Source organism: Bacteroidetes Order II. bacterium (genome assembly GCA_016788705.1).
Classification (GTDB): Bacteria; Bacteroidota; Rhodothermia; order Rhodothermales; family UBA2364; genus UBA2364.
In genome coordinates this window covers 57,672-115,342 of record JAEUSQ010000025.1, presented here as the reverse complement: position 1 = coordinate 115,342, position 57,671 = coordinate 57,672, and the positions used below count along the sequence as shown (strand labels likewise).

Annotated in this window: 53 protein-coding genes and 2 tRNA genes (2 of these 55 cut by a window edge); 24 read left to right on the top strand and 31 right to left on the bottom strand. The window is 45.4% G+C overall.

Annotated features, from left to right (window positions below; all coding sequences use genetic code 11):
* The 3 genes from JNN12_06795 to JNN12_06785 all read right to left on the bottom strand — a co-directional run.
* Window positions 1-2,893, bottom strand: partial view of a TonB-dependent receptor gene (locus JNN12_06795; GenBank protein ID MBL7978030.1) — the 5' portion only. It extends 188 nt beyond the left edge of the window; only the first 2,893 of its 3,081 coding nucleotides appear in the window; the start codon lies at window positions 2,891-2,893; the stop codon falls past the left edge of the window.
* Window positions 2,894-2,989: 96 nt separating this feature from the next.
* Window positions 2,990-3,955: an arginase gene (locus tag JNN12_06790; GenBank protein ID MBL7978029.1), complete on the bottom strand. Its 966-nt coding sequence runs from the start codon at window positions 3,953-3,955 to the stop codon at window positions 2,990-2,992.
* A 263-nt stretch (window positions 3,956-4,218) separates the two neighbouring features.
* Entirely contained in the window at window positions 4,219-5,877 is a 1,659-nt protein-coding gene (locus JNN12_06785) for a M20/M25/M40 family metallo-hydrolase (GenBank protein MBL7978028.1), read from the bottom strand.
* A gap of 236 nt (window positions 5,878-6,113) precedes the next feature.
* On the opposite strand from JNN12_06785, the gene JNN12_06780 reads away from it, so the two are divergent.
* From JNN12_06780 to JNN12_06760, 5 genes are all read left to right on the top strand, one after another.
* On the top strand, window positions 6,114-8,747 hold the full coding sequence (locus JNN12_06780; protein MBL7978027.1) for an alpha/beta fold hydrolase: 2,634 nt from the start codon (window positions 6,114-6,116) through the stop codon (window positions 8,745-8,747).
* Window positions 8,748-9,368: 621 nt separating this feature from the next.
* Window positions 9,369-9,548, top strand: coding sequence for a tail fiber protein (locus JNN12_06775; GenBank protein ID MBL7978026.1), 180 nt, complete (start codon window positions 9,369-9,371; stop codon window positions 9,546-9,548).
* A complete protein-coding gene (locus JNN12_06770) occupies window positions 9,517-9,699 on the top strand; it encodes a tail fiber protein (GenBank protein MBL7978025.1) in 183 nt (60 codons plus the stop codon). The genes JNN12_06775 and JNN12_06770 overlap by 32 nt, the downstream gene beginning before the upstream one ends.
* 34 nt (window positions 9,700-9,733) lie before the next feature.
* Window positions 9,734-9,922: a hypothetical protein gene (locus JNN12_06765; GenBank protein ID MBL7978024.1), complete on the top strand. Its 189-nt coding sequence runs from the start codon at window positions 9,734-9,736 to the stop codon at window positions 9,920-9,922.
* Window positions 9,923-9,950: 28 nt separating this feature from the next.
* Entirely contained in the window at window positions 9,951-10,559 is a 609-nt protein-coding gene (locus JNN12_06760) for a tail fiber protein (GenBank protein MBL7978023.1), read from the top strand.
* 69 nt (window positions 10,560-10,628) lie between these two features.
* Here the strand turns inward: JNN12_06760 and JNN12_06755 are convergent.
* Window positions 10,629-10,700: transfer RNA gene (locus JNN12_06755), tRNA-Asn, on the bottom strand.
* A 168-nt stretch (window positions 10,701-10,868) separates the two neighbouring features.
* Here JNN12_06755 and lepA point away from each other — a divergent pair.
* Both lepA and JNN12_06745 read left to right on the top strand, forming a co-directional pair.
* Window positions 10,869-12,674: an elongation factor 4 gene (gene lepA / locus JNN12_06750; protein MBL7978022.1), complete on the top strand. Its 1,806-nt coding sequence runs from the start codon at window positions 10,869-10,871 to the stop codon at window positions 12,672-12,674.
* A 17-nt stretch (window positions 12,675-12,691) separates the two neighbouring features.
* Window positions 12,692-13,531 (top strand): hypothetical protein, encoded by an 840-nt coding sequence (locus JNN12_06745; GenBank protein MBL7978021.1) that lies wholly within the window; start codon window positions 12,692-12,694, stop codon window positions 13,529-13,531.
* Between the two features lie 92 nt (window positions 13,532-13,623).
* Here the strand turns inward: JNN12_06745 and JNN12_06740 are convergent, their stop codons facing one another.
* The 9 genes from JNN12_06740 to JNN12_06700 form a co-directional block, all read right to left on the bottom strand.
* Entirely contained in the window at window positions 13,624-14,817 is a 1,194-nt protein-coding gene (locus JNN12_06740; protein ID MBL7978020.1) for a thiolase family protein, read from the bottom strand.
* Window positions 14,818-14,891: 74 nt separating this feature from the next.
* The gene (locus JNN12_06735; protein ID MBL7978019.1) at window positions 14,892-15,335 is read right to left on the bottom strand and encodes a hypothetical protein; all 444 of its coding nucleotides are present in this window, start codon (window positions 15,333-15,335) and stop codon (window positions 14,892-14,894) included.
* A gap of 4 nt (window positions 15,336-15,339) precedes the next feature.
* On the bottom strand, window positions 15,340-16,050 hold the full coding sequence (locus JNN12_06730) for an SDR family oxidoreductase (GenBank protein ID MBL7978018.1): 711 nt from the start codon (window positions 16,048-16,050) through the stop codon (window positions 15,340-15,342).
* Between the two features lie 155 nt (window positions 16,051-16,205).
* Window positions 16,206-17,303 (bottom strand): class III poly(R)-hydroxyalkanoic acid synthase subunit PhaC, encoded by a 1,098-nt coding sequence (gene phaC / locus JNN12_06725; GenBank protein MBL7978017.1) that lies wholly within the window; start codon window positions 17,301-17,303, stop codon window positions 16,206-16,208.
* A 126-nt stretch (window positions 17,304-17,429) separates the two neighbouring features.
* Window positions 17,430-18,557 (bottom strand): hypothetical protein, encoded by a 1,128-nt coding sequence (locus tag JNN12_06720; protein MBL7978016.1) that lies wholly within the window; start codon window positions 18,555-18,557, stop codon window positions 17,430-17,432.
* Between the two features lie 125 nt (window positions 18,558-18,682).
* Window positions 18,683-19,081: a hypothetical protein gene (locus tag JNN12_06715; GenBank protein ID MBL7978015.1), complete on the bottom strand. Its 399-nt coding sequence runs from the start codon at window positions 19,079-19,081 to the stop codon at window positions 18,683-18,685.
* Window positions 19,082-19,146: 65 nt separating this feature from the next.
* Window positions 19,147-19,677, bottom strand: coding sequence for a hypothetical protein (locus JNN12_06710; GenBank protein ID MBL7978014.1), 531 nt, complete (start codon window positions 19,675-19,677; stop codon window positions 19,147-19,149).
* Between the two features lie 73 nt (window positions 19,678-19,750).
* The gene (locus tag JNN12_06705; GenBank protein ID MBL7978013.1) at window positions 19,751-20,518 is read right to left on the bottom strand and encodes a bacterial transcriptional activator domain-containing protein; all 768 of its coding nucleotides are present in this window, start codon (window positions 20,516-20,518) and stop codon (window positions 19,751-19,753) included.
* A gap of 160 nt (window positions 20,519-20,678) precedes the next feature.
* Complete coding sequence (locus JNN12_06700) at window positions 20,679-21,650, bottom strand: LysR family transcriptional regulator (GenBank protein ID MBL7978012.1); 972 nt, start codon at window positions 21,648-21,650, stop codon at window positions 20,679-20,681.
* Window positions 21,651-21,901: 251 nt separating this feature from the next.
* Between JNN12_06700 and JNN12_06695 the strand changes: the two genes are divergently transcribed.
* The 3 genes from JNN12_06695 to JNN12_06685 are packed head-to-tail and all read left to right on the top strand — an operon-like array spanning window position 21,902 to window position 23,171.
* Window positions 21,902-22,189 carry a redoxin domain-containing protein gene (locus JNN12_06695; protein MBL7978011.1) on the top strand — a complete coding sequence of 96 codons (288 nt, stop codon included), beginning with the start codon at window positions 21,902-21,904 and terminating at the stop codon, window positions 22,187-22,189.
* Window positions 22,190-22,237: 48 nt separating this feature from the next.
* Window positions 22,238-22,726 (top strand): transposase, encoded by a 489-nt coding sequence (locus JNN12_06690; protein ID MBL7978010.1) that lies wholly within the window; start codon window positions 22,238-22,240, stop codon window positions 22,724-22,726.
* Entirely contained in the window at window positions 22,716-23,171 is a 456-nt protein-coding gene (locus tag JNN12_06685) for an IS1595 family transposase (protein ID MBL7978009.1), read from the top strand. The genes JNN12_06690 and JNN12_06685 overlap by 11 nt, the downstream gene beginning before the upstream one ends.
* A 22-nt stretch (window positions 23,172-23,193) precedes the next feature.
* Here the strand turns inward: JNN12_06685 and JNN12_06680 are convergent, their stop codons facing one another.
* From JNN12_06680 to JNN12_06665, 4 genes are all read right to left on the bottom strand, one after another.
* The gene (locus JNN12_06680; GenBank protein MBL7978008.1) at window positions 23,194-26,505 is read right to left on the bottom strand and encodes a VCBS repeat-containing protein; all 3,312 of its coding nucleotides are present in this window, start codon (window positions 26,503-26,505) and stop codon (window positions 23,194-23,196) included.
* 262 nt (window positions 26,506-26,767) lie between these two features.
* The gene (locus JNN12_06675) at window positions 26,768-28,558 is read right to left on the bottom strand and encodes a long-chain fatty acid--CoA ligase (GenBank protein MBL7978007.1); all 1,791 of its coding nucleotides are present in this window, start codon (window positions 28,556-28,558) and stop codon (window positions 26,768-26,770) included.
* Between the two features lie 34 nt (window positions 28,559-28,592).
* Complete coding sequence (locus JNN12_06670; protein MBL7978006.1) at window positions 28,593-28,898, bottom strand: hypothetical protein; 306 nt, start codon at window positions 28,896-28,898, stop codon at window positions 28,593-28,595.
* Between the two features lie 33 nt (window positions 28,899-28,931).
* Window positions 28,932-30,476: a hydroxymethylglutaryl-CoA reductase gene (locus JNN12_06665; protein MBL7978005.1), complete on the bottom strand. Its 1,545-nt coding sequence runs from the start codon at window positions 30,474-30,476 to the stop codon at window positions 28,932-28,934.
* A 319-nt stretch (window positions 30,477-30,795) separates the two neighbouring features.
* On the opposite strand from JNN12_06665, the gene JNN12_06660 reads away from it, so the two are divergent.
* From JNN12_06660 to JNN12_06645, 4 genes are all read left to right on the top strand, one after another.
* On the top strand, window positions 30,796-31,713 hold the full coding sequence (locus JNN12_06660; protein MBL7978004.1) for a serine hydrolase: 918 nt from the start codon (window positions 30,796-30,798) through the stop codon (window positions 31,711-31,713).
* Between the two features lie 269 nt (window positions 31,714-31,982).
* Window positions 31,983-33,248 carry a DUF5103 domain-containing protein gene (locus tag JNN12_06655; protein MBL7978003.1) on the top strand — a complete coding sequence of 422 codons (1,266 nt, stop codon included), beginning with the start codon at window positions 31,983-31,985 and terminating at the stop codon, window positions 33,246-33,248.
* Between the two features lie 197 nt (window positions 33,249-33,445).
* On the top strand, window positions 33,446-34,771 hold the full coding sequence (locus JNN12_06650) for a 4Fe-4S binding protein (protein MBL7978002.1): 1,326 nt from the start codon (window positions 33,446-33,448) through the stop codon (window positions 34,769-34,771).
* A 77-nt stretch (window positions 34,772-34,848) separates the two neighbouring features.
* Window positions 34,849-35,730, top strand: a complete 882-nt coding sequence (locus tag JNN12_06645; protein ID MBL7978001.1) for a hypothetical protein — start codon at window positions 34,849-34,851, stop codon at window positions 35,728-35,730.
* Window positions 35,731-35,736: 6 nt separating this feature from the next.
* On the opposite strand, the gene JNN12_06640 is transcribed toward JNN12_06645, so the two are convergent.
* Window positions 35,737-36,906, bottom strand: coding sequence for a homogentisate 1,2-dioxygenase (locus tag JNN12_06640; GenBank protein ID MBL7978000.1), 1,170 nt, complete (start codon window positions 36,904-36,906; stop codon window positions 35,737-35,739).
* Between the two features lie 23 nt (window positions 36,907-36,929).
* On the bottom strand, window positions 36,930-38,057 hold the full coding sequence (gene hppD / locus JNN12_06635) for a 4-hydroxyphenylpyruvate dioxygenase (GenBank protein ID MBL7977999.1): 1,128 nt from the start codon (window positions 38,055-38,057) through the stop codon (window positions 36,930-36,932).
* 189 nt (window positions 38,058-38,246) lie between these two features.
* On the opposite strand from hppD, the gene JNN12_06630 reads away from it, so the two are divergent.
* The gene (locus tag JNN12_06630) at window positions 38,247-38,471 is read left to right on the top strand and encodes a hypothetical protein (GenBank protein MBL7977998.1); all 225 of its coding nucleotides are present in this window, start codon (window positions 38,247-38,249) and stop codon (window positions 38,469-38,471) included.
* Window positions 38,472-38,476: 5 nt separating this feature from the next.
* On the top strand, window positions 38,477-39,037 hold the full coding sequence (locus JNN12_06625; protein MBL7977997.1) for an NUDIX hydrolase: 561 nt from the start codon (window positions 38,477-38,479) through the stop codon (window positions 39,035-39,037).
* 36 nt (window positions 39,038-39,073) lie between these two features.
* Here the strand turns inward: JNN12_06625 and JNN12_06620 are convergent, their stop codons facing one another.
* The 3 genes from JNN12_06620 to JNN12_06610 are packed head-to-tail and all read right to left on the bottom strand — an operon-like array spanning window position 39,074 to window position 42,266.
* Window positions 39,074-40,585 carry a Gldg family protein gene (locus JNN12_06620; GenBank protein ID MBL7977996.1) on the bottom strand — a complete coding sequence of 504 codons (1,512 nt, stop codon included), beginning with the start codon at window positions 40,583-40,585 and terminating at the stop codon, window positions 39,074-39,076.
* Between the two features lie 13 nt (window positions 40,586-40,598).
* Entirely contained in the window at window positions 40,599-41,306 is a 708-nt protein-coding gene (locus tag JNN12_06615) for an ABC transporter permease subunit (GenBank protein ID MBL7977995.1), read from the bottom strand.
* Window positions 41,307-41,336: 30 nt separating this feature from the next.
* Complete coding sequence (locus tag JNN12_06610; protein ID MBL7977994.1) at window positions 41,337-42,266, bottom strand: ATP-binding cassette domain-containing protein; 930 nt, start codon at window positions 42,264-42,266, stop codon at window positions 41,337-41,339.
* Between the two features lie 250 nt (window positions 42,267-42,516).
* On the opposite strand from JNN12_06610, the gene JNN12_06605 reads away from it, so the two are divergent.
* From JNN12_06605 to JNN12_06585, 5 genes are all read left to right on the top strand, one after another.
* Window positions 42,517-43,017: an HNH endonuclease gene (locus JNN12_06605; protein ID MBL7977993.1), complete on the top strand. Its 501-nt coding sequence runs from the start codon at window positions 42,517-42,519 to the stop codon at window positions 43,015-43,017.
* Window positions 43,018-43,083: 66 nt separating this feature from the next.
* Window positions 43,084-43,803, top strand: coding sequence for a DUF2807 domain-containing protein (locus JNN12_06600; protein ID MBL7977992.1), 720 nt, complete (start codon window positions 43,084-43,086; stop codon window positions 43,801-43,803).
* 68 nt (window positions 43,804-43,871) lie between these two features.
* Complete coding sequence (locus JNN12_06595) at window positions 43,872-44,354, top strand: hypothetical protein (GenBank protein ID MBL7977991.1); 483 nt, start codon at window positions 43,872-43,874, stop codon at window positions 44,352-44,354.
* A gap of 102 nt (window positions 44,355-44,456) precedes the next feature.
* Window positions 44,457-44,732 carry a YtxH domain-containing protein gene (locus JNN12_06590; GenBank protein ID MBL7977990.1) on the top strand — a complete coding sequence of 92 codons (276 nt, stop codon included), beginning with the start codon at window positions 44,457-44,459 and terminating at the stop codon, window positions 44,730-44,732.
* Between the two features lie 45 nt (window positions 44,733-44,777).
* Window positions 44,778-45,293, top strand: coding sequence for a BrxA/BrxB family bacilliredoxin (locus tag JNN12_06585; GenBank protein MBL7977989.1), 516 nt, complete (start codon window positions 44,778-44,780; stop codon window positions 45,291-45,293).
* 91 nt (window positions 45,294-45,384) lie between these two features.
* Here the strand turns inward: JNN12_06585 and JNN12_06580 are convergent, their stop codons facing one another.
* Both JNN12_06580 and JNN12_06575 read right to left on the bottom strand, forming a co-directional pair.
* A complete protein-coding gene (locus JNN12_06580; GenBank protein MBL7977988.1) occupies window positions 45,385-45,954 on the bottom strand; it encodes a DUF4287 domain-containing protein in 570 nt (189 codons plus the stop codon).
* 88 nt (window positions 45,955-46,042) lie between these two features.
* A tRNA-Ser gene (locus JNN12_06575) sits at window positions 46,043-46,129 on the bottom strand.
* Window positions 46,130-46,302: 173 nt separating this feature from the next.
* On the opposite strand from JNN12_06575, the gene JNN12_06570 reads away from it, so the two are divergent.
* The gene (locus tag JNN12_06570) at window positions 46,303-47,616 is read left to right on the top strand and encodes a TIGR00341 family protein (protein ID MBL7977987.1); all 1,314 of its coding nucleotides are present in this window, start codon (window positions 46,303-46,305) and stop codon (window positions 47,614-47,616) included.
* 413 nt (window positions 47,617-48,029) lie between these two features.
* Here JNN12_06570 and moaA read toward each other — a convergent pair whose 3' ends face one another.
* From moaA to JNN12_06550, 4 genes are all read right to left on the bottom strand, one after another.
* On the bottom strand, window positions 48,030-49,007 hold the full coding sequence (gene moaA / locus JNN12_06565) for a GTP 3',8-cyclase MoaA (GenBank protein ID MBL7977986.1): 978 nt from the start codon (window positions 49,005-49,007) through the stop codon (window positions 48,030-48,032).
* Between the two features lie 98 nt (window positions 49,008-49,105).
* Window positions 49,106-51,589, bottom strand: a complete 2,484-nt coding sequence (locus JNN12_06560) for a penicillin acylase family protein (protein MBL7977985.1) — start codon at window positions 51,587-51,589, stop codon at window positions 49,106-49,108.
* 108 nt (window positions 51,590-51,697) lie between these two features.
* Window positions 51,698-52,519 (bottom strand): ParA family protein, encoded by an 822-nt coding sequence (locus JNN12_06555; GenBank protein ID MBL7977984.1) that lies wholly within the window; start codon window positions 52,517-52,519, stop codon window positions 51,698-51,700.
* A gap of 87 nt (window positions 52,520-52,606) precedes the next feature.
* The gene (locus JNN12_06550) at window positions 52,607-53,371 is read right to left on the bottom strand and encodes a ParA family protein (protein MBL7977983.1); all 765 of its coding nucleotides are present in this window, start codon (window positions 53,369-53,371) and stop codon (window positions 52,607-52,609) included.
* A 190-nt stretch (window positions 53,372-53,561) separates the two neighbouring features.
* Between JNN12_06550 and maf the strand changes: the two genes are divergently transcribed.
* Together maf and JNN12_06540 are read left to right on the top strand one after the other, a co-directional pair.
* The gene (maf, locus tag JNN12_06545) at window positions 53,562-54,161 is read left to right on the top strand and encodes a septum formation protein Maf (GenBank protein MBL7977982.1); all 600 of its coding nucleotides are present in this window, start codon (window positions 53,562-53,564) and stop codon (window positions 54,159-54,161) included.
* A complete protein-coding gene (locus JNN12_06540; protein MBL7977981.1) occupies window positions 54,143-54,868 on the top strand; it encodes a type 1 glutamine amidotransferase in 726 nt (241 codons plus the stop codon). The genes maf and JNN12_06540 overlap by 19 nt, the downstream gene beginning before the upstream one ends.
* A 29-nt stretch (window positions 54,869-54,897) precedes the next feature.
* Here JNN12_06540 and JNN12_06535 read toward each other — a convergent pair whose 3' ends face one another.
* The 3 genes in view from JNN12_06535 to JNN12_06525 are tightly spaced (at most 11 nt apart) and all read right to left on the bottom strand, a layout consistent with a single transcriptional unit that may run on beyond the window.
* Window positions 54,898-55,638, bottom strand: coding sequence for an outer membrane lipoprotein-sorting protein (locus JNN12_06535; protein ID MBL7977980.1), 741 nt, complete (start codon window positions 55,636-55,638; stop codon window positions 54,898-54,900).
* Window positions 55,639-55,649: 11 nt separating this feature from the next.
* The gene (locus JNN12_06530; protein MBL7977979.1) at window positions 55,650-56,921 is read right to left on the bottom strand and encodes an FtsX-like permease family protein; all 1,272 of its coding nucleotides are present in this window, start codon (window positions 56,919-56,921) and stop codon (window positions 55,650-55,652) included.
* On the bottom strand, window positions 56,918-57,671 hold the 3' portion of the coding sequence (locus JNN12_06525; GenBank protein MBL7977978.1) for an ABC transporter permease. The gene runs 404 nt beyond the window's last position; 754 of the gene's 1,158 nt are visible here — the last part of the coding sequence; its start codon lies beyond the right edge, outside the window; the stop codon is at window positions 56,918-56,920. The genes JNN12_06530 and JNN12_06525 overlap by 4 nt, the downstream gene beginning before the upstream one ends.

Genomic DNA, 57,671 nt, shown 5'->3' with positions numbered 1-57,671 from the left:
TGAGCCATTGGGTAGGGACATTATAGGAAAAGGTGGCCGTACGCAAGCGCAAAAAGGAGCCATCCTGAATAAATCGGCTGGACGCTTGAGCGCCGTTGTTATAATATAAGCGGGCTTGCGGCACGTTGGTATCGGTGTTGGTGGGCGTCCAAGAATCCAACTGGTCCACGGTTTGGTTATCCTCAAAACGGCCATTTGCCGAGGAGAAGCGCCCGGCGCCATAGAAGTTGATTTTGTTGCCGTACTGCCCGTTAAAGAAGACCGATAGTTCCAGATTGTTGTAGCGGAAGGTATTGGTAATCCCACCGATCCAAGTTGGGAGCGCACTTCCCATCACCACCCGCTGTGCTTTACTGTAACTATTCGTCGTGCCACGGTTAATGGTCCCATCTGCATTCTTGGTGTTCAAGTACCAAAGGGCATCGCCATTTGCAGGATCTACCCCTGCATACTCGACCGTAAAGAAAACACCAAGCGGCTGGCCTTCTACGGCGCGGCTCATGGCGTTTAACCCTCCTTCGATCACCTGTCCATCCAGATCGGTAATTTTATTTTTATTATAGGCCAGATTTAGGCCCGTTGTCCATTGGAATGCCCCATCTAAATTGTTGGTATTGAGCACAAACTCCCAGCCATTATTGGTGAGTTTACCTACGTTTTGGGTTTGAATCAAAAATCCAGTGGACGCAGGTACGTTTACGTTCAAGAGAAGCCCTGTGGTCTTTTTGGCATAATAGTCAATCTCGCCATTGATTCGATTTTTGAAGAACCCAAAGTCCAAGCCAAAGTCTGCCTGATTGGTGGTTTCCCAACTCAGGTTCGGGTTGGCCAATTGCGAAGGGCGTTGTCCGGGTTGCCCATTGTATCCCGCATCGCCCGTAAAAAGCCCCAACTGAGGGAAGTTCCCAATTTCGGCATTACCAGTGATCCCATAGCTGACACGGAGTTTCAAGAAACTAACCAGCTTATTGCCTTTCAAAAAAGACTCATCAGAAAGCACCCAACCGGCAGAAGCAGCAGGAAAGAATCCATAACGACTATCACGACCAAACCGAGAGGAACCATCCACACGGGCACTTAGGCCCAATAAGTACTTATCAGCCAGTTTGTAATTGGTACGGACAAAATAGGAAACAAAGCGGAAGTCGGTTTGCGATGAACTGCCGTCGGTTTTTTTGGCAGCACTTGCAATGTAGCGATAAGCGTCCGACGGAAAGTCTTGGCCTTCGGTATAACCCGTTTTGGTTTGGGACGATTGAAAAGACGTTCCTAAGGTAGCATCCAACGCATGTTTCCCACTAACCGTCCAGTAGCTGAAGTAGTTATTGGTATTCAGGTTTTCTACCCGAACGGCACGGTTACGAGAAAGCCCTTGTGGAGCGCCGAAGTTCCGAACGGTTTTGCTGTTGTAATACTGCTCCTCGAACTGATTCAGCATATCCACGCCAACTTCGGAACGGAAAGTCAGACCCTTCATGATCTGCAAGATACCATACACATTGCTGATATTCCGGTTAACAGACGTATTATAATACGAGTTTCCCACATTGATGATCGGGTTATAGTAGGCCGGAACGCTGCTGTCTCCGGGTGGTGTCCCAACCGGAAGCCCCGTTTCTGGGTCTTTTTCTGGAGTCATAGGCGGCAATGCCACCATCTGCATGGGGTTATCAAACTGACGATCCCCGGAAAGACGATTGTTTAAACTACGCGAAAGCCCCATATTGGCTCCCAGACGGAAGCGATCAGATGCCTTGTGTTCGAGGTTCAGACGACCGGAAATCCGGTTCATGGCATTGCCCAAAATAATCCCTTTTTGGTCTAACCATTGCCCAGACACGTAAAACGCTGTTTTATCATTTCCACCACTGATGCTCAGGTCATATTGACTTTGCGGTGCCTCTTGGAAAGCAAGCGCTCCCCAATCGGTATCGGCCTGGTCCGAGGTACCAAAAGTGCCAAGGCTTTGACTATCAAAAAAGTCTCTCATAGCCGTTGTGTAGGAGTCATCGGCATTGGGATCAATTTTCTCGATGGCATCAGAGTTCCCCGCCGCTTTGAGGTAGTAGTCAATGTATTGTTCGGTATTTAGGAACTTAACCACACGGGTGGGCTTGCTGTTTCCAACAGAATAACCAAATTGTACATTGGTTTTTCCACTCGAACGCCCTTGTTTCGTGGTAATGAGAATAACACCATTGGCGGCACGGGAACCATAGATGGCTCCAGCAGAAGCGTCTTTAAGCACTTCAATAGAAGCAATGTCTTGTGCGTTCAGATCCACCAACGGGTTCGTATCCCCCCCACTTAGCGAGAGGTCATTATTGGTGATAGGGATGCCATCCACCACAAAAAGCGGTTGATTCGAGGCGGTGACGGAGGACGGCCCACGCACACTAATGCGCACTGCCTGTCCTAACTTACCACTACCTGCATTCACTTGTACACCAGCGGCCTTACCCTGAATGGCTTGATCAACGCCCAAAACAGGGACATCTTGAATATCAGCAGATTTAATTTTGGCGATATTTCCGGTTAATTCTCGTTTGATTTGCGCACCAAAACCTGTCACCACCACCTCACCAAGGCTCTTGGTGTCGGTGAGGAGCGCTATATTGATTTCGGAGCGGCCATTTACGGCAACTTCTTGCGTAAGATAGCCTACAAAACTAAACACCAATGTTCCGTTTGCGGGCAAACTGATACGATAATCCCCGGAAGTATTGGTCAGTACGCCATTTGTCGTACCTTTTACGGTGACCGTAACACCGGGTAAAGGGGTGCCGTCATCGGCGGAAGTCACTTTTCCTGTTACTACACTTTGCGCCATTGCAGCGGGTGCCAAGCAGAGAAAGAACAGGCCCAGTAACCATCTGGTTGTTTTACCTTTCATGTGATTAGGGTGTGTTTGGGTTATAATGGAGGGTAAAGGACGTCCATTACAAAATATGGCACAATCGGAGAAGTATATTGAAAAAAGCGTCTGTTTTTAGGAATTTTTCTGCTCATAGTACAATATTGTATTGGAAAGAACCCCAAAAGCGGTTTCTGCCATTTTATTGCCTCGGGTATCTAAAAGGGGGTTAATTTCGGCGATTTCCAGACAAATCACTTTTTGACTGTCTAAAAAGCCCTTGATAATGGATGCCGCCTCCGCCGGATCAAAACCTTTCGAGACAGGGGTTCCGGTTCCATACGACACTAAATCGCAGTCCATACTGTCCACATCAAAGGAGATATACAGATCATCACACGCTGCTAACCGTTCAAGGGCTTCGGATAAACAAGCCGCTAATCCCCTAAATCGAACTTCGGGCACCGTGAAATTTCGGATGTTATGCGTCTGCATTAGGTGTATCTCTGGTAGTTCAGCATCTCGGACACCGCAAAAAACGAGGTGTTCGGGTTTAATTTTGGCATTTGGTGTCCCAATTCGCTTCATCGCCTCCCAGTAATAGTCGGTATCATCGCGTAGGTTATTAATCTGACAGGCCAAATTATCCTCGGCAAGGGCAGCGGCAAGGGGCATACCATGAATGTTTCCAGACGGAGACGTATAAGGCGAATGCAGGTCTGCATGGGCGTCAATCCATACCACCCCCAAGGTTCGTTCTGGCTGTGCCGCTTTTAATCCGCTGATGGTTCCCAACGCAGAAGAATGGTCTCCAGAAAGCACCAATGGAAAAAAGCCTTCGGCCACTGTTTGCTCTACCGCCTCGGCCACACGGGTGCATTGCTCAAACACATGCCCAATCCGCTTGGCGAAGGAATTGCGAACTTTGTCATAAACAGATTCGTTGTGGGTGGCAACGTCAGCAAACAAATGGCGGTTAAAAAAATCATCGCCGCAATTGATAGCCGCAATTTCAAGGGCATCAACCCCCATGTCCGAGCCACGGGTGCCAGCGCCAATATCCGATCGGTTTTTAATAATTTTAAGTGTCTTTTGCTGCATAAAACATATAGGGTAAGATTAAAGGGGAAGCAGAAGTCAACCTGAATCCATCATGCGGATCCGGTCTAATCAAGTACCAAACGAAAGGATAACTTCTTAAAAAATGTCTTAGCGATTTTTTTCACGTTTTAGCAGAAGGATGGCCATTGCATCGGCTTTTGCAACAGACCATACACCCTTCTAACATCCGTTCCCCAGTCAGGAACCGCATCTATTTACAAATCCAGAGGCTGGCATTTTTGTCCACAATAAGCGAATTACCGCTAAAAACCCGCTTTTCGGGCCGCTTCAAACTCGGCCCCCGGCTTCCATTGCGGCCAAGAGCCATCCATCGCCAAGGTATATCCCAAGCGAAGACAGACCCGCATTTGCTGTACCATCCCCCCCATAGCCCACTTAGGATCAAATTCATCCGCTGGTTGATGATACCGTAAGGCCGTATATTCCGCCTCTGCTTGTTGTGCAAACCCTTGAGGACGACCAATGAAGTTTTTGCCGCTGTTGAGAAAGAAAGCCGGAACTCCCATGCGTGCAAAAGAGAGTTGATCGCTGCGGAAAAATAACCCAGCGTTAGGATTGGGATCTGGAGAGACGGTCATGCCTTCCGCCTTGGCTGCATTCCTCAGAAGGCGCAACATCTCGCTTGTTTCAGCGCCAATACCCGAAAGATCGGTGGTACGTCCATGTACATTTCCCGAATCCACATTCAGATTTGCTACTATTTTATGCATTGGAAAGGTCGGATGAGCGGCGTAGTAGGCCGAACCCAAAAGCCCTGACTCTTCTGCCGTCACCGATAGAAACAAAATAGACCTTTTTGGAGGATCAGCAGCTTGTTTAAGTGCTTTGGCCATCGTAAGCATCATGGCTACACCAGAGGCATTGTCCACAGCTCCATTATAAATGGTATCTCCTTTTTTATCCGGCTTACCCACGCCCAAGTGGTCGTGATGGGACGTGAACAGAATTGCTTCATCCGGTTTTTCGGTACCGGGCAACAAAGCCACCACATTGGTTCCTGAAAAATACCGCAAGGCATATTTCATTTCTGCCGCAACCGAAACAGGCAAGACACGTGGCCTAAAGTTCCGGTCAGCCGCTTCAACAAACCATTGCTCTAATGTACTCCCACTGGCAATAGCCAACTTTTCACCCATTTCTTGTGAAATCCAGGATTTTAGTTCAAGCGGATTCGGGGGTGGGGTTGCAAATTGGATTTGTTCACGTGCAGCACCGTTGCCTACCACAGCAAAAGGGTAACTCGCCGTTGGCGTGGTATGGATTAACAAAATACCTTTGGCCCCTTTTCGCCGTGCTTCTTCTTGTTTGTAGGTCCAACGCCCAAAGTAGGTAAGCGTGTCCCCTTTAAAGCGGCCGGGTTCTTTAGGTGTCGGAGGCGGGTCATTGACAAAGGAAACCAATATTTTACCGCAGACATCCATACCCTTAAAATCGTCCCAATTGCTGCCAGGCGCAGAAATACCATACCCCACAAAAACCAATTCGCCAGAAGTAGTCACCCACTCGCTGGCCAAATCGGTAGAGGCCGTAAATGCCGTGCCGAAATCGCCCGAAAACGTTCCATTAGGGCCTTTAAAGGTCAATGGTTTTACAACTGTTGGGGTAGAACCCAAGAGAGGTACTTCCTGAAACCACGAGCCATCTTGCGCACCCGGAACCAGCCCTAATGCTTTAAATTGATTGGAAATATAATCCACTGCCCGCTTTTCGCCCTCGGTTCCCGTCCCACGCCCTTCCATTATGTCACTACTCAGGGTTTTGAGGTGGGCACGAACCGTAACCGAGTCTATGGTGTTTAGGAAACCATCATGATAATGTGCAGGAGGTTTCTCTAAAGCTGGCTTGCCTGTAGAACAGGCAAGCAACCAGCCACTTATTGCAAGAACCAGTAGTTTTTTCATGTGCATAAAAGGTTTAATGGGATTGAATGAGCAATATACCCCGCCTCTTTAAACGGATCAAGGTATTCATACGATCCGTTTGGTTGAAATTTGATACAGCCATGAACCGTCTGAGAATATGCTCTTTGCTTGGGGTCTCAACCATCATGATTGTTGTTTAGCGATGATGACAAGGCTATTTTAGTGCCTGCAAGAAATACCAAATCTGCATAACGGCTATATAAATTATTATAACAATGAAGCAAATACTTTTAATTTTTGGGTTTTTATTTCCCTTTGCCGCCGTGGCACAGCCTGGAACCATTCCACCAAATGTTTTTCCGAAAGAAGCCTTCACCTATAAAAGTATGCAGAAAACACCTTGTAATTGCGACCCTAATTATCCGAACTCCCCTTGGGTTTGTGATGCCTATGACTATGAAATGACACCAGGTTACAACAAACCTCAGTACACCATTCATTTAGGAGCAGAGCGTCCTAATTGTTGGGATAAGCTATTATTATTTCATTACACCAATTCAAACACAGGAATAGTTTTTATCCGTTTTGTTCAACCTGAAACAGGCTGGCCTTCAACATCCGTCATGTACTATTATTATCCAGATGAACTCATTTTCTCGTGGTGGGAAGAGCGAGAAGGATCACAAATTTTATTGGACGAAAAAAAGTTTAATGATCCTTTTACCCAGAAAGGATTTGACGAAAACACGATTTTACAACCTAAATTACGAATAAATGGTAACTCCAATAAATCAATTTTTAAAATAAACAGCATTGCGAATATTCGAAATCTTAGACTATTTTACGGAGTGATTCCATATAAGAATGAATTTATATATGATTTAGAAGTAGGAACATTAAAATTAATCAAGGAAAGTGATCATGAAATAATCTATGAATACACACACCCCATAAAAGCACATCCAAATGTTAAAAATTATTATTTTGGAATTGCAGATCAAAGTGCCATAATGCCTCCCAATCCCCCATATCCAGAACAACCTTTTTGGCTTTATCCCGTGTACTTTATTCACGAGACTCCAGCCCTTAAACTATCCATTATCCAAGAAGAAAATGGCACAGAGAAAATCATCAGCACTACCGAATTTAACCAACAATCTGAATTTAATGAAATTCTGAATACAAAAATTGCTACCGATGCTTCAACCTCAACCCTGATTAGAATAAGTAGTGCAGAACCGATTGACCATCTAAAACTAAGGGTCGTTTCATTGCCCAAGTCCAGTGTACCCAACACAGATAAAGAAATTATGGGTGAATTAAAGATAGAAAAATCAACTCCTAAAGAAGTAACTTATCGTTATACCCACCCCAGTTTTATAGATCCAGCCATTAAAGACCTCGCACTGGACCTCTACAGCGAGGCTTCCGGAAACGAAACGTCTTTATATCAACCCATCTTTAAGCGGACCCCACCTCCTACTTTACTGTTACATGGTCTATGGTCGAATGGCTCTATTTGGATTAATTTACCACAAAAATTAGCTAATACAGGACATAACTTAAGACTGGTTCGCCGTGCTACATATCCTAATGGAGCTTCCTTTAAAGATAATGGACTCGTATTACGTTCCAATATTGATGTATTATTAACGGCTGCATTATTTCAAAATGTCTTGGCGACAAAAGTAAATGTAGTCGCACACAGCATGGGTGGTTTATTGGCAAGGCAATACATTCAGAATGCAAACTTTAAGAAAGATATTAACAAATTAATTACGCTCAACACCCCACACTCAGGTTCGCCAATCGCCAACATCATTGACAGCGATCAACCCCTAAAAGCTTTATTGGGTTTCATACTCAGTATCCCAAAAGAAGGGGCATTGGAAAACCTACGGGTGAATAGCGAGGCCATTAAAACCCTTAATCAACATCCAACCCAGAACATGACTGAGGTGTTGGTACACAGTATTGTTTCCGAAAAACCTTTTGATAATTCTTGGATTTCAAAAAAAGCCGAATCCCTCGCTTCACAAACAGCCCTTCTAAAATTTTGTTCAGAGGCCAGTACTCCAGAAGTGGACTTTAACCGATGTTTGCGGGAAAAAGTATTTAAAGAACCGAATGATTGGATTGTTGGACTTTCGAGCCAAGAAGGAGGTTTGCCACTCGCCAATATTACACATTTTTCTAACATAAACCATATGGAGGTACATGCGGCTTCGCCGGTTGTACAACGGGTAACCGATTTATTAAATGAAAAAAATTCTTCTTCCTCTTTTTCACGTGCTGGTTACAAACCCGTAGTACTTCCACCACCAGATGGATTTAATCAAACTTTATCAAAAAAAGCAGTAGGTAATCTTAAAATTACATATCCTATACGTGGCCAACAAATACGCTCATTTTCAACGTTAATGGTAAATGTAGCAGGAAGTTCGGATATAAAAAACTTATTATTCGCATTTGCAAGTGATTCTCTTGGCGTGGGCTCACAAGTATTATTAAATGCATCAAGTGGCGTTTTTCCTATTACCATTCCTGATAAATTAAACCAACCGCTCAAATTAGTAACTATCGGTTTTGACACCGCTGGAGGCATAGTAGGAGACACCCTTACTGTGCAAATAAGCAGCTCCGTTTCTACTGATTTTGAAGTTCCACCAAAAGGAAACCCATTTACCGTTGCCCCAAACCCTTTTCAAAACCATGTTCAAATTCAATGGAATAAGACCTTGCAAGGTGAGTTAACTTTATATGATATACTCGGAAAAAAAGTCTGGTCCAAAAAGGTTTCTGGCGAAGGAATGAGCACCGACTTTTCATTTTTAAGTACGGGAATTTATTTTCTACGACTGGAATATGACCGACACTTTTATGTTGCCAAAATCATTAAAAAAGAATAGCACCTATTTTATCCACACAAACACCTTCTCATCTTAATGGATGCAACAAAAGATTTTGCCACACGGAAACGGTACTGCCTTGAATCTTTCGTAGAGTCAATGGGGGTGCATTTCAAAACTTCCTGTAATCAGCCTTACACATGCTATCCACATTGCACTTTAATAGGTGTAGGCTGTATGTGTCGTGCATTTTTGAAATGCACCCAGTCAATAGCGCATGGGATCATGGACAAAACATAACGTTAACGAATAACAGATTCTTGTCATCTAACTATGTCTTGTCATCTAACTATGTTTCGATGATCCTTCCAAACGATTAGATTTTTGCAGCCATTAAACTCAAAAAGATAATACAATTTTGTTTCTCACCAACTTCGTATTATCTTCCTTTTTTTATTGATCAATTGCAGCCAATTTGATCTGATTCATCCACTACAAAACAAATCCCTTTTGAGCAAGTGAACCTCATAAAAGGCCCATTAGTCGTTTTGCTTGAGAAAGATAGAATTATTCTGCATTAACAGGTACATTTCCAATAGAGATCCTCTTCTTAAACAACCAATAATAATGAAAAACACAAATTCTGAAACAGAGGCAGCGTCCCAAGGCTTTTAGTCGCGGATGAAAAATGCGTGGCAGGAAAGCGAAACCTACCTCGACGACTCCGCTCACGAAAATGCGAATGAAGCGTATTTTACAGGAAGCCCTTATGTAGGCGAAATTCAAATTTTTGCAGGGAATTTTGCGCCTGAGGGTTGGATGTTCTGTCATGAGCAGTTTATTGGCTATTTCGGAAAATGATACACTCTTCGCACTCATCGGCACCACGTATGGCGGCGATGGGCAAACCACCTTGCGTTACCCGATCTGCGCGGGCGCATTCCCATTCATCAAGGAACGAATAGCGGCGTTACGTATTTCATCGGGCAAGCAGATGGCACAGAAACCGTAACGCTTAATGCAAACCAAATGCCTGCACACACAGCATGATTTCGGGTGTAGTGCGTGGCGGAGGTACGCAAGGTGTGGGCTTGACCACAGGCACAGAACTTGGCACACTTACCGCACCCACTTCGAGCAGCGCAGGAAGCGGACAAGCACACGAAAATATGTCGCCATTTTTGGGATTGAATTTTATCATCTCGCTCTACGGCATTTTCCCATCTCCTTCATAAGCCAAATCATGCTCTAAACTAAAAAACTATGCCAAATATCTTAACCAACGAGCAAACCGACCGACGCGGTTTCTTGTCTCGATTCTTCTCTGGAACGCCCGAAGTTGTACAACAAATAGAGGAACACAATGCGCGTTTCAACTTAAACCAACCCCGATTTGAAAGCCTGCCTTTTATTGGGCAAATTATGATCTGCTCTTTTAACTTTGCACCCAAAGGTTGGGCGCAATGCAATGGGCAGTTCTTGCCGATTAACCAAAATCAGGCGCTTTATTCGCTCTTGGGTACAACCTATGGTGGAAACGGCACAACGACGTTTGCCCTACCCGATTTTCGTGGGCGTTACCCGATTCATTTTGGCAACGGTTTCACGCGAGGACAAGCGGCTGGCGCGGCTACGCATACTTTAACAGCAAACCAGATGCCGCAACATACACACGGTTTTTCGCCTCAAACCGTACAAGTTTTAGGAACAGGCACACAAGTTAAAGGCATGGCGCAAGTTGGTTCGCTCAGTACTTCCACACAACTTACGCTTACCAATGCTGGTAGCGGTTTATCGCATAACAATATGCCGCCTTACTTGGTTCCCATTTTTTGTATTGCCCTGGGAGGTCTTTTCCCAGTTTTACAATGAAATTAGTCCAGCAGCAGCCATGAAGATATCAAGCAAAAAGCCCGTTGAAATTTAACGGGCTTTAAGAAGCTCCCCGGGTAGGACTCGAACCTACAACCCTGCGGTTAACAGCCGCATGCTCTGCCATTGAGCTACCGAGGAATTTGGCGTCATTTGCTTAGGCCGGCAATATAAGAATCTTATTCTTGGGTACGCAATACCCTTCTAAAAAAAAATGCACCTTCAAGAGAATCTTAAAAATTCAACGGAACTGATCCAACCGATTCGGTATATTATGTCTCTACCTTTTAAGACAGAAATCCCCACTCTATGTCATACGACCAAAAGAAGGTTCGCAATTTTTGCATCATTGCCCATATTGACCACGGAAAAAGCACTTTGGCAGACCGTTTGTTAGAAATTACAGCGACGGTTTCCAAACGAGATATGCACTCTCAGGTTTTAGATTCGATGGATCTGGAGCAAGAACGTGGTATCACCATCAAGAGTCACGCCATCCGCATGACCTATCGTGCGCAAGACGGTGAAGCGTACATTCTTAATTTAATTGACACGCCCGGGCACGTGGACTTCACCTATGAAGTTTCGCGAGCACTCAAGGCTTGTGAAGGAGCCATCTTGGTCGTGGATGCTGCACAGGGCATCGAAGCACAAACCATCTCGAACCTGTATTTGGCTTTAGAAAACGACTTAGAGATCATTCCGGTCATGAACAAAGTGGATTTGCCCAGTGCCAATCCGGAAATTGTGGCACAAAGTATTGTGGACTTAATTGGTGGCAGGGTTGAAGATGTAATGGGCGTCAGCGCCAAAACTGGTGTGGGCGTACCAGAAGTATTAGAGGCGATTATTCACCGCATACCTCCCCCAAAAGGAGACGAGAAAGCTCCTCTCCGCGCTCTGATCTTCGACTCAGTTTTTAATCAGTTTCGCGGATCGGTAGTGTATTGCCGAGTGATGGAAGGAACCCTGAATAAAGGTGACCAGATTGTGTTCATGTCCAATGGCAAGCGATATTTTGCCGAAGAAATTGGTACCTTGCGGTTAGGCAATCAGCCCACGCAGACGCTACGGGCGGGTGAAGTTGGTTACATAATAGGATCGGTTAAGGATGTTTTGGACACCAAAGTTGGGGATACCGTGACCCATGCCAGGCATGGGGCAGCCAACCCGATTCCGGGCTTTCGAGATGTGAAGCCGATGGTATTCAGCGGGGTATATCCGACAGCAGCAGAAGATTTTGAGGAATTGCGCACTTCATTAGAGAAGCTACAACTCAATGACGCCGCCCTTTCTTTTGTGCCTGAAACCTCGGTGGCATTGGGATTTGGATTCCGGGTGGGCTTTCTGGGTATGCTCCACATGGAAATTGTCCAAGAACGGCTTTCTCGCGAGTTCAATATGGACATTGTTACCACCGTGCCCAACGTAGAGTATTTGGTCACCCTTAAAAGTGGGGAAACTATTACCGTAGATAACCCAAGTGACATGCCAGATCGCGGAAAAATTGAATACATCGAAGAGCCTTATGTCCGTGCCCAGATTATAACCCCGACGGAATACATCGGGAACCTCATGCAGTTATGTCAGGAAAGGCGCGGATTGTATAAAAACACCCAATACTTAACCACCGACCGAGTGGATCTACAATACGAACTTCCTCTCGCGGAAATTGTGTTTGATTTTTACGACAAACTTAAGTCGGTGAGTCGTGGGTATGCCAGTTTTGATTATGAGTTGATAGATACCCGTTCGAGCGAATTGGTAAAACTCGATGTTATGCTTAATGGTGATCCGGTAGATGCCCTTTCCACCATCGTACACAAAGACAAAGCCTATGATATGGGCCGTAAGTTGACAAATAAACTTAGAGAGTTGATTCCGCGTCAGATGTTCGAGATTGCTATTCAGGCTTCGATCGGTACGAAGGTTATTGCACGAGAAACGGTACGGGCATTCCGGAAAGACGTAACCGCTAAGTGCTATGGCGGGGATATCAGTCGAAAGCGCAAACTATTGGAAAAACAAAAGGAAGGAAAAAAACGCATGAAGCAAGTAGGCCGGGTGGAAGTACCACAGGAAGCATTCTTGGCCGTACTTTCCATGACTGACTAATCCCAACGCGACTCACCATGCGACGGATCTGCGGATATCTTAGCCTGCTATTTATGTTGTGTGCAAGCCCATCAGTAGAAGCACAGGCCACAACCGAAACGGCGCACCCATCGGAGGATCCTTATACGGCCCTTCGAAAGGAGGCTTTACGCAAACAAGATCCCACTTTATATTACCGAAAAAAAGTGCAGTGGGAAAAATTGGCAGAGCGTGCAAAGGTTATTAAGCCCATAAACTTAGACGAGGTAGGACTTGGAGGGTGGTTTCAACCACTTGAAAAGGAAACCGAAAAATCTTTTTATGTAGGCAGTATCCAGCATATGCCCCGTCCTAAGCGGAAATGGTTTTTAGATTCGTTCCGCGATGCTGATTGGACGGGTGCGCCGTTATCTAGACCCTCTGTTTTAGACACGATGCGGACCGCTGAAATCCGGGCGTTGTTACAATCCCTTTTTGGGTCACCTTCTTCCACCATTTTTGATGTCCCACCAGAACGGAGACGGAGCGAATTGGAACACGTCCAATTTGAGTATTATTTGGTGGTGAACGACACCATTCCGGTCATGATCATGGATGGATTGGGGCCGAAAGGAAAAGGGGTGATTTTTGCTGGAGACTGGGCCGATGAAAACGTTCTGCCACTCATCAAGCATGAATTAATCCGGCGGATGATGCACGCTGTTGACCCTAAGCCCTATATTGATTTTTACTACGATCCAGATGTGGACTTGTGGTATAAAACTGGCTTTGACGGGAATCGGTACTTCACCGAGCAAATCAAAAAGCCGAAACAGGTCTATGAACGCCCATACTTCGAGGAGCAAGAACCAGCGGCACCCACAACGGGAAAAGGATAATGCAACCCGCTGCCTATGGCCATTGTATGACTTGATTTACCTTAAAAAAGGCTACTCTTTTCAGTGAGTAGCCTTTTTCTTGGCATGGCATCTTATACCCGCTCTACGGAGACGGCTGTACCGCCGCCCGTTCCATGACAGATAGAAGCCAATCCGTTTTGTTTGTCTAAACGGTGCAACGCATGTACCAGCGTAACAATAATTCGTGCACCAGAACAACCGATTGGATGCCCAAGCGCAATTGCCCCACCGTTTACATTCAATTTTTCGTATGGGATACCGAGTTTGCGGTTAAACAGTACACTGTTCACCGCAAATGCCTCATTATTTTCGATCAGGTCTATATCGGCAATGGTTTTCCCGGTCCGTGCCAATAGTTTTTCCACTGCTGGAACGGGCGCAGACGCGAAGGCATAAGGGGCATGGGCAGCAATAGAACTTCCAGTCACTTTTGCCAAAGGCGTAAGGCCATATTTATTCACCGCCTCTTTAGAAGCCAGTAACAAAGCTGCCGCACCATCGCTAATCTGACTACTATTTCCTGCGGTAAGGATGCCTTCCTTGAGAAATGCGGGGCGCAAACTACCCAGAGAGGTCAATGTAGTATCGGCCCGAAACCCTTCGTCTGCTGTCAAGGTTTTCACTTCGCGCTTCACTTTGTATGAGACGGGCACAATTTCTCCTTGAAAAGCACCGGAAGCCGTGGCTGCGGCTGCCCGTTGGTTAGACATCGCCGCTATTTCATCCACATCGGCACGGGTCACTCCGTTTTCTGCCGCCAATTGTTCTGTCAGGTTACCCATTGCATCTCCGGTAAACACATCTTGCAGGCCATCACGGTGCATAATGTCTTGCAACGGTTCTGCATTGGCAGGCGTCAAGTATTTATACCCCCAGCGTGCCCTTCCAGAAAGAACATATCCGGCATTGCTCATAGATTCTGTGCCACCAGCGAGCACCAGATCGGCCTCGCCCGCACGAATGGCCGTAGCTGCATTCATCAGCGACATCATTCCAGAGGAACAAACCATATCAACAGCATAGCCATCCACAAAATCAGGGATCCCAGCTTTGAGTGCTGCTTGTCGTGGGACCAATTGCCCCAAGCCAGCACGCAATACATTTCCAAAAACATAGAGGTCAAGGTTTTCAGGTGAAGCCCCTGCTTTTTCGAGTGCTGCCTTCATCACGAAGGAGGCCAGATCCACAGCACCATATTCCATTAATGAACCGCCAAAACGCCCAATGGGCGTCCTTACGGCGGATACGATATACACTTCGCGCATCTTTGATTATATTTTTAAGTTAAAGTAAATAATGGACTTAAGATGATTTAATATAGAGCAGTTTCTGCATGTCCTCACGTTGGAGGGGTTTCATCACCAGAAAAATTTTTAAGCCATGCACTTTGTAGCGACAACGTTTGTTCCGCCATCTGTTGCCAAGACTTGACCATTTGTTCATTCAATTCGTGGTCTGTCGTGGCGGTTGCGGGGGTTTTTGCCGCCCTAAGGGCTTGCTCGGTCAGTTCGAGTTGCCGCTGAAGCGCATCGTATTTTTCCAGCAAATCCAGATAGCGTTGTCTGGGCACAACCCCCATCATCCGATGCCAATCATCCTGCATTTTCTGTAATTCGGCAGGGTTTCCGGTTCCGTCAAGTGCAGTTTTCCAGTGGTTCAGCCATTCCGAAACAGTTGAGGCAGCCTCATATTGGGGTTCCAACATTCCTTTTTTCCACCAATCCGGATCCTGAGAGGCCCGTTGCAGTTGTTTGAGCCAAAGTTCAAATAGGGTTGTTTCCATGATCTTACATATAATGGCCACCGTTCACAGAAAGGACGTGGCCGGTTACAAAGCTGGATGCAATAGGAGAAAGCATATACACCACCGCCCAAGCAATCTCCTCCGGTTTCCCAAAGCGCCGCATAGGAATTTGGGCATATATTTTTTCCTTCACGGGTTCTGGAATAGGCTTGGTCATATCTGTTTCGATAAAGCCAGGAGCAACCACATTTGCCCGAACTTTGTACCGGGCACCTTCTTGTGCGAGGGTTTTTGCCATTGCAATGACGGCTCCCTTTGTTGCTGCATAATTGATCTGTCCAATATTGCCCCGCTCGCCTACAATGGAACTCACCAGAACCACTGAACCTTCCTTTCGTTCATACATTCCAGCCAAATTCGGCTGAATCGTATTCCAGACACCCGTAAGGTTGGTATCCACCACCTCGTTCCAATCGCTGGTCGTCAGTTTACTGGCCAGTGCATCGCGGGTAATCCCGGCATTACAGACCACGCCATAAATAGGCCCTAAATCTTGTTCAATCTGGGCCATGAGTTGCGTCATTTCTTCAGGATCTGTGACGTTTGCCACATACCCCGTTCCTTTTTCGCCTTTTCCGCTACGATAATTATAGGCGACTTTGGCGCCCATTTCTTCGAGCAAATTGACTATGGCGGCACCAATACCGCGGTTTCCGCCACTTACAAAAATGACTTTGCCTTCGAGTCCTAACATGGTTATACCTCTTTGAATGTATCGTGAAGTGTTGAAGAACAATTCCACCTGCCGTACTAAGATTAAACGACGCCAGCACCCTCTTTCCCCGACGTTGCCGAATCGGAGAAACAAGGTGCTGAACCCTTTCCATTATGTAGAATTGTGTAATGTTATCAAGCGCGTTCCTTTAACCAGTTTGCAATCGTTGGAGGCAAACTTTGCTGTACCTTGCCACTTACGTACATGCCAATGTGCCCTACCGGAAACGATTGTACGGTATAGTCTTTGGATCCGATGTAATTTCCCAATGCGAGCGTGGACTTGGGCGGCACCAAGTGGTCTTGTTCGGCATAGATATTTAACACCGGAATGGTGATATTTTTCAAATCCACCCGCTCTTCTCCAATCATGACCTCCCCTTTGATGAACTTATTTTCCACATAAAATTGCTTATTAAACGAACGGAACGCCTCCCCTGCCTGATCCGGGCTATCAAAAATCCACTTTTCCATCCGCATAAAATTGGTCAGGGCTTTCGGCTTGTCTAAAACGTCCACCATTTCCACATATTTTTGCACACCCAGTGCATACGGTTTAAGCAATAGATACCCAAAATTCATGACATCACCCGGCATATTGCCCAATGTATCCACCATCAAATCCACATTGGCATCTTTCATCCAACAATTCAATAGCCCCCCTATCTCATCTGGCTCAATGTGAAAATCCACGGGCATCACCATCGTAATCAGGTTAGCAATTTTGTCTTGGTGCAAGGCGGTATAACATGTTGCCATCACTCCCCCTTGACAAATACCCAATAGGTGGATTTTTTCCAAGTTGTGGGCATCTCGGATATGATCCACACAAGCATCAATATAGCCATTGATGTAGTCCTCCAATGTTAGACACCGATCGGCGCGAGAGGGATATCCCCAATCAATCATATATACTGTTACGCCCAAATCAAGTAGATTTTTCACCAACGAACGATCTTCTTGCAGATCCACCATCGTGGGGCGATTGACCAAGGCATAGCTAATGAGTAGTGGTATGGTGGTTTTTCCGGAGACAGTGGGGGTATATTTAAACAAACGTACCTTGTCCATTTGAAAAACGGTTTCATATGGGGTAGGGCCAATTTTTATTTCGGACTCCTTCATTTTGCCCAAATGCCCTATGCCGAGATTGATCTTTTGCCGAACCTCATTAACTTCATTCATCACAGCCGCCGGATCAAGTTGTATGCCCATCATAACTTTATGTATCATTGGTACATCGTAAAAAAGTATTGATTTTTGCATTGTGTGCCCCAGCATGATTCTTCCGGCACGTTGACAAGGCACCTAAAATCAACATCTTATTTTTCGGTGTATCTGGGTTTAAGGAAAAGAAAATTAAGAAAGTCCTGTTTTTGGTTTTCGGGTTGTTCGTTTTTTGGACGGAACCATTGGTTCTACCTCCCCATTTGCTCCCATTTCTTGGGACTGATTCAGCCGGAGTTTGGCTTGTATCTCTGCAAGGATTTCCGCCTGCTCCGATACTTGTTTTTTGAGTAAGGCTACTTCTTTTTCCGCTGTAGTGCGCCCATGTTCAGCGGCACGTACTACCTTCCGCAGGGTATAAACCCGCTCAATCAGGTCATCCACCTGGGTAAGGGTTGGCAGGTCATGCGCCTCCAGCAAAACCTCGTTGAGCGCCCGTTTGGTTTGTCGGAAACGGAACGATGCATTCAGGTAGTTTAGTTGTGCTTGTACATATTCTTCGGTTTTAAAGACCTCCATAAACACCTCGTCGGTCACACCTGCCCAAACCCGCGAAAGTTCCCTTAAAGACGTAATGGGTTTGCCTTCTTGCCCTCTTTCCCAAACGGTTTTGGTCATCTGGGCCACCACCGAAGCCCATGTTTTAGCTATTAATTTCTGATATACCTGCTCGGCTTCTTTTTCCTCCTGAAAAGCGTTCATAGACTGCCCGACCAATTGCGTATAATTGCGCATCATCCCCAATCCTGGGGCATCAAACGTTTTCCCACCAGCCTGATCAAACAGGTGCTGCATAAACCGGACACCAGATTGCATCCATTCTTCCGGATTACTGGAAGCCACAAATCCTTCTGACGATGCTTTATAGGACTCAAAAAGGTCATTTCCCATACCTTGGAACGCCTTAAACTGCGAAAGAAAGGCTTCCCAACGTGTTTGATAGTCCTTTAGATTTGCGTGCGACTTAGAGACCGCATCGGTGAATTGCTTGCTGAGCGATTCCTGATATCGAGAAAATTCGGCAGGAAAATCGTTCGGTGATTTTATCCGCTCAAGAAAATCGGTTGCTTGGCTGGCAAAGGTTTGCATGGCCGAAAGCCATACTTTTTGGGCACTTTCCGCTTGTTTTAACACTCCGGCAGCCCACAAAGGCTCTTTCTGACCAAACGACTGCATGGCTTGGGAGAATTGTTGCTGCCACTGCGACCATCCTGCTTCTAAGAGGCTCTGCCACTGGCGGCTTGCGTCTTCAAACATCATCACTTACTCCTTTCCGGACTACAATTGAACCGGTTAACGTTTACAAAATACCTCTGGAGGACCGAATGCCGAAGCCGTTCTGCCCTCCAGAAAGTGTCCCCTGCTATTATTTTACTTGTAACCGATTAGTTCAGTTTAAATAAGCCTGTGGCCAGCTTCGTGAACTTTTCGTTATTGGCTTGCACCTGCCCAAGATAGGTTTCTGTCATGTTGAGCACAGATGCACTTTCTTTCACCCATGCCGCTTGCATTTTTTCGACCATCTGAGAGGCTAAAGCCATATTTTGGGCCTGAAGGGCCAGTGCTTTGTCAAATGCCTCGTTGGCAGCTACTTGTACCGATTCTTGATTTTTAGTAAATGCTGCAACGGCTTTTTCGTACAGCGCTTGGGTTTCCGCCATGTTCTTATCCATTTGTTCTTGTCCTTGTGCTACCGCCTGTTCAAATTGGGCTTTGGCTTCCACCAAGGTATTTTCATACCACTTAGCGGCTTCTTTTACAGCGTTGTTTACTTCGTTTGCCATGATTTTTTCCGGTTTATATTGATAATTAAAGCGTTATGCGGTTGAATTCCGGAGTTCACTGACTATCAGGCATCCGGTTTTTGTGGACGTTCCAGTTCCAGAATCCGAGCTTTCAAGGCTTCCACTTCCGATTTTAGCTGCCTGTTTTGTTCTGCCAGCGCCACCGGATTCATCACCTCTGGCCAAGGACTCATGGTTTTTCGGACCACTTCGTCCATTTGCGTCTTCAGTTGTTGTGCGCCAGCAAGACCGTGTTGCCAGCCACTCACCCACATCTCCGTATATCTTCGGGTGGCATCTTCCCATATTTTCAGTCCCTCTTCCATACTGGATGCAGGATGTCCTTCCATCCGGTATCGTTCAAGAGTTTGTTGGGTGATGGCCTGAAGCTGAGACTGCATAAAGGACAGGCCCTCGGCAAAATCGGTAAAATTAGCATTTTCATCCCCTTGAACGTGTTTCACATTCCCCCGCCACGAGATACGCGGCTGCCCCTTTTCGTCCTGCCACAATTGTTGTGTAAAGCGAACCATGAAGGATACTACTTTGCTTTGTGTGGATTCCAGTTCTTTCCAAAGATCGTCTTGCTTGCTCATGTTCTTTATCTGTTGCGAAGGTAAAAAAAGACAGTTACAAATGGGTTACAAATCCGAATCGGTCGTAGGTTCATTAAAGTTGTTTGATCTCCACATAAAGCCGAGTGGTTTGTGGCAAAGGCTCGACATCATACAAATCCGCCAAGACATCAGCACATTTCTCATAGGTACGTAGCGCCATGGGCCGATTTCCCAAAATGACATAGGCCCGCATGGCCAATCGGTATGCCTCCTCCCAACCTTTTTCGAAGTCTATAACCCGCTGTGCCAAATGTAGCGCTTCGGTTGCATTATCCAACAACACAATTTCTGCCAGAGTGGTCATAGTACTCAAGGCTAAGGTATGAAGCCGTTCACGGGCTTCACTTGCCCAATCTTCATAAGCCCGTCCGGGTAAAAAGGGACCTTCATAAAGGATTAAGGCTTCTCGGAGCAACGCCATTGCCATTTCTCTTTGTGCCGAAACGTTTTGAATTCCCGAAGCGATTTTTTGCTCAAAAACCACCACATCACTTTCCACTAGCCGACTATCTAAGGCATAGCTCACACCACTTCGTACCACCACAGGCGACTTCACCACATTTTTAAACGCCTGCTGAATGCCATTTAAAGCCACCTTAAAATCGCGTTCCGATGCCTCACCCGATAATTCCGGCCAAAGGGCCTCGGTAATCATCTCGCGATGCCGAAAAATCCCTTTTGTGGCAAGGAAATACTGAAACAGCTGAAGGCTTTTGTCCCGCTTCCAAATATGAGGCGAAAGACAGGTTTCGCCAGCATAAACCGCAAAACCGCCCAATGTCCGCACAGACAGTTCTGGACGCCAGGATTTGGATAACATCAACTACAAATAAGATAACATGACAGCCGAAAAGAATTTTCCGGCCAATGAAATGCAGGGGAATTGCAGATGAAGTATAAGGTCGTAGCTCCTCTTCTGCAAGCCTAAACAGAAGATTATTTATTGAATCAAACACACGTCCAATTACTTACCCACTGTGCTATTTGTTTACCCTTAACAGGCCAAACAACGGAATGCGGTCTTCCTGCGGCTCATACAATACTTCTCCCTCGCGGAATTTTAGCCGTGTCATTGGCGAAAGTTGACGAATAAAATCAAACATATAGCGCGAAACGAGCCGATGTTTCTGATAAGCAACCCAAGTGGTGGCCGATGGAAAAAGGTGGGCCAGCGAAATAGCCGTAAAATCGGAGTCCGTCTCACTTTCATATGCCATTTCAGCAACAATACCCACCCCCAGTCCAAGGCGGACATAAGTTTTGATCACGTCGGCATCGCTGGCTGTGATGACAATATTGGGATGGATGCCCGATTGTCGGAACGTTTGATCCAATTTACCCCTTCCCGTAAATCCCATCGAGTAGGAAATTAGCGGGTATGCCGCAATATCCGATAGCGTAAGTATGGGAACTTCGGTGAGAGGATGCCCATGTGGAACCAATAACAGACGATTCCATCGGTAACATGGTATGGCCAACAAACCATCAAAATCGGATAAAACCTCTGTACATATTGCAATATCTACCTGGCCGTCTGCCAACAATTTGGCATTCTGCACCGGCGTATGCTGAAACAACTGCATTTTGACCTTGGGGTGCTGGGCCATATACCGAGGCATTCGCGTCGGCAAATAATAACGGGCCTGCGTATGGGTGGTGGCCATCCGAATCAATCCTGTTTCCGGTGAAGTAGCTAAGTGGGCAATCGTGCGAATATTTTCTACTTCCTGCATCACTCGTCGGGCATGTTCATATACTTGCTCGCCCTCTTTAGACAAACCCAAAATTCTTCTCCCCCGACGCTCAAACAAGGATACACCAATGTCTTCTTCTAATTGTGTGATGTATTTACTAATGGCTGGTTGGGTTGTAAACAAGTGTTGGGCCGTTATCGTGAGGTTAAAATGATGATCAACAACCGCCAATAGGGCAGATAAATGCTGTAATTTCATATACTTAATAGGATAAAAACCAAAACTTAGCCATTTGCAAACAGTGCGGAACTAAAAATAAGGGCTACTATTGATGGCATTATAACATTATGGCATAAACAAGACCTCCATTTTGCAATAAGTTGCAATTTGAAACAACATCATTAACCAAAACAATTTCTCTTATGTCATTACCATTAGGCGATATCGCCCCAATTTCACTGTAGAAACGACTTTTGGAACCATCCGTTTACATGATTGACTAAGGGCTACTGTTCTCGCATCCGGCTGACTTTACCCCCGTCTGTACCACGGACTTAGGCCGAACCGCTTTGCTTTCCGATGAATTTACGAAGCGTGGAGTGAAGGTTATTGCTGTCAGCGTGGACGATCTCGACGCCCATGCCCGATTGTTTGCAGTCAATGCCTCCCGGATCATCCCCACGAGTGGGCGAAATTGGTGGTGCTATTGCGTTAATATCATTCCTAGTAGCCATTTTAACAGAATGGTGCTAAACATTCAGCGAATTGTGTTAATGAATTTCAGAACATTAAAATAATTTTTGGCTCAATTATGATTTCAAGTTGTTTTTTACCTTTGTGAGACTATGCAGTTACTCAGGATACAAGAAATTGTTGACGACCGTCTTTGTTACGAGAAAGTCAGGGAGTTGCGTTGGTCGGAAGGGGTTAAATGCCCGCATTGCCAAAGCAAGAAACACAAACGGCACGGCCACCACAACACGAGTGAACACCGATATCGTTATCAGTGCAAGGGTTGTCAAAAATATTTTGACAACCTGACGAACACCGTTTTTCAAGGGCATCATCAGCCATTGAAAAACTGGATTATCTGCCTGTACCTAATGGGCTTGAACTTGTCGAATGCACAGATAGCCAAAGAGTTAGGGTTGACAGAGAGTGATTGCCACGCTATGACCAGCCTGCTTCGAGAGGGTGTTTACGAAAAACGCCCGCAAGAGATTTTGACCGGAGAAGTTGAATTTGACGAGTTATACATCATTGCAGGCCACAAAGGGCATCCTGAATCTGTAAAAAAAAGGTCGAAAAGGACGGCGGCGGCGCTTGAAGGGTAAACGGGGTCGAGGCACCGCACAAGACGACAAAGTGCCTGTTTTGGGCATGATCCAGCGAAACGGTTTTGTCATCATTCGCGCCTTGGAAAACGTTCAGCAAAAAACGATTCAGCCATTGATCCAGCGTTTTGTTCAGGCCGACAGCAAAGTTTTTACGGACGAATACAACATATATAACTGGTTGTCAAATTTTTACGAACACAAAACCGTTAACCACGGACAAGGTGAATTTGCCAGAGACGAAGACGGGGATGGAAAATTTGAAGTACACGTCAATACGATGGAATGTTTTTGGTCACTGTTAAGACCGTGGTTAAGACCTCATCGTGGTATCTCTCAGGAACGAATGCCTTTTTATCTGGGATTCTTTGAGTTCCTGCACAACATCAGAAAAAGAGGAAGCAACTCTTTGACCGGTTTACTCACACTCTTAATCGCAACTTGAAATCATAATTGAGCCTAGTTATTTACTTCTCCCCATCATCATGTAGTCCTCCCTTTATTTGCCATGTTTTAACCGATTTGTTATTAATACCTGCAACAAGGTGTGGGCCGTGTGGGGTGTTTATCCAGTGCAGTTCTCGGATTTCCAACGGCGCATAAAAGCCACTATCCACCGAAGCAACAGGCTCAAGCATCAGACGCCCATTCCCCAGCAGAATAAGTCCCTGAAGTGCATCCTGATACCCCGTTTGCGCCCGTTCGTGGTAGTTATTCCCGCCTATGACGAGATCGGGATGACCGTCTTTATTTAAATCCCTCACCAAAAACGCATGGATGGGTGCAAATTGCGCCTCAATCGGCAACGGACGGGCGGTAAAGTGCCCTTTGCCATCATTCACAAAAAGCATTGATTCGAAGGTATAAACCGTGTTTTTCTGCGCCTTTCCTATCTGTTCGGTACTCAGAAAATCTTGCATGGTGGCATTGGAGTACGAAGCAAAAGTGGTAAAAAATCGCCGTAGAGGGGCTAATTGGTCCAAGAGTTCGTCGCGCGAAGGCAAGGGGTAGCTTTTTCCTTGGATGTAGTAACTAATAATCGGGTCTATGCTACCATTTTCGTCGTAGTCTCCGGCCAATAACGTCATGGGTTCTTTTATCGAGGGTTTCATTTGGTTATTCAACCCCTGATTTCCGGCCAAAAGGTCGAGATCGCCATCGCCATCCATATCTGCCACCTCCAAAGTATTCCACCATCCATTGGTTTGGGCAAACCCACTTTGTTCAGAGATTTCCAACGTTTCCCAATGGTCTTCAATGTTAAACACCCGGATCGGCATCCATTCTCCGGCGACGACCAATTCCGGCTTTTTGTCGCCCTGCACGTCCATCCAGGCCACAGAAGTTGCCATTCCGACATATTTTAGCACTTCCGGCGTCACATCCACCAATTTGCCTTGCTGATTTTCGAGCAAAAAACTACGAGGAACGGTTGGGAAACGCCCCGAAAACGAATGACCCGTTCTAAAAACATCAAGGTCGCCATCGCCATCTGGATCTGCGACGGCCACTTTTCCGCCACAACTCTGGATCACAGGCAGCACCGATTTGGTCAGATTTCCTTTACCATCATTCACATAGAGCCGGTCTTGGTAGGCGGGATTGAAACCGCTTTCGTCTGCATCGGCATCATTTCCGCCAGACACCACATAGAGATCGGGATCCCCATCACCATCTATATCAAAAAAGAGGGCATCCACGTCTTCAAAATCGGTATCTTGGACAAACGCATCCTGCGATTTTTCGAGAAAGGTTCCATCCGGCTGTTGCAGATACAAGGCACTGACCTGTCCTTTGGCTCCTCCCACATACACATCATCCAAGCCATCCCCGTTCACATCGGTCGTAGCAAGGGTTGGCCCCATTTTAGACAGTTTTTTGGGCAATAAGACCTCTCGTTTAAAGTCATTAAAATCATCCTCTGCATGGATAAAGTCTATTCCCCGTTCCACTTCGGTAAACAAAAAAGGAAGGGGTGTTGTCCGATTTGTGGTCTGTGTTGTTTCGGCATTCGCCTGCTTGAGGGTTATGGTTTGGTTGGTGCGTATGTTTGGCAAGATTTGCTTTTCTCCTGTTGGCCACACCACTTCTAATTGCACCTGTTCTAAATCCCCCAATCCAAAATAAAGAATTGGTTCTACGGAGGATTGATAACCCCGCTCTACATAGTTCTCCTTGACAAACAGTTGATATTTTTCTTTGCCTCTTAGGGTTACTTTGGCTCCAATTCCAAACCGATTGCGCTCGGAGCCTTCAAACTCCACCTTTAGGTAGCGCCCCCAGCCTTGTTCGGCGGCCATATTTTGATAGACAAAAGCCACTTGATTGATGTTGTTCACCACCAAATCGAGGTCGCCATCCAGGTCTAAGTCTGCATATGCGGCACCACTCGAAACCGAGACCTGATCCAATCCCCAAGCCTCCCGTCTATTTTGAAAAGTAAGTTTTCCTGTGTTTTGATACAAGTAATTTTTTACACCAGACGATGGGATTTCTTTGACCAATGCAAACAAATCCACTTCTTGTCCGGCCAGTTGCGCTTTTCGCCGCGCTTCACCGTACTTATACCGGAGGAAATCAAGATCGGTATAATCCCTCAAATACCCATTGGTGATATAGAGGTCTTGCCAGCCATCGCGGTCGAAGTCTGCAAAAAGCGAGGCCCACGACCAATCGGTATTGGAGACGCCTGCCAACTGCCCAATTTCCTGAAATTCGCCACGCCCATTGTTCAGTTGTAGCATATTCCGCATGTACTGGGGATGATAGCCATGTGAGAGGAGCATTTGCACAAAATCATACATATCAGGGCCTTTCAGTATTTTTTGTCGTCGGTTATCTTCCGGCAACATATCTACTGCAAAGAAATCCGGATAGCCATCGTTGTTGATGTCTCCCACATCGCTCCCCATCGAGTTTTTGGTGGTATGCCCCATTCTCGTTCTGAGTTCTTCTTTAAAGGTTCCATCTTTTTGGTTGATGTAGAAGTAATCGTCTTCATCGTAGTCATTGCAGACGTACAAATCCGGCCAGCCGTCCAAGTTAAAATCCGAAACAGCAGCACTAAGCCCGGCCCCGATGGGGTTGGCAATGATTCCGGCCACGTCGCTCACATCGGTAAATTTCCCATTATCGTTCCGATAAAGCCGGTCTCCAGCAAGAGGGTCTTTGGCCCGTTTCATATAGGCGACATCAAAATACTGGTAGTTTTTCACCATCTGATTCAACACAAAAACATCCAAATCTCCGTCTCGGTCATAATCAAAAAAATGGGCCTGCGTGCCATGCCCAAAGTCGTCAATGCCAAATTGGGCTGCTTGTTCACTAAACGTTAGGTTTTTATTATTGATATAGAGTTCATTACGTCGCAAAGGTTCATCCACATCGGCCCCATAACTCACGTAAATATCCAGCCAGCCATCGTTATTAACATCAGCAAACGTTACCCCTGCCTTCCAGCCACGCTTCCCTTCTACCCCTGCAGATTTTGTGATGTCCACAAAAGCCAGATTTCCCTTGTTCAGGTAGAGTTTATTCTGCCCCATATTGGCTGTAAAGAAGACCTCTGGCAAGCCGTCGTTGTTCAGGTCTCCCACCGCCACCCCAGCACCGTTATAAAAAGTGGCAATTTCCATAATATTGAGGCCGGGTTTTTCGACGAGGGTATTTTGAAAGGTGATACCCGTTTTCTCTGGTGGCAAAAGTTGAAACAAAGGGGTTTGTGCCCATGCTGCTACCGTAAACCAGTAACTACAAAAGAATAGCAATGCGTATTTCATGTTTATGCTTAATAGTAGGATATATTTCTTTTCCTATGCCTTTATTAACTCCGTCATCAGCGTAATGTCTTTAGGGTTGTCCCCATGAACTTTACTTGGGCTTATTGAGCATGGTGCGCTTTTTGGCCTAAGTTAGCGGGAAGTTACAAAATCTTACCTGTTTGAATGGTGTCGCGTTCCATAAACCCTGTTCCTCCCCTAATAAAAAGAGCCAAAGGCAGCAAAAATGGCCTCTGGCTCTCGATCTCTTATAGAAAATGCGTTATTCCTGATACATCGAGGCAATCACATCCCCGTATTTTTCCTGAATCACCCGCCGCTTCATCGAGAGTTTCGGCGTCAATTCGCCCCCTTCAATGCTGAAAGGTTCTTTTAACAATCGGAAGTCTTTAATCTGCTCCCAATGTGGCAAGTTTTTGTTGCAAGACTTGATTACCTTCATCAGGTGTGCACGAACTTCTGGATGATCCCAAACTTGGTCTTCGGTTAAGCTATGTCCGGCCTCTTTCATTTCATGCAACAACGCAGGTATGTTCAAGACCAACAACGCTGAACAGAATTTTTGTCCATTTCCAATTACAATTGCTTGTTCTATCTCTGGAGTCAGTACCAATTCATTTTCGATGGGTGCAGGAGCAATGTACTTACCCGTCGAAAGTTTCAGTAGTTCTTTTTTACGATCGGTGATAAACAAGTTTCCGGTGTGATCCAACCGCCCAATGTCTCCGGTTGAAAACCAGCCGTCTTCGGAGAGTACTTCGGCAGTTTCTTTTGGTTTTTTGTAATACCCCTTCATGATGTTTGGGCCGCGTACCACAATTTCGCCTTCGTCCCCGCTCCCTCCTTCTACGGGAATTAATTTCAGCTCCACTCCTTTAAGGATAGCGCCTGCGGAACCAGCTACCAACCGATCTTTGTTATAAATCGTCAAAACCGGACTGGTTTCGGTGAGTCCATACCCTTGTGCCGTTGGAATGCCAATCCCATTCATGAAACTCATGATTTTAGAAGGCAAGGCCGCCCCACCACTGGTAATTCCAACCAAATTGCCTCCAAACAAATCCCGAAATTTTGACAAGACCAATTTATCTGCCAATTTCCAGCCAAGTCCGGTTTTAGGTGTCCCAACTTCATAGGTATTGGCTTTATGGAATGCCCAACGTGCCAATTTGCCTTTAGCACCTGGCGTGGCCTCCACTTTGGTTTGAATGCCAGTATAAACTTTTTCCAATAAGCGTGGAACGGTAGTAAAGTGGACGGGCTTTATTTCCTGAATGTCTGCGGTAAACGTATCAATATTTGGGATAAAGTACATTGGGAAGCCACTACTAATCGCCAAAAACGTCATGCAACGTTCAAAAATATGGGACAGGGGTAAATAGGACAACAACTTCCCGCCGCCGTGTTCCTCGGTATTGATAAAAAACCCATGCTCTTTCACCGCAATCACATTGGAAACAATGTTCCAATGGGTCAACATCACCCCTTTGGGCATTCCGGTTGTCCCTGATGTATAGATGAGCGTTGCAAGGTCTTCTGGTTCAACGGCAGCCACTATTGCGGGGTAGATGGCTTCCTCCGTATTCAAAAGCGCCTTTCCCTGCGCCATAACCTCATCAAGGGTCTTCATCCGATCATGAAACCGCCCTAAGATACCCACCAGTTGCAGGTCTGGCAATTCGTCCACATAAGGCGCAAACACCTGAAACAGTTTTTGCGAAGAAGTGATATGGACCTTGGTCTCGGAATCTTCCAAGATATACTTAATCTGCTCACCTGGCTGTGTGGCATAAATGGGAACCGTGACAGCTCCAAGGGAAAGAATGGCCAGATCGCACAAGATCCATTCGGTACAATTTTCACTGTGAAGCCCAACACGATCCCCTTTCCGGATACCCAGGCCGTATAGTCCCATCGCAAAGCGGGCTACTTTTTTCCGGAAATCCTCAATTGGGGTTTCAACCCATTGCCCGTCGCGTTTTACGGCCATACAAACACCCGTCTTGTTAAGGGGGTATCCTTCTTCGACTAATTGCAAGAGCGTCTTTTGCATGAGACTTTTGTTTTGGTTAAAGGGTGCTTTGGTTTTATTGAGGGGGTTTTATTGACTTTGCAACCACAAATCCAGTCATCTTTTTAAGCGTTGCCACCCCTTGGACTTCCTCGTTTTTCTTCAACGCTTTTAAGTCTTTCTCCATCTGCTGAATGCTTTCCGAGTACTCATAGGTCTTCCGGTATTGCTCCAGAAACTCAACCTCTTGGAACGCCACCTTTCCCCCCATTTCCGATACATAATAAAACACTTCGGACTTGACAGACTCTAATTCAGCTTCTAATCGGGCGATCTCCGATTTTAATTCAAGATAACGCCGGAATGCAGGTTCGTGCTCCATTCTAATTGCTTTCTAACCCAGAGAAACAGTTTATTAACGGTTCCGGCCATACTGTTCATGGCTTGAAACCCAGTCGGAAGAAGAAATGGCAGAACCCAGGCTTAATTCCCCAGCTAATACCACACCTGCAATAATTTCCGCAAGTTTGTACACCCCATTTCGACCATAGCAGCCCATCATCTCAAGAGATTCGCGCTGTGTGGCCAATCCCGTACCTCCGCCATAAGTGGCAATAATCAACGAAGGAATGGTAATAGAGATATATAAATCTCCTTCTTTCGTGACTTCGCTAAACAAAATACCTGCCGAGGACTCCGAAACATTGGCCACATCTTGTCCTGTCGCAATAAAAATAGCCGTAATCCCATTGGCAGAGTGACAACCATTGTTGTTTGCGCCCGATAAAATAGAGCCAATATTGGCCACTTGGCTGTGGTAAACCAACTGTTCGGGCTCCACTCGCATCACTTGCTGCAAAACACTTCGCTTCACCACGCATTCGGCTGTAACCCGCTTGCCCCGCGTCCGCATGATGTTAATTTGCGAGGCTTTTTTATCAGTCGCAAAATTTGACTCCAAATAAAAATGGGCAATATGGTGATCTTTATAGGTGTCTAAAATCCAACTACAAGCCGCAAATGTGGCCCTTCCCACCATGTTTTGGCCCGCAGCATCGCCCGTTCTGTAATTAAACCGGAGATACGCAAATTTATTGGACAAATACGCATCAATTTCTTTTAGTTTGGCGACACTACTGGTGGCTTCGGCATGTTCGGCGATTTCGGAAAAATGATCCTGCACCCACGAAACAAAATGGCGGGCACCCCGTGCATCGTCAAAAACAAAAACGGGCGCCCGTTGCATGGCATCTTGTACCACCGTGCATTTAACCCCACCCGACAAGTTCATGAGCTTAATCCCTCGGTTATAGGACGCAACCAAAGTCCCTTCTGTTGTTGCCATCGGAACCAGAAATTCCCCTTGGGCATATTCGCCATTCACCAGAATAGGCCCTGCCAAACCAATCGGTATTTGTGCGACCCCCGTAAAGTGCTCAATATTGCCTGCCGTAATATGAGGATCAAACGAATAGTGGTTAATGTGCTCGATCTTATGTCCCGTTTGTTCAAATACAAATTGTTGGCGGCTTTTTATAGCGGCTTCGCTATAATCGTCACGGTCGTCTCGTGGGATTTTCACTTCTTGCTTGTCTTCTCCAAGCCCGTCCTCTACTTTCAGTTTTAACTTACCAAACGGTTTGGACTCAAAAATCACTTCGATCTGGTGCTTCCCTGGCACAAGATGCGGCACTTGGGCCACGACCAATAACGTATCCCGAAGCGGCAAGACAATCGGGCTTTCTTTGCTGACATCAGGCGGATGAAGGATAACCCCGTCTGACTTAACCAGAGACACTTGCGAAAGCGAAATTTCTTCACCCTCCAATGAAACACTTAAAATTTTTACGATTTCAGCATCACTTAGTCGGTTCTTAATCTGAAAGGCAACACCTTGGGCTGTGTTTTTCAGGCTTCCAAAAGTATAGAGCTGTTTAAGCAGAAGGCTCGGTACAAACATGTATGCTGGGGCTTATAATTAAAAATGACTGATCTTGTTGCCTTTGAATATACTGTCAAAAGCGCTTTCAACAATGGCTGAATCTGAAAAAAATTAAACTTTGTCTTGCCAAGTAATTTAATTACATGATATATACCCTTTATTTAACATCACTTAATAATGTTAACATGCTAATAATGAACAACGTACCACCCCACTACCCTCATCAACAACATGGAACTACCCGGTGTCTTTGGCGCACGACTACATTTCCCATACGTGCGGGTATTTTCTTAGGTACAGAAGTTGTATCTTTTGGTAAACAATTAACCATATAAAAATGAACATCTACCGCATCCTCCTAATAGGTATGTTACTGGCTACACCGGGCTTCGGCCAGTCTCTTCGACGGGACACCGTCCTCGAAAACCGCCTTCAGGCACTTGCCAAACCTTTCAATGGCACGGTAGGCATTTACGTCCAACACCTTAAAACGGGCCGTTTTGCCGCTGTAAACCCAGACAGCCTTTTTCCAACGGCCAGTATGATAAAAGTACCCATCATGGCTGGTCTTTTCAACAAAATCCATAAAGGAGAAATCAAGTATCACGATACTTGGACCTATAAAGACTCTTTGCTTTACGCCGGAGAAGACTTGTTAGGCTCGTTTAAAGATGGGGAAAAAATAAGTGTAAGCAAGGTGGCCATGCTTATGATTACCACCAGTGATAATACGGCTTCTCTTTGGTGTCAGTTGATGGCTGGTACAGGAACTGCAATTAACGCCTTGATGCAACAAAGTGGCTTGGCGCATACCCGCGTCAATTCACGTACACCAGGCAGAGAAGCCATGCGTGGCCTCTATGGCTGGGGCGTCACCACACCACGAGAAATGACGCAATTGATGATCAGCATCCGCAAAGGCAACCTAATTAGTCCTGCTGCCAGCGAGGAAATGTATCGAAACCTTACCCGAATTTATTGGAACGACGAAGCCCTTTCACAGATTCCACCCACCATTCAAGTGGCCTCAAAACAAGGTGCAGTGGACCGTTCCCGATCCGAGACGGTATTGGTTAATGCACCTTCCGGAGATTACGCGTTTACCGTGATTACCAAAAACCAAACCGATACGAGATGGGTGTACGAGAATGAAGGATTTGTCCTATTAAGACAAGTTTCGGCTTTGTTGTGGCGCTATTTTGAACCCAAACATCCGTGGAAGCCCGCCGAGGGTATGAAATTGTTTTGGGACTGATCGGTTGTGGAAGCCAAGCGTTTGACAGAAGTTGGTGGTCAACAACAAGCCCTAGCAATGCGTGGCCATTCCATACCGTCTAACGAAGAAATCCGACTATAATCCCAAAGTCAAAAAATCCCCCCCTTCCAAACCCTTTGGATCAGTTTTTTATTTTTGTAAATTTGCATTCATCCTAAACAAACCCTAAATATCTAAACGCCCCTGTTTCATAGCGCCTTCGATACCTCTTTATTTCTCGCTTTTCCGAAACCTCAACACTGGACGTGATGAAACAACTTTTTTATTTATTTTTACTCATCCATCTGGGTGGATGTGCCCACATGATGGGACTTCAAGAGGAGAAAACGCCCATTTCAGACACATCTATTGCTCCACTCCCACCCATTGCCTCCATTCAACTGTATGCAGGAACCAATCAGACCCAAGCCCCGGTCATCCGTTTAAACAGTGATGAATTCCTCCAATTGCATTTTGATGTACTCTCGACGGATGCAAGGCCCCTCTCGGTTTATTTTTTTCACGAAGATGTAACGGGAAAGCGAGATTTGCAACCCATAGAATACATGCAGCTTGCACGAGAGGATGTGGTTTTAGAGACACGCCCCTCCAGCCATACCCAAATCCCATATACCCACTATCGGTATGTTTTCCCTAACGAAAAGATACAATTTCGGGTCAGCGGGCGTTATACGATTCGGGTCACAGCACAAGGAAGACCAGAAGACATTCGGTTTGAACGAACGTTTTTTGTATATGAAAACGTGGCTCGGCTCTCCAACACAGCCCAATTCATTCAAGGAAACAGAAGAGGAGGGTTCGATTTTTGGCCGGAGTTGGTGGTAGAATTGCCCGATCATCTTACCGCTAATGTGTATGACTTAACCGTCTGTGGCTATGAACATGCGCTTAATCATCCTATAATTTGTTATAAAGAACCACGATTGAACTTTTTTCCCCGAATAACCTATGGTCCTAACCGTCATGAAGCCTTTGCCGTCAAATGGGATCGGCGGGTTCTGGATCTGCGTCGGCTACAAAACGGGGGCAAAATTGAACAGGTAAACCGCTCACTTTCGCCCTTTAAGATAAAACTGATGACAGAACACTATGACCAAGATTTATATAGTGATGGCGGACGAACTTACGGGAACCCCCTATATGAGGCACATGATGTGCCAACCGGATATGAAGCGCTACAAGCCGAATATGTGGATGTTGTGTTTCGGTTTATTCCAGTGTCAAAAACGGCATTGCCTTTCCCTGTGTTTCTTCAGGGTGATTTTAATGAATGGAAAAAGGATACACCTTATAAAATGACTTGGTCAACAGAAGAACAGGCTTATACACTGGATGTACGGCTTAAACAAGGCTTGTTTGAATACCGCTATCATATAGATGATCCAGCGTTTGACCAAAGCCAGACCTCTCCGTGGTTCAATCGCACCTTGCGTTGGCAAACACTTGTTTTTTATAAAGACACCTTTTTAGGAAGCGATCGTTTGTTGGGAATGGAGCAACGAATTTGGGAATAACGATTCTTTTCAACCCTTCTCCTCCGATCGGTTTGAAAAGATTAGCCCCCACATGCAGGTTGATGTAGATAAAATCATGCCTTTTTACGTTCCGAAAGCAGCGTATCGGGTTTCTTTTACGCGGATTTTGACGGGCTATTTAAAACAACAATAGACCACCTTAATTACCACTTTAAAAGATTGTTATGGCAAATCGAATGACAGCAAACCCTTCCTATGCGTTCTCCAGACCTATTGGGCTTGGTATTTTACTTACAGGGCTATTAATCTGCTTGATAGCTGCCTTGGGATATGGCCCCAAAGGACCAATTTTCTCGCTGATAGCGGGGATTGGCGGCACAACTTTTGGGAGTATTTGGTACATTTGGGCTACGTACCAGCATACTTGGCCCGGTATCAAGAACAATTATGTGATGCAAAACACGTTTACGGCACGCGGAGTGGGCGGGTGGTTTTTGGGATTTTTGCTTACAGGTTTTTATGTACTGCTGTATTGGTTTCCCGAATATCTAAAAAACATGGTCGCCATCACCGAGCCGCTGAGTCAATGGATGCGTGGTGTTCCTGCTGATCAGTGGTTTTTGTACGGTTTGTTTTACACCTTGGCCGTTTTGGTGATGGGAGTCCGGATGCTTTATAAGTATCGTCATAACCGCTATCAAATTTTCCGGACGCTTTCCGTCATGTTCTTCCAAACCATGTTTGCATTTATCGTTCCGGCAGTGCTAAAGCTCATGAACGAGCCGGAATTTTATTTCCATTATTTTTGGCCATTGGATTATGACTATTTATTCCCCTCGACCGTACAATGGCTTTCTAATGGGGCTTCGGTTGCTTTTTTTGCGTTGATTGTGGGCATCGTGATGACTTTTGTTGTGACGCCCCTGCTCACCTATTTTTTTGGCAAACGGTGGTATTGTTCTTGGGTTTGTGGTTGTGGCGGATTGGCAGAAACCCTCGGAGACCCCTTCCGGCAATTATCAGACAAATCGCTAGGGGCTTGGAAAGTAGAACGGTGGATGATCCATACGGTGCTTCTGCTCATTGTCGTGCTTACGGCATTGTTATGGCTTAATTCATGGCAACAAGGTGCCTTTCTTGGGACATTCTCGCAATCATATGCCAAGTGGTATGGTTTCTGGATAGGTTCTGTTTTTTCGGGGGTCATTGGCGTGGGATTTTACCCAATCATGGGGTCGCGGGTATGGTGTCGCTTTGGTTGCCCGATGGCGGCACTAATGGGGCTACAGCAAAAGTGGTTTTCCCGTTTCAGAATTACGACCAACGGCGGTCAGTGTATTTCCTGCGGGAATTGTTCTACCTATTGTGAAATGGGGATTGATGTTCGATGGTATGCCCAACGCGGCCAAAACATCGTTCGTGCTTCTTGTGTAGGCTGTGGCGTTTGCGCCGCCGTATGTCCAAGAGGTGTGTTAAAATTGGAAAATGGGGCGCCAGACCGGAACGAACGCTTTGGCAAAACGGTTATAATACCTGCCGATAACGTGGATATTCTGACCTAAATTCAATAAAGAAAATTATGTATAAGTATTTATTTTTTATTTCTTTGCTATTGGGTTGCCATCAAGACAATGCGCCCATGACGAACCCCGTATCACAAAGAGCAAAGGCGGTTACAGAAACAGAAAGCACTACCACACCCCAATGGAATGCCCATTGGTTTGACGGAAAAGCCGAATTAACCGCTTATCACTTAGAACAAGCGCGGTATGGCGAAATCAGACAAGGGGAAGCCGTTACCATTTTTGTTACAGAAGATTTCTCGGCCCGCAAACAAGTAAAATTAGACCGCCCCGAATCCGCTGGCACAGACCGTATGCCCGTTTTAAAACTGAACCTTGTCAAAAAATTTCAAACCGGAATTTATCCCTATAGCCTGATGACGTCGGTTTTCACCCCTCTTCAAGGTACCTCCAGCCTAAAAGTTACGACCAGTGTGCAGGAGTGGTGCGGTCATGTGTTCATGCAATATAATTTACTACCTAACCAATATTCCTTTCGGGGCCTTTCCTACTTCGAGTCCGAAGGAGATGAAACCGGAACCTTGCCCAAAGTTTTGTTGGAAGACGAACTATGGACAAAACTCCGGCTAAATCCAGACCAACTGCCCACAGGCACTATGCAGGTCATCCCGTCCACGTTATTTTCTCGGCTGCACCACCATACACAAAAGGTAGTCAATGCAGTGGGCGAGTGGGAGAAAGCCCCTGATGACATGTTTGGCCAAACGCCCATGCGTATTTATAAACTGACCTATACCGAGCCAGAGCCAAGAATCCTTCGCATTGCCATCGAGCCGAATATGCCTTATGCCATTCTTGGTTGGACAGAAGACTATCAAGATGGATTTGGAAAAGCGGTCCCACTTCTCACCAAGGCTGTCCGAAAGAAAACCACCCGTTTAGACTATTGGAGCAAAAACAACAATTCCGACCTTTCCCTCCGTAAATTATTGGAATAAAATAGTTTATGTATGGCGTTCCGGCTGCCAAGACAACATATAGACCGGATCTTCCAAAAGGAGTGCTGTTTGGGTCAGTTGAAGCGGACGGAAGGTGTCCACCATAACCGCCCATTCATGGGTTTCCTTTTTTCCGATGCTGGCTTCTATGGTTCCCGGATGGGGTCCGTGAGCAATCCCGCCTGGATGCAAGGTGAACGAACCACGATTGATGCCCCGGCGGCTCATAAAATCGCCATCCACATAAAACAGCACCTCGTCAGAATCTATATTGGAGTGGTTATAAGGCGCCGGAATGGCCGCTGGATGATAGTCGAACAGGCGGGGAACAAACGAACAAATGACAAAATGATGTCCTTCGAAATGTTGGTGTACAGGTGGCGGCTGGTGAATTCGGCCTGTAATCGGTTCAAAATCGTGAATGGACGTAGCGTAGGGATACATATATCCATCCCAACCTACCACATCGAAGGGGTGATAACGGTAAATCAAACGGTTTAAAAAACCATTTTTGCGTATTTGTACCTCGAATGCCCCTGTTTCATCGTGGCAGACTAAGTCTTTTGGGACGCGAATATCCCGCTCACAAAATGGACTGTGTTCCAATAATTGCCCAAACTTATTGCGATATCGCCGTGGGAAATGGATTTCTCCAACTCCTTCGATGATCAGAAGTCTCGGCTGAATGCCCGCGTCAAACACAAATTGGTGGGTGATGGTGCGCGGAATATGAACGTAATCTCCCGACTTGAACGCCAAATTACCGAACATACTTTTCAAAACCCCCCTTCCCTCATGAACAAAAACCACTTCATCGGCCTCTGCATTTCGGTAAAACACCTTCATGTCCTCGGTTGGGGCCACAAGTGCCAACCTCACATCATTATTTCCCATGATATATTCACGTCCCGTCAAATAATCTCCATGAGGCTGGAAATCATGGCCTTTGATGTGCCGATGTTTTAGCGCCGGATCATCCACATATTCCACTTTTGCCGCAAGGGGTGGCAAGACAGCATCCACCAATGTTGGCGGATATAAATGGTATGCAATGGATGAAATCCCGCTAAAGCCTTCAGCACCAATAACCTCTTCTTGGTATAAACCACCATCGGGTTTACGAAACTGTATATGTCTTTTGGAAGGTAAATCTCCCAAACGATGATAGAAGGGCATAATATTAACCTGTTTCGATTGTATTAAAGGTTGCCGCGTAAGGATTGTTCACGTTCTATGGCCTCAAAAAGGGCTTTAAAGTTGCCTTTACCAAAAGAACGCGCCCCTTTCCGTTGAATAATTTCATAAAAAACGGTCGGACGATCTTCTACGGGCTTGGTGAAAATTTGCAACAAATACCCTTCGTCGTCGCGATCCACCAGAATACCCAGTTCACGCAAAGGGGCAAGGTCTTCGTCAATTTGCCCTACCCGATCCAACACTTCATCATAATAAACCCCTGGAACCTGTAAGAACGCAATCCCCCGACTCCGCATGGCCGTTACGGTCTCAATGATGTTATCGGTGGCAAGCGCAATATGCTGAACACCAGCTCCTTTGTAAAATTCTAAATACTCCTCAATCTGACTTTTTTTCAAGCCCGCTGCGGGTTCATTAATTGGCAATTTGATCCGCTCGTTCCCGTTAGACATTACCTTAGACATCAACGCAGTGTATTCAGTGGAAATGTCTTTGTCATCGAAGGAGACTAATTGCCTAAAACCTAATACCTTTGCATAAAACTGTGCATAGGTGTTCATCTCGCCCAATTCAAGGTTGCAGACCACATGATCAACGTATTTTAAGCCAATGGGTGTTGGCGCAAAATATGGATTTTGGTGCGCCACAAATCCTGGCATAAAAGGGCCTGCATAATCTTTTCGTTCTACAAAGGTATGGATGGTATCACCATAAGTACGTATGGCAGCAGTCACCACCGTGCCAAATTCGTCTTGAAGAGTAATGGGTTCGTGAACCGGAACGGCCCCACGCCCCACGGTCGTAGCGAACGAGTATTCGGCGTCATCCACCCAAAAAGCCACGTCTCGGACGCCATCACCATGCAAATGGGCATGCTTCGCCACAAAATGATCTGGATCAAGGGCTGTTGTAAAGAGGAAACGAATCTTATCTTGGCGGAGTACATACGTCACAGATTCGCGATGACCAGTCTCTGGGCCACGGTATGCTTCCATCTGAAAACCAAATGCGGTTTGATAATAATGGGCAGCCTGCTTCGCATTGCCCACATAAAACTCCACATAATCGGTGCCATTAATGGGCAAAAAGTCGGTTGGAGTCGCGTCGACAGGATGGATCAAAGGGTCCATAATGGATTGGGGTTAAGGTTAAAGAGCGTTTCTACTCGGTCCAAAATAACGGGATTTTGTGCGGTTTACATCCAAAACGCAATGTATTCGGAAATTCGGAGAAATACCGCTTTAGGTTGGACAATATAACGGACTACAAAATTTTATTTGGTCATTGTTTGGCAATTTAAACAAATAACAGAATATTACATGCCTCAATTTGAATTAAACCTAATGCAGCCTACGCCCTTTCGTGGGCTTGTTCGCGCCCGATCGAAACAAGAAGCACTTTTGTCATATTGGCCCGAAAACGAGGCGTCGTGCTTCGAAATACAAGACCGCTCAGATATACATGGCTGGCAGGCCATTACCTTAGAGCAAGAGATCATTGGCTATATTCGAGACCATAACCGGATGCGGTTCAGAAGAGATTAAGCCTTATGGAACACTTTACGGCCTTGGCAGGCGTATGGACGCTGCTTAAACGGAAATATTGGTACGAGTCTAAACATGGCAACCTCCGGCAAGACCATGTTCGGTTACCAAACGGGGCAGAAATTTTGGATTATATGGTGATGGAATATGCGGATTGGAGTGGCGTCTTGTGTATTACAGAGGAGGGTCATATTCTCACCGTAACCCAGTATCGGCATGGTGCAGCTTTAAGCAGTATCGAATTCCCTGCTGGGATGGTGGATGCGGGCGAAACCCCATTCGAAGCCGCCCAACGAGAACTACTCGAAGAAACGGGGTATGTTGCAGAGGCGTGGCAACCGCTCATGACCTGTTTTCCGGAACCGGTGAAACAAACCAACCAAGGCCATCTATTTGTAGCACGGAAGGCAAAGAAAGTATCTGAGCCACAAACCGAAGCAACCGAATCCTTACACATTCATGCCATTGCGCCCGATATTCTTTTCGAGTGGGCAATGGAGGGAAAAGTAATCCATGCGGTATATCAAGCCGCTATTTTCAAAGCCAGACTAATGGGCATCATCTGAATATTTTCCTGCTCATCACCCTGTTTGGATAAAAACCTAAGTATATCGAATATTTTTTCGCATTCGCCAGCGGAAAAAACCCAAACCTGCCACCAACAACGACGGAAACAAAATCGCAAACCACTTAATCGCACCCTTCGTCCCATCACTTACTTGGTCTAATGGACGCGGAGCGAGTTGTTTACTTCGGATGGATGCCAATGTTTGATCCTGTAAAAGCCAATCTATGGTATTCATGGCAAAAATCAGGCTGCCATCGGGTGGCTGTCCCACAACTCCTTCATTCATAAAATCTCCATCTCCAACAGCCAAAATACGCGTAGGCTTACTGGTTTTTCCAGATATAATTGCGCTCGGAAAACGGCCTTCATAGGCAGCAGCCAGTACATAAGGCCCTCCGGTTAGTACAGGATTGGGGGTTGCGTTCGGATCTGGTTGAATATTAAACACCGTTTTCTGAACCGAGCTGTTTGCAGAAGAGAACAGTAGGGGCGTCGCCTGAATACCTTTCCCCTTTTTGCCCAAATCAATCGTGCTAACAAAAGGTAACAACATTTCTCGTACGCCTTCAGTTACAGGATGGGCATTAAATTTGGTAACGATAGGCAAAAATGTATAAGGAATCTGCATGGTAAACGGTCCATTTTGCGCAGAAATAGGAGCACTCTGACGATCCTGCACCAAATTAGGCTGGAGTCCGATACCATATTTCTCGAAGAGGGTTTCTAATCCGGATTCAAAAGGATCCGCCACGCCTGTTTGAATACTGGCATTGATGCGGTTCAAGAAGAAACCTGCTTTCCCCCCCTGCATGATGAAGTCGTCGAGCGCATTAATGGCCGATGCAGGCAATGGTGACGTGGGTGCAATGACCATCAAAACATCCGGCTTTTCAGATAGTTGCCCCGTAGAATCAACCTGAACTTGAAGGGTGGTATAGCTCTTATCCAGCCCTTGTTTCCAAAAACGCATCACTTCATCCGGGTTGGGCTCCCCGTGTCCGGTTAGAAAACCAATCTTCGGTAGGTTTTCGGAAGACAATTTGCGGATAGCCGTAGAAAGGTCGTACTCCAGATTAGATAAGTCCTGAATTACGGGTAAGACTTCCTTTTTTCCCCCATAAGAAATGGTCAGGCCCATGTACGCATTCTTGATTTGGAGTGCGTCGTTCTCCATTACCTGTACCTGTATGGGTAGAACACCTGCTTCATTGGCGGCTTTTTTGTCTTTTTCGTCATCAGGACTATGGAACTGGTATTGGAATTTTTGTCCACCATAGGCCCTGTATTCATTCAATTTATCCCGTAATAACCGCCGATTGGCGCTATATGGCGCGGGCAAGTTATCGGTAAAATACACCTTGACGGTTACAGGGTCTTTGAGTTTTTGAACCAGCGATATAGATGAAGGCGCGAGGGTAAAAACTTGATCGTCTGTTAAATCCAGACGTCCAAACCAATTTACACCAATCAGGTTTATCACCACCAAAATAGCACCTGCCAATACCAAGGAGATTTTAGAAGTAAGGCTTTGTATTATTTTCAACATAGGACAACCAATTTTATGCGTCTCTTTTTCCAATATTATGGGCAGTCAATAGACCAAAAAACAAAATAAGAGAGATGTAATATAAGAGGTCGCGGGTATCTAAAACCCCACGTAAAAGGTTGTTATAATGATAATCTGCTCCCAGATATTCTACAATAGTTCCCAACCAAGCAGGTAATAATGGTGCAGATTTATCTAATAAGAACAAGGCAAGAAGGATTACAAAGCCCAATAAATACGCTACAATTTGGTTACGCGTAAGGCTGGACGCATAGATACCGATTGCCGAGCATAACAGGCCATAAAGTGCCATGCCAATATAGCCCGCAGTGGTTGCGCCAGCGTCCATGTTACCCAGTGCAGAAACAATTAGAACATACAAAAGCGTTAGGGAAATGGCAATTAGACACAAGACCGTCGCCGTTAACAACTTGGCCAGAATCACCTGCGAATCGCGAATGGGCATCGTCAGAAGCAATTCTAAGGTACCACTCCGACGTTCTTCGGCAAAAGCCCCCATTGTCAGGGCTGGCACAAAAAACATAAACAAGAGTGGAGTCATGTCAAATACTTGTTGAACAGACGCTATATTGTTTAAAAACAAACCATTACCAAAAAACCAACCAGTTATCAGTAAAAAAAAGCCCAATACCACATAGCCTGTTAGTCCGTCGAAGTAGGCTTTTAGTTCACGACGGGTAATGAGCCAGCTTTGGGAAATCTTGTGCAACATAGCCATTCAAATTAATGATTAAAGGGTGGTGACTTGCCGGAAAACGTCTTCTAAGTTGACCTTTTCCCGATATAACTCCGTCAATATCCATTCCTGATCTACCGCCAACCGAAAGAGTTCCGGGCGTATTTCGGCATCCGACTCATACGTGAGTGTCAACAAAAGGGTGTTCCCTTGCCAAGCGGTCTCTTGGACTGTCAACCCTCCGACAGCACCGAATGCGGGCAGTACCTTTTCTGTAATACCATTCAAAATGCCCAGACGAATACGCTGACCGCCCGAAAATGCCGTTTTTAATTCGGCCATACTGCCATCTGCCACTAATTTGCCACCGGAAATAATTAGAGCACGTTCACAAATTGCCTCTACTTCCGAAAGAATATGTGTAGAAAGGATCACGGTTTTTTCATCACCCAGATGCCGGATCAGGTCTAAGATTTCCCCTTTCTGATTAGGGTCGAGGCCCGATGTCGGCTCGTCCAAAACAAGTATAGCTGGATCGTGCAGGAGCGCTTGCGCCAATCCAACCCGCTGTTTAAACCCTTTGGAAAGGGTTCCAATTTGTTTATGAAGCACCTCTTTTAGCCCACATCTTCCGGCATACTCAATGACACAACTCCGTACCGCTGTTTTTTCGACGCCACGCATCCGGGCTGTATAGTGGAGGTAATCAAACACATTCATGTCTTCATACAGCGGGTTTTGCTCTGGCAAATATCCAATTTGCTGCCGAATTTGCAACCCGTGTTCCAGAATGCTTAACCCGTTGATTTGGGCATCTCCGGACGTAGGCGGTAAAAAACACGTAAGCATTTTCATGGTTGTGGTTTTACCCGCTCCATTAGGCCCCAAAAAACCCAGAACTTGGCCTTTAGGGATCGTGAAGGAAAGGTCTTGCACAGCCAGATCGCTTCCATACCGTTTTGATAGCGACAGAACTTCGATCATAAATTTTTGACAAGATGGAGGGCTTAATATAATAAAGACGATACCGGCTTTGGGTTTGGCTTTTCACCTATTCCCGATAACCTGTATGCCATAAGGTACACGTTTTGACAGGCCATAATGTCCGAAAATCCATGAAATAACCCTCCTTAGGATGTGATAAAATGGTAAAGCAATCTTGATGATGCGGTTTTGTATTTTTTGCCGTATTATTCTGTTCTTGCAAAACATACCACAAATAAGGAGGGCTTGCATGAACGGACATGTGTTGATCCTGAATCAGGATTATCGCCCCATCGGGGTGAGCAGTGTTCAACGGGCAGTTACCCTTGTTTTGTTAGAAAAAGCAGAATTGGTCACAGAAAAACCAAAGCGACAAATTCGTGCCTCGGCCTTTGCTTTCCCCTACCCCAGTATTATTCGCTTACGGAGATATGTTTCGGTACCGTACCGAAATGTCATCTTATCACGCAAAAATGTGCTTCGGAGAGACGGTTTTCGGTGTCAATATTGTGGCGCAACCCATCGGCTCACCATAGACCATGTACTTCCTCGTTCAAGAGGTGGGCAAGATGTATGGGAAAATTTAGTAACCGCATGTATGCCCTGCAACAACCGAAAAGGCAACCGGACACCCGAAGAAGCAGGACTCCTTTTGCATAACAAGCCCTTTCGACCAAGTCATGTAATGTTTATCCGCGATTTTGTGGGACAATTAGAGGATGAGTGGAAGCCATTTCTTTTTTTGGGATAAATGTAACCAATTTAGATTCCCAACCGTTAGTTGGCAAATTACCATTCATTCTAAAACCCAACCTATATGAATCTGCGAATGTTCTTAAGTAGCTTAACATTTACCCTCCTGTTGTCTGCAAATTTCGTTTCAGCGCAAAACGGAACTTGGGTAACCGACAAACGAAACCACACAGACTTCAAAGCCATTTCTTTTGAAACAGCGGGTGATGTCTATATCTACTTGAGTGATCGTTTTAGCGTGGAAGTGGAAGGAAATCCTGCAACTACCGCTAAAATCACAACTGAAGTCTCTAATAAAACTTTATACATACGCAATAAACAACAGTATTTTAATTGGAATTCAAAAAAGGATCCACTTAAAATTCGCATTAAACTCCCGCTCTTGGAAAAATTAGACATGAGTGGCTCCGGAGATGTTGAAGTAAAAGGTCTCATCCGTAACCCCCGATTGGATGTGAATCTTTCCGGATCGTCAGACGTGCTAATCGAGAAAATCGCCGTTCGCGACCTACAACTTCAACTTTCCGGTTCCGGACAAGTTCAGTTTGGAAGCGGTAATGTGGATTCCGGCGACCTCCACCTTTCTGGATCGGGTACCATTATGGCCCGCAACCTCCAGATTACCGATGGCCGCGCCAATCTTTCCGGCTCTGGGCAAATAGAAATTTGGGCAAAACGGTATTTGGATATTGACTTGGGAGGATCAGGAACGGTCTCATACCGAGGAAATCCCCAAATCGCGAAAGATGTGGATGGATCTGGCTCGGTTAAACGTATTCAATGAGAAGCGTATGAAGGCAGAACCGTAATTTTTCAAAAGCGTTTGGACTTTTTCATCCGAACGTTTTTTTTATGACGAAGTTTACTAAATATTTTTGGCTGATTCCAGGCGCACTCTTCGCCCTATTGGTCCATCAATCCTACATTGCCATAAGTATGCAGAATACGCTTAACAGCGGCTTTTCTACGATGGCCAAGGTACGAAACTTAGAAGTCAAGGATATGGTGGCCCAATCACATGGATTGGTTGAATTGGAGGTTCCCCTAAAAGATGGCGGGGTTTTGGTAAAAAAAATGACCATCCCGGCGGCTTGGGTATATACACTTGGCAAAAGAACCTTAAACGAAATGCCCGTCCATGTCCTACCCGGTACCGGCGAAGAAGTGATTATGGATGACATCGCACGAGTCCAGATGCGAACACTGATGATTAATATTGCCATCTTAATCTTGTTCATTCTAATGACTGCTGGCGGTGTGCTGGTTTGGTTGCAATACCTTAAAAAACATGGTGATCCTGCTCAACGCCATGTGCCAGACGCAATACCTGTCTAAAAACCAAGGGAACAAAAAGGTCGAAAGACTATATTAATAATTAAGAGCGGCCTGCTTTTATCGTGGCCTTTATCCAATACTCCACCTTTAATTTATATGACTATGCGTGACGATAGAAGTTCAACCGGAACGGCCTTGATGGTTCTTTCTGCCTTCATTGGTGGAATTGGCCTCGGAATGCTTTTAGCCCCGCGTTCAGGCGAAGAAATTCGGCGTACCATTGGCAACGAAGTGCGCAAACAACGCGAATTGGCAGCCCGTCAGGCACGCCACTTAGCGGATGAAACCGCACGAAAATATGTTCCCCTACACGACGAAGACGACGCGGAGTGGGCCAATATTGGAAAAGGTCTTTCCAAAGAATTGTCTCGGCTATAATCTTTTTTTCCAGACACCTATACCCTGTTTAGACACAGAACCTTTATGCCTTACCCCGAATATTTGCTCGCTCCCATGCGGGAAGAACTCACCCGCCTCGGTGTAACAGAACTCAAAACCGCTGATGCGGTTGATGACGCAATGAATGCTGCGCAAGAAGGGACCACCCTCTTTATCGTAAACTCTGTTTGTGGGTGTGCTGCTGCAAATGCGCGGCCCGCAGTTGCCTTAGCGTCTCAATCAGAGGTGCAGCCTGACCGGATTTATACCGTTTTTGCCGGACAAGACTTGGAGGCAACCGCCCAACTCCGCTCGTATTTGCATGGTGTACCGCCCTCGTCGCCTTCCATGTTTCTTTTTAAGAATGGAGAACCCATTTTCCTGATTGAACGCCGTTTTATCGAAGGGCGTTCGGCACAAGCGATTGGGATGGACCTTGTAAATGCCTACCGCAAATATGTAGGAACCGACGAAATGCCGGATGTTCCGGAACTACCCAATGCCCCGTTGCCTTCATTTGCTATGGGCGGGCGGCCTTCCACGTTCCGTTCCATCTTGTAATATTGCGCTTCTTTACGAAGATAAGCCCTTTTCCAAAATGGAAAGGGGTCTATCTTCGTAAACAGAGAACAGCAAAAGCAGGCCCTAAAGTTTATCCAGCCTGTTCAAATGCTTCGCGCAGCCAGTCAATTAACTCCTCGTCCACTTCTTCGGCGGAGGTCACTTTCACATTATACGAACACATCTTGCCGGGAGGCAGGGCTACCAACCTCTCAGTTCCATTTACACCTTTCATATTAATTCCCACGTCCACACGGGTTTTACTTCCCGGCCCAATCATGGCAAACTGTTTTTTACGACGTAGGCTCAGATACCCCTTTTTAGGGGCCACCTCAAAGGTGCCAAAATCCGCTAAAGCCGCCATCAATCGGTCGTGGATTGGTCGTAGATCTGCTTTAGTACCTGCATAAATACTTTGCAAGACTTCTTCCTCGCCTAACCCAGCGGCCATGGAAGCCCCGTCCGTCTTACGTAAGATATGCACCAACGTATTGGCGTCCCCATGCCCCAACCCCATTTCTTTGATAAAATAATCCCGCAACTCTCCATGTTTGGTCAAACCCGAAGCCAACATGTACGCTTCTAATTCAGGGAGCGACTTGCCTGTTTTGGTCTGAATGTTTTGAAGTTGGGTGGCGACGGCCTTATCTAATTCCTGCATTGTTCTATCATTTAATGAAACGACTTTAAATTTGACAACATACAAAAAAAATGCCAAAAAACAACCCGCAGTTATGCGGGTTGTTTTGCGGAGAGGGAGGGATTCGAACCCCCGGTACCCTTGCGAGTACATCGGTTTTCGAGACCGACCTGTTCAACCACTCCAGCACCTCTCCATATGCTATTAATAACCTTTGCAAGATACAAATAAAGTTTTTGCTTTGCAAAAGCACCCTTTGCCAAATTGAGGTGAATCCGAATGAAGTACCCAAAAACATTTTATCTTTAAACTTGTGCGTCCAAAGATTTTATCTTTAACTTATTTAAAATTCATTTAACCAAAAAATATATGCTTCCGTTTCTGAAATTTATTGATTTACACGAAGGCGAAGAATCAAAAGACCTTGTCCTTGAAAATGTTAAAGCTAATATTTCATTTAGAGGCTCAAATTTCTGGATCCTAATTGGTGCCATTATCATCGCTTCTATTGGATTAAATGTAAATTCAACCGCTGTTATTATTGGAGCTATGTTAATTTCACCACTCATGGGGCCAATTGTTGGGGCAGGATTTGGGCTTGGCACCCAAGATCTTGTATTATTAAGGCGTTCACTAAAAAATTTATTTGTTTCAACTTTTGCGAGTTTAATAACAGCTACCCTATATTTTTACTTTAGCCCTTTTAAAGAAGTTCAGTCTGAATTATTGGCACGCACGTCTCCAAATATCTACGATGTCCTCATTGCCTTCTTTGGGGGCCTTGTAGGGGTTATTGCGATTACAAGGGTTGAAAAAGGAAATCCAATTCCAGGCGTTGCTATTGCTACGGCGTTAATGCCTCCTTTATGTACCGCAGGATTTGGGCTTGCAACTGGCAATTTATCTTTTTTTGCTGGAGCATTTTATTTATATCTCATCAATTGTGTTTTTATTTGTATTTCCACCCTCATTATTGTTAAATATTTAAAATACCCAGCAAAAGAACAATTAGATGAACAAAGCAGGCAAAGAATACGTTATAGTATAACTTTTATTATTCTTATTTTGGTAATACCCAGTATTTATCTGGCTTTTAATCTTTGGAATGAACGCAATATTCAACTACGTATTGAACGCTTTATCCAAGAAGAATTCTATTCTAAAGGATATACGATTATTTATAAAAGTGTTGATACCCAGTCCTCTCGTCAAAAAATTGACCTTGCGTTTTTGAACAAACGATTCTCCGACTTAGAAATAGATCAATACAAGAATAAACTATCTAAATACCAATTGGGCAATACGGATTTAGTCATTCGACAAGATACGACGAACCTTAAAAACTTAATTACGCAAGAATTGAATAACCGTGGAAATACTTTTACTCAAAAAAACTCATTAAATGAATGGCGGCATTATCTGCAAGATGGGACATACGACTCTGCAACCCTTTTAGCGGAACTTAAAACACTTTTTCCTGAAATCGAGGCCCTTTCCATTGCCAACCACACACTCCCCGATAGCAGTAGAAGCCTTGTTGTTGTACCTGTGATGGTTTATTATGCTTCCGCACCTTTAGGGTCTGAAGCCGAACAACGCCTTAAGAACTGGTTAATGCAACGATTTCAGAAAAAGCAAGCCCTTGTGGTACGCGCCCCACTCCCCGAAGGCACAACACCTTAAAATAGTTCATTTAGGTTTTAGCGTGTGTTTTATTCGCGGATTTTTTTAATGACCCTTTTGCAACTTGTCGCTTCAATGTGGAGCTATTCAATTTCGGCAATGTAATCAGTAATGGTCTTGACATTTTATGATTTTAAATGCGCGAGAGTGCTCGTTATGCTCAGAATTTATTATGTGTTTTCCTTGTTTTGTAAATCTTCGTTTCAAAGTTATTTTTTTAAATTTTAGCAATTTCGTACATTACTACACTACAGAAGTATTTAATTTCTTCTTTTCGGTCTTCATAAGTACTAACTATTTTGTTAATATTCTCGAAAAATAAGCACCTCAACAGATTTATTTTGGGCTGTTTTGCTTTATTTCGTTCGTTATGTGCAAATTAAAAGCCCAATTTGCACATAACATATATCACATTACCCCCCAATTAAGATCATGGGCCTATTTTCTAAGTCCACTAGATTGAGCATGCCCGCATGTGCTGGTTTTTTGCGCTGCACAGCCATAGCAATGGCTTGTTCTAATGCTTCATCCGAAGCACCGTCACGCATCAAATCCCGTAAACAAACTTCATATGCCCCAAAAAGGCAAACCTTCAGATTCCCGTCTGCAGTTATCCGAAGTCGGTTACAAGATCCACAAAAAGCATTTGTCATCGAAGGAATAAACCCTACTTGTCCAATAAATCCCGGTACACGGTAATTAACAGCAGTTTCGTTTTCTGCACCCGTTACTTTCTCCAAAGCAAATTTTTTTGTGATTCGCTCAAATTGTTCGTGGAACGAAACAAAACCTTCGGTTTTCCAATGATTTCCGGAAAAGGGCATAAATTCGATAAAACGAACTTCTATTGGCAGGTATTCGGTCCAAGACACAAAATCCGTCAATTCGTCCTCATTAATGCCTTTCATCACCACGCAATTTACTTTAACCGTAGAAAATCCAGCGGATAGAGCAGCGTTAATTCCCTGTATGGTGCGCTCAAAGTCATCTCTAAGGGTGATTTTTTGATATTTTTCTCGGCTTAAGGTGTCCAAGGAAACATTTAATTGATTCACCCCAATTTCTTTCAATTCAGGTAAAAACCGCTTTAGCAAAATCCCATTTGTGGTGATGGCCAAGGTTTCCAAATCGTGAATATCCCCAATGGCACGTATCAGAGTTGTCACCTCTTTTCTTACCAATGGTTCGCCTCCTGTTAACCTAATTTTACGCACCCCATGCCGTACAAAAAGACGGGCCAAGCGTTCTATTTCCTCGAAAGTTAGAAGGTGTGATTTGGGGGACAAGTCAACCCCTTCTGGAGGCATACAATATACACACCGGAGATTACACCGCTCGGTCAGGGAGATACGAAGGTACGAATGAAACCGACCAAAAGAATCTGTAAGCATGGAGCGAAATCATTACTGACAAACCGCTCCAACCGCCTTCGCCGGCCAAGGGTTTCAGAAGGTAGGGAAATTTCTACAAATAGGGACAATAGAGGCTACTATGGACGAATGGTTATACGGCTCCGGGTGTTCTTGAGGGCTCCAGGTACCGATGGACGATGCAGGATATAATACGAAAAACGGAGGTATTTAGGTATTTGGCCATCATAATCATGGCTAAAAGGATTACCATTCGATCCACCCGGAAAAACCCCATATCCAACAGGGACCTTTCCTGAAAAATCCACCACCATACGCCAACTGGCAGAATTTTTAACCAGCCGTCCTCGTGCTGGAGAAACCGTATGCTCAAAACCAGGGAACGGATAGGGGCCACGCCCCAAAGGCTTCAGGGTAGAGAGGATGTGGGGGATCATCACTTGGTGCTCTTCGCCCCAAAGCGGTATTTGGTCGAGGGATTGGTTGTAATTTGTACTTAATGAATCGGCAGCTGCTTCAAAAGCCATCCTTAAAATGGTCGTACCGTCTTCGCGCTGTGGGGTGGATTTGCGGTCGAACCAGTCTGACGAAGAATTATTACGCATCATATCGAAAAGAGGCGTTAATTCTGGACGTTTCAGCAATTCTTCTTTAGATTTTTTGGTTTCCGGATTGGCGCTGGCTTGTTTAAACCTTGTTTCCAGCACGTCGAATTCATCCCAAGTTAATTTTTTCAGGCTACTGATGACCAAATCTAAAATAAGGGGTTCAGCCTGATTGGTTCTTGTGATTCCATCCCAAGCCAATATTTTCCTTCGCAATTGTTCGGCTGTACCATCATACGTCTGTGTAAGGAAAGGAAGTAAATATTGATGCTGAAGGCTTTTTACATCCGACTGATACATTTGGATGTCTTTTACGCTATGCTTGGCTTTACCAGAGAGAAGTGTGTCAATCCGGAGTGAACGATATGCATCCCGCCACGTAATGCGTTGATAATAGGCATAACCACTGGGTGCGGGTTGTTGGTTGGCAGACATAAGCCAGCCACGTTCCGGATTTCGTCCACTGGGCAAGTCTGCATAAGGGACACGGCCGATCCAGTCGCCAGCATCCGAAGAACCGTCTAAAAGTCCGCCTGCATAAGCGACTTTACGGATGGGCATGTGTCCTGTAGAACGAATACCGATATTGCCGACCCGATCTGCATAAAGCCAATTTTGCATTGGGGTATCAAAATGCTGCATGGCTTGTTCAAACTCTTCTATGTTACGTGCTTTGTTCACCTCCCAGACTGCGATGGAAGTTCGGGAAGGCTTATGAGCCGTCCATTGTACTGCAATGGCATCCGACGGATAATCTTGGTTATAGACAATAGGGCCCCAATGGGTATATCGTAAGGTTTGGGTATATGTGGATCCACCTTTAACCTGAATGACGGTTTGTTTTTCCACAATGGGGCGCCACTCATTCAGGTATTGGTACTTTTTTCCATCCGGAGAAAGGGTAAGTTTATAAAAGTCAATCTGATCAATATCGGTATTGGTAGGGGTCCATGCGATGTGGTCATTAAACCCGATAATAGGCAACGGCGTACCGGGAACCGCCACGCCATGTGAATGAATGCGGGGGGTTTTGACGTGAATCTCATACCAAATGGCCGGTAATGTCAACGAAAGATGGGGGTCACCGGCCAAAATAGGTTTTCCGGTTGTACTTCGGGAGCCATCAACGGCAAAATTGTTAGATCCAGTTTCGGGATGGCCAAAATCCGGTAATAGTGCTGCTACCTCTTTTTGCAGTTGCTCCACCCCAACAAGTGAACTTGCTTGGAAAGCAGGTATAGGAGGTGCAACAGGTGCAATGTTGCCATCTGCTTCAGGACTTATTGGGCTAAATATCGTGGAAAGTTGCGGAAAAAGGCGGTTAAAGGCCTCCTCTCCCAGTTGCTGCCGAAGAAAGGCATACCCCAATTCATCCGATCTCCAAGACAAATCAAAGTTCATATATTGTAAAACCAACAACGTCCGAAGTGGGGTACAACGCTCTGGTTTATAACCCAATAACCGAAACTCCAGAGGCAGGTCGCCCGATGGCTGTTGATCCAGATAATGGTTCACTCCATAGCAAAATGCTTCCATTTGTCGGATACTTTCCGGATAATGCGTTTTGAGCCAAGACAGGTTTTGTTCGGCGCCCCAGTACATGCCTGTGGAACGTAAAAACCGATCCCTATTCAAGAACGCTTCCCCCAACACTTCAGAAAGCCGGCCTGCGGCCACACGAGGTAAAAAATCCATCTGAAACAGACGGTCTTTTGCCGTAAGAAAACCCACGGCCCAAGCGGCGTCTATGTCTTGTGAGGCAAAAATGTATGGCACCCCCCGATCATCCCGTTCGATGGTGACTTGGCCCTTCAATCCTTTGGCTCCTCGCACATCTACATCTAAGTTATTCGCCTTGCGGGCCAAACGATATACTCCATCCACCGGATCCAGCAAAGCCCCCATCGCCGGTAAAGCACCCAAGCCGTGTACTCCCAACACCACTAAAAACGCCCATAGAAGAGAGGCAACTACAATTTTAAATACGGATTGTGTCATGATAAAGGAGCTATTGATGTGTAACAGAAAAACAAGCGAGCAAAGTACAAACAAAAAAGCCCGCAAAAAAACGTTTGCAGGCTAAAAAATTCTGACAAAGCGGTATAATTAAAGTTCCACCAAACGCTTCCAAGTACCATCCAAGGTTTGTTCAATGACTGGGGCTGGCGACTCGGTAGAGTTCATGCGGCCCAATAACTCGTCGGTCACATTCGCAAAATCTATTGCCCCTTTAGAATTCGGTTCTGCACTAAAAAGGGTTTTTCCCTGAAGTGTTTCCTCCGAAAGTGCTGCATTGGTGCGAATAAACCCGTTCAAGACCTGATTTTGATACGTTGAGCGTAAGTATTGCTTATACCGCTCGTGAATATTTTTCCGTCCATCCACTTGTGTCAATAAAAAATATGGGTTGGCAAGTTCCGGATTAAGTTTAGACTTTACGAGCGTGCAGGTTTGGTAGGTTTGTTCCGCACCGATCACGGGTAGGTACTCCGGAATAACGGGGATTACCACATGATGTGAGGCCACAAGCGCATTTAAAGTGTAAACGGTTACAGACGAAGAAGTATCTAAAACGATATACTCGTAATCGGTATTTACCGACAAAATTTCTTTTAGCCAAAGCACATCTGTTGGCTTGGTCAGTTTTTTAAGCGCAGTGGTAAGGGCTGTTGTAGAAGGAATAAAATCAAACTCGGTCAAGTGAGCAACATACTGCGTTTGCCAATCGGCTTGGTGACCAAAGAGGGTCAGGGCAGATTGTTTTTCGTTCGGCTCAGAAATACCCACCATTCGGGACATAAACCCCTGCGGATCTAAATCTATGGCCAACGTTTTGTGGCCAGCAAGCGATAAGGAAGCGGCCAAATGAATGGAGCATGTGGTTTTGCCGGAACCACCTTTATGGTTACAAACCGAGATGATCTTCATATCAAATAAGGATTATCACCCAAAATAAACGCTACGGAGTTTTTTTACTGGTGGTCAGCACAATAGAGACTTAGATGACTAAAAGGTTTACGAAGGCATAATGCCAAATTGATGAAGAATTTCTTCGGCCATATTTGCATAATCCAACGCACCACGGGCCTGATGGTCTATGTCAAATACAGAAGCCCCTTCCTTCCCACGTTCTGTCAACAAGGTATCCGTCCGGATCATTTGCTGCAAGACATTTTTGGGATATTGCCCACGCAAATACTGCTGAAAACGTTGGTGCATTCTTCTCCGTGCGTCCACCTTTGTTAACAAGAAACGAGGTTCCGTAAGTGTCGGATTTAATGATTTACGTACCATCAAACAGGTTTGCCACGTTTGTTCTGCGCCTACCACCGACTGAAATTCTGGGACAACAGGGATGATCACCAAGTCGGTGGCCACCAAGGCATTAAAGGTCAATGCAGAAAGGGATGCTGCGGTATCTATCAGGACGAAATCGTACCCATGCCCATTCTCAATATTTTCTTTCATCCAAAACACATCGGTGGGCTTTGTCAAATGCCGTAAGAGTTTCGTGAGACTGGGCGTAGAAGGAATTACATCAAAATGACGACTCTGTACCACTGGTATATCTGCAAGGGATTCATGAAGCCCAAAAAATGCCACCGTGGTATGTTCTTCTTTCACGGCGGGCAACCGCAACATCTCAGAAAGAAAACTCTGCGGATCCAGGTCTACGACCAATGTCTTATACCCCAACAACCCGAAGGCAGAGGCCAGATTGATGGTGGTTGTAGTCTTTCCAGTTCCGCCTTTATGGTTACAAAGCGTAATTACAGGCATAAGGTAGGCGAATTAGCCGATTGTATCGGCGCACGTAACAACAATCCGTCCGATGTAACGGTGGGTTAGTTTATTAAAATAGCCCAAACAGACCTTCCCGACAAACATTTTTTATCAACACCTCTTCAAAAGAGACCATTATACAATACCGAAAGACTTTTATTACCCTTATTTTGGCCCCAAAAACATGATACGGTTCCAAGTACCCCTGCTTTTGGCGTCACAATCGCCACGTAGAAAACAGTTGTTGAACATGTTAGGCTGGGATTTTAGGGCTCAGCCTAGCGATATCACAGAAATCGTGCCAGAAAACCTACCCCCTCCGGAAGTAGTCACTTCATTGGCGCGTCAGAAAGTGGAAGACCTTCTAAGCCGATTTACGACAAGCCTTATCTTGGCCGCAGACACGATTGTGGTGCTAGACGAGGCCATCTTAGGAAAACCCAAAGACCCAGAGGAGGCCTTTTGGATGCTAAAAGCATTGTCTGGCCGAAGCAATACGGTCTATACGGGAATTTGCCTCGCACAGGGCACCTCTAACCGTATAGTGACCGCAGTTGAACAATCTGAAGTATTCTTTTATCCAATGTCTGATGCCGAAATCCGGCGGTATGTGGCTTCAGGCTCGCCAATGGATAAAGCAGGTGCATATGGCATTCAGGATGATTGGGGGGCCCTGTTTATTGAACGCATCGAAGGCGATTATTATAATGTAATGGGATTACCCTTGCACCTTTTGTATAAAACACTCAAACAAAACTTTGCCGATCTATGGCAATTGGACGAATAAGAAAAATTTTACTGGTTCAGGTACGGGAAGATGAGTTGACCCAACAAGAGGAACAACGGTCTTTTGCAACGTGTTGCGGCCAACCATTCGACAGTCTTCTGGTAGCCAATCTCGCCGCCGGACATGCCTTGCCTTGTTTTGTTACCGGGTTGGACGCTGTAATTATCGGTGGTTCAAGCGGCTATTCCGCCTATGCGGATTATCTTTGGGTTCCGGAGTTTATCGCCTTCATCCATCGTTGTATGATGGATAACATACCCATTTTTGGGTCTTGTTGGGGGCATCAATTTTTGGCGCGTGCCCTCGGCGGAACAGTCATCCACGACCCGCTTCGGTCCGAAATGGGGGCAAAAGACGTTTTTCTGAACGAAGAAGGACAAAATGATCCGGTCTTCAGTGGAATGCCCCAAAGATTACGGGTAAATGCCGGGCATCACGACCGCGTTTCCGTGCTACCACCTGATGCCATTGAATTGGCCACCAATGAAACCGCGCCGTTTCAGGCTTTTCGGATAAAAGGGTTGCCGATTTATGGCACTCAGTTTCATAGCGAATTAGACCGCGCAACGATCGCAGACCGCGTGATCCGTTACCAACAACATTATCCAGAAGTGGCCCATCACTTGGCTGCTATCTTAGATTCTTTCGAGGATACCCCCATCGCATCCACCATTATCCGCCGATTTTTAGCGGTGTATTGTCCTTAAGCGTAGCTATAGTTCCTCCTGCGAACATCTCATCGCTTTAAGACAGCCTTCGAGAAAATCCCTGTCGGAATAGGGGCATCAAATTGAATTTTTAGGATAATAAAATCGGTACCTTGCCCGTTTTTTAGGGCATCTTTGTAATTCATTTTATGTGGGAACCAACGTACCCCAACTTTTTTCACATCAGTCATAGAAACAATTTTTAATAATTGCCCACTTTTAGCATAAAGCTCCTGTTTTAATGGCACAAATCTTTCTTCGTCAATCCAGATTTTTTGTTTTACATAATTTACGTCATTAACTTTTGCATTTAATTCCAAAACAACACAAGACCTGTTCCCCATTTGTTCCTTTCCCAGTTGCTTCGCGTTATAAACGTCTGTAAGTTTTCGGTCTTCCATCATGTCTTCGTATGACAAATCCGATCCCATCACAGATTGTCGCAATAAGTGCCCTGAAAGCTGAATGGTTCTATCTGTTTCAGGAGAATAAATCCATAGCATCTGGCCTAATTTAAGCATTTTAGTGCCTTTTTCCCGTTCTGGGGACAAATACTCTGTATAGGCTTTATCGTTACCTTCTGCATACACCTTCGAGGTGATGGTTCGATTTGCTCGCCGTCCATAAATCACCATACTACTCTCCATAATACGGGTGCGGGAAGTTAGGTTTGCATCCACTTTTTGTAAAATGGCTACTGGGTCAATTATCTTGGGGGGCAGCAATACTACCGGAGTAAATAAAAAGATTAACCAAAAAAATGTTTTCATATCACCTCCAATTACACTTCTAATTCTTTGAATAGAGATGCTGTCTGACGTTTAAAGATGCCAATTCCTGACAGCATCGCACCTAATGTAGTGGCCAATAGACCCGGAACAAATCCAATTATAAACAAATCGGGCGTAATTTTTGCTCGAATAATGGAAGGAATTAACATCGCCGAGTTTTCCATCATATCACTAATATCCAAGCCATATGTTTGTAAATAATAAACACCCGAAAGCCCTACGAGCATCCCCAATACCGAGCCAACAAAACCAACAGCGACCGATTCCAAAATGAGTGTACGGTACATGTGGCTTTTGCCTTCGCCTAATGCTAACCGAATACCAAACTCCTTGTAGCGGCGGAGACCGCCTAAGAGGCCTGTATTCCACAAAACAACAGCCATTGCCAACACAAAAATAAACACATAAGCACCCGACATTTGGGTGGAGTAATCTATCAACTCACCCAAGTTATTTTGTTGTTTTAGGGTGAGCATAACAGGAGCAAATTCATCCGATAAAGATTGGCGGTTGTTAAAAGTGTGAACTACTTCTTGCATCGAGGCATCATCATAGATATTCTTATTACTATATCCGAGTAATTCTCCAGTACCGTCTATCATATCCAACATTGCCTGCGCATCCTGAATGTCCATCAGAACCGTTCCCTTGTCCATTGCCGCCATCCCAAACCGTACTGTGCCGGTCACCACAAAGTTTTTGAAAGACATACTACCATTCATGGTGCTTCCAAAATGCGTCACTTGATCTCCTATTTTGATCTTGAGTTTGTGTGCAAAATCCTCACCCACCAACATCTCTCCAAGCGTTTGTGGCAATCTTCCTCGAACAATTGATTTCGGGATATTCATCCTTTCTGGCTCTAACGTCCCTTTCGATAGAAAATCTAAGGCAATCCCAAACACAGGCCCTTGGCCACGAGAATTCCCGAACGTATCAGGGACATCTAATATGCCTCCAAAACGGGTTCTACTTACCCAGCTCATGTTAGGGAATTGTTTTTTCAAAGACTTATGCAAACTATCTACACCCAACAAAGCCAAGTCCAAAGGTAATTGGGCTTTATTTTCGGCAAAAGCACGGGTCATTATTTTCACATGTCCGGTCTCGAAACGGGCATTTACGTCGCTTACATCATCCATAACGCCGCGTAAATAGCCACTCAGGAGAACCGTTAATGCTACCCCAATTGTAACAATTAACACAGGAAGCAAGCTCCGGTTTTTATCGCGCAACATGCCTTTGAGAAGAAATGTAATCACACAATTTTTCCTTTTAGGGCATCAACTGGATTCATACGAGCAATACGTCGAGCAGGGAAAAAGCTCACGATAGTAGCAGAAATCACAACCAATGCAATCGTAAATACAACTAATTGAAAACCAAAAACAGGAAACACCCGTTCGGCCATAGCGATGCCAAAATCTTGAGAAGAGGCAGGAAACGCAATACCCTTCTGCGCCACATAGCCCAAAAACGGCGCACCAAGCACTACCCCTACGAGCATCGCAAAAAAGCTATACATGCTTCCTTCTACGGTGAAGATCCCCACCACTTGCCAACGCGTCATCCCCAGCGCAATGTAGGTACCAATTTCTCGTTGCCTCCGAAAAACAGACAAGACTTGGGTATCAAAAATGGCCAATAATGCAATGGCCAATAACAATAGATACATGATGGCCGATCCCGTTTTTTTCGAGGCAATGATTGCGTCTAAGTCGGAAAGAAGTTTCTCTTGCGGCATTAACACCCAATGCTGATCTAAGTTTTGCACATTTTTATCCCCGAACACATAATAACTTGCATGGTTTTGCAACCCAGTCATCTCCCACAACCGCTCAATCGGAATCCAGATTTTACCCTGATCAACAGTTGGTACATCGGTTTTAAAGACCTCAGCGATTGTGATATTGGCGGCATCAAAAGTCCCATTTTGGTCACGCCAGCGCAACAATACTTGGTCTCCCTTTTTTAGTTTGGCACTCTCGGCCATACGCTTTCCAATTATCGCA

Bases quoted from the DNA above. Each gene is read 5' to 3' on its own strand.
- JNN12_06670 (MBL7978006.1), bottom strand. From the start codon at position 28,898: ATGGAGCACGAACCTGCATTCCGGCGTTATCTTGAATTAAAATCGGAG.
- JNN12_06715 (MBL7978015.1), bottom strand. From the start codon at position 19,081: ATGGCAAACGAAGTAAACAACGCTGTAAAAGAAGCCGCTAAGTGGTAT.
- JNN12_06660 (MBL7978004.1), top strand. From the start codon at position 30,796: ATGAACATCTACCGCATCCTCCTAATAGGTATGTTACTGGCTACACCG.
- JNN12_06535 (MBL7977980.1), bottom strand. From the start codon at position 55,638: ATGAAAACATTTTTTTGGTTAATCTTTTTATTTACTCCGGTAGTATTG.
- JNN12_06765 (MBL7978024.1), top strand. From the start codon at position 9,734: ATGATTTCGGGTGTAGTGCGTGGCGGAGGTACGCAAGGTGTGGGCTTG.
- JNN12_06595 (MBL7977991.1), top strand. From the start codon at position 43,872: ATGACGAAGTTTACTAAATATTTTTGGCTGATTCCAGGCGCACTCTTC.
- JNN12_06790 (MBL7978029.1), bottom strand. From the start codon at position 3,955: ATGCAGCAAAAGACACTTAAAATTATTAAAAACCGATCGGATATTGGC.
- JNN12_06710 (MBL7978014.1), bottom strand. From the start codon at position 19,677: ATGAGCAAGCAAGACGATCTTTGGAAAGAACTGGAATCCACACAAAGC.
- JNN12_06620 (MBL7977996.1), bottom strand. From the start codon at position 40,585: ATGTTGAAAATAATACAAAGCCTTACTTCTAAAATCTCCTTGGTATTG.
- JNN12_06555 (MBL7977984.1), bottom strand. From the start codon at position 52,519: ATGAAGATCATCTCGGTTTGTAACCATAAAGGTGGTTCCGGCAAAACC.
- JNN12_06705 (MBL7978013.1), bottom strand. From the start codon at position 20,518: ATGTTATCCAAATCCTGGCGTCCAGAACTGTCTGTGCGGACATTGGGC.
- JNN12_06735 (MBL7978019.1), bottom strand. From the start codon at position 15,335: ATGGAAACAACCCTATTTGAACTTTGGCTCAAACAACTGCAACGGGCC.
- JNN12_06655 (MBL7978003.1), top strand. From the start codon at position 31,983: ATGAAACAACTTTTTTATTTATTTTTACTCATCCATCTGGGTGGATGT.
- JNN12_06580 (MBL7977988.1), bottom strand. From the start codon at position 45,954: ATGCAGGAATTAGATAAGGCCGTCGCCACCCAACTTCAAAACATTCAG.
- JNN12_06570 (MBL7977987.1), top strand. From the start codon at position 46,303: ATGCTTCCGTTTCTGAAATTTATTGATTTACACGAAGGCGAAGAATCA.
- phaC (MBL7978017.1), bottom strand. From the start codon at position 17,303: ATGATACATAAAGTTATGATGGGCATACAACTTGATCCGGCGGCTGTG.
- JNN12_06585 (MBL7977989.1), top strand. From the start codon at position 44,778: ATGCCTTACCCCGAATATTTGCTCGCTCCCATGCGGGAAGAACTCACC.
- moaA (MBL7977986.1), bottom strand. From the start codon at position 49,007: ATGCTTACAGATTCTTTTGGTCGGTTTCATTCGTACCTTCGTATCTCC.
- JNN12_06560 (MBL7977985.1), bottom strand. From the start codon at position 51,589: ATGACACAATCCGTATTTAAAATTGTAGTTGCCTCTCTTCTATGGGCG.
- JNN12_06680 (MBL7978008.1), bottom strand. From the start codon at position 26,505: ATGAAATACGCATTGCTATTCTTTTGTAGTTACTGGTTTACGGTAGCA.
- hppD (MBL7977999.1), bottom strand. From the start codon at position 38,057: ATGGACCCTTTGATCCATCCTGTCGACGCGACTCCAACCGACTTTTTG.
- JNN12_06625 (MBL7977997.1), top strand. From the start codon at position 38,477: ATGGAACACTTTACGGCCTTGGCAGGCGTATGGACGCTGCTTAAACGG.
- JNN12_06630 (MBL7977998.1), top strand. From the start codon at position 38,247: ATGCCTCAATTTGAATTAAACCTAATGCAGCCTACGCCCTTTCGTGGG.
- JNN12_06785 (MBL7978028.1), bottom strand. From the start codon at position 5,877: ATGAAAAAACTACTGGTTCTTGCAATAAGTGGCTGGTTGCTTGCCTGT.
- JNN12_06780 (MBL7978027.1), top strand. From the start codon at position 6,114: ATGAAGCAAATACTTTTAATTTTTGGGTTTTTATTTCCCTTTGCCGCC.
- JNN12_06690 (MBL7978010.1), top strand. From the start codon at position 22,238: ATGCAGTTACTCAGGATACAAGAAATTGTTGACGACCGTCTTTGTTAC.
- JNN12_06745 (MBL7978021.1), top strand. From the start codon at position 12,692: ATGCGACGGATCTGCGGATATCTTAGCCTGCTATTTATGTTGTGTGCA.
- JNN12_06600 (MBL7977992.1), top strand. From the start codon at position 43,084: ATGAATCTGCGAATGTTCTTAAGTAGCTTAACATTTACCCTCCTGTTG.
- JNN12_06760 (MBL7978023.1), top strand. From the start codon at position 9,951: ATGCCAAATATCTTAACCAACGAGCAAACCGACCGACGCGGTTTCTTG.
- JNN12_06665 (MBL7978005.1), bottom strand. From the start codon at position 30,476: ATGTTTGTACCGAGCCTTCTGCTTAAACAGCTCTATACTTTTGGAAGC.
- JNN12_06740 (MBL7978020.1), bottom strand. From the start codon at position 14,817: ATGCGCGAAGTGTATATCGTATCCGCCGTAAGGACGCCCATTGGGCGT.
- JNN12_06640 (MBL7978000.1), bottom strand. From the start codon at position 36,906: ATGCCCTTCTATCATCGTTTGGGAGATTTACCTTCCAAAAGACATATA.
- JNN12_06775 (MBL7978026.1), top strand. From the start codon at position 9,369: ATGAAAAATGCGTGGCAGGAAAGCGAAACCTACCTCGACGACTCCGCT.
- JNN12_06730 (MBL7978018.1), bottom strand. From the start codon at position 16,050: ATGTTAGGACTCGAAGGCAAAGTCATTTTTGTAAGTGGCGGAAACCGC.
- JNN12_06675 (MBL7978007.1), bottom strand. From the start codon at position 28,558: ATGCAAAAGACGCTCTTGCAATTAGTCGAAGAAGGATACCCCCTTAAC.
- JNN12_06645 (MBL7978001.1), top strand. From the start codon at position 34,849: ATGACGAACCCCGTATCACAAAGAGCAAAGGCGGTTACAGAAACAGAA.
- JNN12_06610 (MBL7977994.1), bottom strand. From the start codon at position 42,266: ATGATCGAAGTTCTGTCGCTATCAAAACGGTATGGAAGCGATCTGGCT.
- JNN12_06605 (MBL7977993.1), top strand. From the start codon at position 42,517: ATGAACGGACATGTGTTGATCCTGAATCAGGATTATCGCCCCATCGGG.
- JNN12_06550 (MBL7977983.1), bottom strand. From the start codon at position 53,371: ATGCCTGTAATTACGCTTTGTAACCATAAAGGCGGAACTGGAAAGACT.
- JNN12_06770 (MBL7978025.1), top strand. From the start codon at position 9,517: ATGAGCAGTTTATTGGCTATTTCGGAAAATGATACACTCTTCGCACTC.
- JNN12_06650 (MBL7978002.1), top strand. From the start codon at position 33,446: ATGACAGCAAACCCTTCCTATGCGTTCTCCAGACCTATTGGGCTTGGT.
- JNN12_06700 (MBL7978012.1), bottom strand. From the start codon at position 21,650: ATGAAATTACAGCATTTATCTGCCCTATTGGCGGTTGTTGATCATCAT.
- JNN12_06590 (MBL7977990.1), top strand. From the start codon at position 44,457: ATGCGTGACGATAGAAGTTCAACCGGAACGGCCTTGATGGTTCTTTCT.
- JNN12_06720 (MBL7978016.1), bottom strand. From the start codon at position 18,557: ATGATGTTTGAAGACGCAAGCCGCCAGTGGCAGAGCCTCTTAGAAGCA.
- JNN12_06540 (MBL7977981.1), top strand. From the start codon at position 54,143: ATGGCAATTGGACGAATAAGAAAAATTTTACTGGTTCAGGTACGGGAA.
- lepA (MBL7978022.1), top strand. From the start codon at position 10,869: ATGTCATACGACCAAAAGAAGGTTCGCAATTTTTGCATCATTGCCCAT.